This is a genomic window from Angustibacter speluncae (assembly GCF_054777815.1).
On record NZ_BAAHAF010000171.1, the window covers coordinates 1 to 48,816 of the forward strand.

Genomic DNA, 48,816 nt, shown 5'->3' on the forward strand with positions numbered 1-48,816 from the left:
CTGCGGTGTCCCGAGCCGACCGGCGGGCGTGGCCGCGGTGCCGCTCGCGCGCACGGCGTCGTCCTGGGCCACCAGCCCCTGCCGCACCCCGTCGGCGGCGGAGGCGGACGCGCCGTCGTCCCCGCCTGCGCAGCGCACCAGCAGCACGAGCAGCACGAGCACCGCGACGACCGCGGCGACGACCCGGCGGCGGCCGCGCCGCGGGCGCGCGAGGGCGGGGTGGGTGGCCATGCCGGTTGATCGGCATCCCGGCGACGGGTCTGAAGTCAGCCCTCGAGGCGCTGCTGGAGCCGGTTCATGCCCGCGAGCCACGCCTCGGGCTCGGACGCCTTGTGCTGCACGTAGCCCGCGACCTCCGGGTGCGGCAGCACCAGGAAGCGGTCGTCCGCGAGCGCCTCCACCACCGAGGCGACCACGTCGTCGACGTCGATCGCCGCCGGGGCGAGCAGCGCCTGCCCGACCGCGCCGGCGCCGTCGAGCAGCGGCGTGCGCACGCCCTGCGGGCAGAGCGCCTGCACCACGACGCCGCGGTGCAGGTACGTGGCGCGCAGCCACTCCGCGAACGCGACGGCACCGTGCTTGGTGACGGCGTACGGCGCGCTGCCGAGCATCGTGAGCAGGCCCGCCGCCGACGCGGTGGCGAGGAAGCGACCGCTCCCCCGCTCGACCCACCGCGGCACCAGCGCCTGGGCCGCCCAGACGTGCGACATCACGTTGACGTGCCAGGTCGCGGTCCAGGCGTCGTCGTCGGCGAGGTCGGGACCGTCGATGCCGCCCTGGGTGGGCACGCCGGCGTTCGCGCAGAACAGGTCGACGTCGCCGAGCAGCTCGACCGCGCTGGCGACGAGCCCGTGCGTCCCGTCGCGGTGGCCGACGTCGGCGACGACGCGCGCGGCGCCGTCCGGGGCGACCTCGTGCAGCCGGTCGCCGTCGCGGTCGCTGACGACGACGCGGGCGCCCTCGGCGACGAAGCGTCGGGCCAGGCCCAGGCCGATGCCGGAGGCCGCACCCGTCACCACGACCCGCGCTCCCGCGAGCTCCAGCCCGGTCACCGCCCGACCTCGACGACGACCCGACCGGTCGTGCGTCCGGCGGCGAGCCGGGTCAACGCGTCCGGCACCTCGGCGAGCGGGACGCGCTCGCTCACCAGCGGCCGCACCACGCCCTCGCCGGCGAGCCGGACGAGCTCCGCGTGGCAGTCGCGGACGGACTGCGGGTCGTGCCGGTGGTACTCGCCCCAGTGCAGGCCGAGCACGGCGTAGTTCTTCACCAGGACGTGGTTGGTCGCCGCCTGGGCGATCCGCCCGGACGTGAAACCGACGACCACGATGCGTCCCTCGAAGGCGACGACCTTGGTCGAGTCGTCGTACGCGGGACCACCGACGGGGTCGACGACCACGTCGGCACCACCCCGCCCGAGCACCTCGCGCAGCACGGGCACCAGGTCGTCCTGCACGGTGCGGTCGACCACGTCGTCGCAGCCGAGGTCGCGCGCCACCTCGACCTTGGCGGCACCGCCCACGACGCCGACGACCCGCGCGCCGGCCGCCTTCGCCAGCTGGACGGTGGCGGACCCGACGCCGCCCGCTGCGGCGTGCACGAGCACGGTCTCACCGGGCTGGAGCCGCGCCCGGCGGTGCAGCGCGAACCAGGCCGTCTGGTACCCGATGTAGAGGCTCGCAGCGGCGGCGTCGTCGAGCGAGGGCGGCGCCACGTGCACCGCGCCGGCGTCGGCGAGCGCGTACGTCGCCAGACCTCCGTGCGGCAGCGCGAGCATCCCGAGGACGCGGGCGCCGACCAGCGCCGGGTCCGCGCCGTCGCCGACCGCGACGACCTCCCCGCAGGCCTCGACGCCCGGGGTGAACGGCAGCGGCGGCCGCACCTGGTACTGCCCGGCCGCGAGCAGCACGTCCGGGAAGTTCAGCGCCGTGGCCGCCACACGGAGCAGCACCTGCCCGGCACCCGGGCGGGGCACCTCGACCTCCTGGAGCCGCAGCGCGTCGGCGGGCGAGCCGTGCACGACGACCTGCCACGCCTGCATCTGCGCGGGCGGGCTCACCCGAGGCCGCCGGCCTGGCTGACGCCGCCGTCGACCGTGAGCGTCTGCCCCGTCGTCCACGCGGCGTCGTCGCTCAGCAGGTACGCCACCGCCGAGGCGACGTCGTGCGGCTCGCCGAGACGGCGCATCGGGTACGCCGCGCTGACCAGCTCCTCGCGTCCCTCGTAGAGCGCGGTGGCGAACTTGGTCTTCACGATGGCCGGCGCGACGGCGTTCACCCGCACCCTCGGCGCGAGCTCGACCGCGAGCGAGGCGGTCAGGTGGATGAGCGCGGCCTTGCTGACACCGTAGAACGCGATGCCCGGCGCCGGACGCTGCCCGGCGATGGACGCGACGTTGACGACGGCACCCCCGCGGTCGGACAGGCCTGCGCGCCAGGCCTTCTGGACCCACGACAGCGCGGCGACGACGTTCGTGTCGACCATCTTGCGCGCGGCGTCGAGGTCGAGGTCGACCAGCGGCCCGTACGCGGGGTTGATGCCGGTGTTGTTCACCAGCAGGTCGACCGGCCCGAACGCGTCCGCGGCGGTGGCGAGCGTCGCGTCCTGGTGCTCGGGGTCGGCGGCGTTCCCGGCCACCGCGGCGGCGTGCTCGCTGCCGCCGAGCGCAGCGACCGCCTCGTCCAGCGCCTCCTGCTTGCGGGCGGTGACGACGACGCGGGCGCCCTCGTCGACGAGTCGCTGCGCGATCGCGAGCCCGATGCCCCGGCTGGCGCCGGTGACGACCGCGACCTTGCCTTCCAGACGCCTTGCAGCAGAGTGCGTCACAGGCCGAGGTCCCGACCGATGAGCTCCTTCATGATCTCGTTCGAGCCGGCCCAGATCTTGGTGACGCGGGCGTCGCGCCAGGCGCGCGCGACCCGGTACTCGTTCATGAAGCCGTATCCGCCGTGCAGCTGGACGCACTCGTCGAGGACGTCGTTCTGCACCTGCGCCGACCACCACTTCGCCTTGGCGGCGTCGACCGCGCTCAGCTTGCCGTCGTTGTGCTCGAGCACGCAGTTGTCGACGAACGCCTGGGTCACCTCGACCTGGGTGACGAGCTCGGCCATCTTGAACTTGTTGTGCTGGAACGAGCCGACGGACTGGCCGAACGCCTTGCGCTCCTTGGTGTACTGGATGGTCTCCTCGAGGATCTGCGCGGCGTGGGCGATGTTGCTGATCGCCGCGCCGACGCGCTCCTGCACGAGGCGCTCCATCATGTGGATGAAGCCGCGGTCGACCTCGCCGATCACGTTCGCCGCGGGCACCCGCACGTCCTGGAAGAACAGCTCGGCCGTGTCGCTCTCGGTCTGGCCGACCTTGTCGAGCTTGCGCCCGCGGGTGAAGCCCTCCATGCCGGTCTCGACGCCGAACAGCGTGATGCCCTTGGCGCCCTTCTCCGGGCTGGTGCGGGCCGCGACGACGACGAGGTCGGCGCTGTACCCGTTGGTGATGAACGTCTTCGACCCGTTCAGGACGTAGTCGTCGCCGTCCCTGACCGCCACCGTCTTCAGGTTCGCGAGGTCGGAGCCGCCGCTCGGCTCGGTCATCGCGATGGCCGTGACGATCTCGCCGGAGCAGAACCCCGGGAGCCAGCGCTGCTTCTGCTCCTCGGTGGTGAGCTCGATCAGGTACGGCGCGACGATGTCGGCGTGGATGCCGAGGCACGACGACACCGCGGCCGACACCTTCGACTGCTCCTCGGCCACGACCGCGATGAAGCGGTAGTCGCCCGCCTCGCCGCCGCCGTACTGCTCCGGGACGTGCAGGCCGAGCAGCCCCTGCTTGCCGGCCTCGATCCACACGTCGCGGGGCAGGCCCTTGGCCTCGATGAACTCGTCCATGCGGGGCCGCACGTGCCGGTCGAGGAACTCCTTGGCGGTGGCGCGCAGCGCCTCGTGCTCGGGCTCGAAGATCGATCGGCGCACTGTTCCTCCAGGCTCGGCCGGGGTGTACGGTCCCGGCATGACTAAGCGCTTGCTCAGTCCCAGCCTCGCCGGGGAGCCGCTCGGTGTCAAGGAGTCGGCGTCCCCGGACGACCCGACCGCCGACCGGCTGCTGACCGCGGGCGCGCAGGCCTTCGCCGAGCGCGGCTTCCACGCCACCACCACCCGCGACATCGCCACCCGAGCCGGGCTGTCCCCCGCCGGGCTGTACGTCCACTACCCGTCCAAGCAGGCGCTGCTCGCGCGGCTGTCCCTGACCGGCCACCGGGCCGCGCTCGACCTGGTGTCCACCGCCCTGTCCGGGCCCGGGACGCCGGTCGGGCGGGTGCACCGCATGGTCGAGGCGTTCGTGACGTGGCACGCCGAGCACCATGTCGTCGCCCGCGTCGTGCAGTACGAGCTGCGCTCGCTCGACGAGGCCACCCGCACCGAGGTCAACGCCGTGCGCCGCCGCCTCGAGGACGTCGTCGAGCAGGCCGTCACCGAGGGCGTCGCCGACGGCACGATGGTGGTCGACGTGCCCCGCACGGCGACCCGGGCCGTGCTGTCGCTGGCGGTCGACGTCGCGCGCTGGTTCGACCCCCGGGGACGTGAGAGCGCCGCCGAGGTGGGCAGGATCTACGCGGACCTCGCGGTGCGCATGCTCGGCGCCGCTCCCCCGACCGACAGGAGCACGACGTGAGCACGCAGGAGCCGCCGGCCACCCGCACGCCGGCCGGGCCGATGGACGTGACCGGGCTGCCGCCCCAGCTCGAGCGGCGCGAGCCGGCCGAGATCCTCGCCGGGCTGCTCGCCGTGATGGACCTGCGCGCGCTCGCGCCCGACGCCGACGGGCAGGACGTGTTCGAGGGCGACAGCCAGTGGCAGCCGCACGGTCGCGTGTACGGCGGCCAGGTGCTCGGGCAGACGCTGATGGCCGCCTCGCGCACCGTGGCCGACGACCGTCCGGTGCACTCGATGCACGGGTACTTCCTGCGTCCGGGCGACGCCACCCAACCGATCCAGTTCGCCGTCGAGCGGCTGCGCGACGGCCGCTCGTTCACCGCCCGGCGGGTGCACGCGCTGCAGGACGGGCGCCCGATCCTGTCGATGATCGCCTCGTTCCAGGACGCCGACGAGGGGTACGAGCACCAGGACGTCATGCCCGACGTCCCCGGCCCGGACGAGCTGCCCACCACCGCGGAGCTGCTCGGCCACATCGACCACCCGGCCGCGCAGTACTGGTCGTACGCGCGGCCGATCGACGTGCGGCACGTGCAGTCGCCCATCTACATCCAGCCCGACTCCGAGCGCCGCGCGTCGCAGGCCGTCTGGATGCGGACGGTCGCGCCGCTGCCCGACGACCCGGTGCTGCACCGCGCCGTGCTGGGGTACGCCAGCGACTACACCCTGCTCGAGTCGGTGCTGCGCCGGCACGGCCGCTCGTGGGCCACCGTCGGCCCGACGGCGAGCCTCGACCACGCCATGTGGTGGCACCGCCCCGCCCGCGCCGACGAGTGGCTGCTGTACACCCAGGCCAGCCCGTCCGCGCAGGGCGGCCGCGGCCTCGGCGCCGGCCGCATCTTCAGCCAGGACGGCCGCCTGGTCGCCACAGTCGCCCAGGAGGGCATGGTCCGCCCACCGAGGGCGCGCTGATCCGGTGTCGGACGCCCGACCCGGGGACAGGCTCGTCCCAGCCGGACGTGAAGCGTTCTCAGGTGACTGGGGTCTGAGACTCGAGCGACTTGATCTGTCCGGCCAGGACCTGACGTCGGTCTCGATCGGGTTGTACGGGTGGATCGATCGATGCTCCTTGCGGGGCGCGGACCTGCGTCAGGCTGGTCTGGACCGGGTCGCCTGGCGATTCTGCGACCTTCGAGGTGTCGACCTCCGCGGTGCGAGTCTTCGCTACGCGTCGTTCGCCGCCTGCGACCTGCGCGGCGCGGATCTGCGCGGAGCCGATCTGCGAGGGGCCCAGTTCGGCTCGGTTCTGACCGGCGACGACACCGGTGACACCGACCTCACCGACGCCCGCATCGATCCCGGCGCTCTGGACGGAGCGGACGTGAGCCCGGACGTAGCGCTCCCGGTGGGTGCGGAACGACGAGGTTCGGTCCTAGCGTGGGCATTTCCCGAAGTCGCTCGCGAACCTGCACGACGGGTCACGTCATGGCTCGACGACCGGGACGGGCACCAGGACCCGAGTGGTTGCATCCAGCGGCTCCACCGCGACCTGGTCGTGTGCGGCGAGCCCGTCCAGATCCCCTCGCGCATCTACTCCGACGAACGGGAGCGACGTACGGAAGCGCTCGCAGGTCCGGACCGAGTCGTCGCCGCGTGCCTGCTGACCCGACACCATGACGGGCACGTCCGGCAGCGCCGGCTCCGCGACGTCCTCACCTCGGACGAACCGTGGACAGCGCCGTTCGTCGTCGCGCTGCTCGGCGAGTACGTCTGGCAGATCACCGCCGACATCGCACTGTTCGCCCGCTCCGACCTGCCCGGCAGACCCGTCCTGGCCGGCCATCTGCGCACGTTCCTGCAGGACAACCCGGACTTCGACGAGCTCGTCCGGCAGCGCATCGCCAGCTACCAGGACGCCTACCACCGACAGCGCTTCGCGCCCGAGGACAACCCGGCGCGGATCGCGCTCGACCTGCTGCGCGGGTGAAGGACCGGGCGGTGGACCCCCGGGAGGGGGTCCTGCGACCGATCCTTCGCCCCACACTCAGCGCTCGCGGGTCCCCCGGGCGAGCACCCAGACCAGCACGCCGGTCGACACCGTCAGCGCGACCGTCCGCGGCACGTTCGCGAGCACGAGGCTGTCGATGGTCTCTGCCGACTTCCCGATCCGGTCGAGGCGGTCGTGCATCGGGATCGCCCACAGCGCGGTGGTCAGCGCGGACGTCAGACCACCCACCGCCACCACCCCGGACGCCCAGCGCGGGACGCCGGCGGGACGCGTCCACCAGAACGCGACGCCGCCGAGGAACGCCGCGAATCCGGGTGCGATCACGACCAGCGGGATCGAGTCGTCGTACTGCTGGTGGTACGCCGCGAACTCCTCGGCGCCGACGGCCCGGTACAGCGGGTACGACACCAGCTGCGCCTGCCAGCCCACGCCCGCCGAGTACGCGGTGAGGGCGGCCAGGCCCGCGGTGGTCCAGGTGCGCCAGCCGGGGCGACCGGACGTCGCGGCGTCGAGGGCGGGGGTCGGGACGGTGGTGGTCATGGGGAACCCTTCGCTGACACAATCCGATGGAGCGAGAGTAAACTCAATTGAGTGAGGATCAAGTGAATTCTCCGACGGGTGCGGGACGTCGGCCCTATCGGGCAGGTCTGCGCGCCGAGCAGGCGGCCGCCACCCGCGCGCGCATCGCGCTGGCCGCTGCCGACCTGTTCGTGCGGGACGGCTACGCCCCGACCGCCGTCGCCGACGTCGCGCGCGCCGCGCAGGTGTCGGCGCAGACGGTCTACAACGCGTTCGGGTCCAAGGCCGCGCTGCTCAAGGCCGCGTACGACCTCACCCTCGCCGGTGACGACCAGGACCTGCCGCTCGCCGAGCGACCCGAGGTGCGTGCGCTCCACGCGCAGACCGACGCCACGGCGTTCCTGCACGGCTACGCCGACCTCGGTCGGAGCCTGCTCGAGCGGCTCGCCCCGCTGGTTCTGCAGGTGCACGCGGGCGCAGCCGCCGGCGACCCCGATCTGGTCGACCTGGTCGCGACCACGAACGCCGAGCGGCTCGTCGGGACGGGCATGGTCGCGCGCCGGATCGCCGAGCTGGGCGCCCTGCGACCGGACCTGACGACCGACCAGGCGCGCGACCGGATCTGGACGCTCAACAGCGTCGAGGTCTGGCACCTGCTGGTCGACCTGCGCGGCTGGACGCCCCGCGCCTACGCCGACTGGGTCGGCGACCAGCTGTGCGCGGCCGTGCTCGCCTGACCGGCGCCGGACCTCACCAGAACCTCCACCACGGCCGGTGCGGACCGACCGGCGGCGCCGGCTCCTCGCTCGACACCCCCGACGGCTCGGCGACCGGGACGGGGCCCGCCGCCGGCGGCCCGAGCCACGTCGTGGCCATCGCCTCGGCGACGCGGTCGAAGGTCGCGCGGGACAGCCCCATCTCGGCAGCGGCCTCGGCGAGGGGCATGGCGGCCTGCGGGTCGTACCCCTGCAGGCCGGTCTCCCGCTCGACCACGGCGGCCAGGCGGAACACCCTCGCCATCACGGCGTCCGCCTCCTCGCCGTCGTACCAGTAGGGCACGGTGATCGCCGCCTCGTCGCCGTACAGGCTGAGCTGGATGCCGCTGTCGTGGCTGACCTCGCCGTGGTCGGCACCCTCGAACACCTCGACCTCGCCGAGCTCCTCGCGCGCGGCCGCCACCAGTCGTGCCCAGACCTCGTGGTCGTACCCGGCCGACGGCGCACCGCTCTTCATCGACGCCACCACCCGCTGCTCGGAGGCGTCGAGCGCCTCCTCCCAGGTCTGGTCGTCGGTCTTGGGCAGGAACGTCAGGTCGTAGCTCACGCCCCGACGCTAGCGGCCGGTGCCGCGACGGCCGGACGCACGACGGCCATATGCACGACGGCCCGGTCCGCGCGAGGCGGACCGGGCCGGTGCCGGACGGGCGGACGTCAGTCGCGGGTGAGCTTGCGGTGCGTCACCCGGTGCGGGCGGGCGGCCTCGACGCCGAGGCGCGACACCTTGTTCTCCTCGTACGACTCGAAGTTGCCCTCGAACCAGTACCAGCTCGCCGGGTTCTCGTCGGTGCCCTCGTAGGCCAGGATGTGGGTCGCGACGCGGTCGAGGAACCACCGGTCGTGGGAGATGACGACGGCGCAGCCGGGGAACTCCAGCAGCGCGTTCTCGAGCGAGGACAGGGTCTCGACGTCGAGGTCGTTGGTCGGCTCGTCGAGCAGCAGCAGGTTGCCGCCCTCCTTGAGCGTCAGCGCCAGGTTGAGGCGGTTGCGCTCGCCGCCGGACAGGATGCCGGCCGCCTTCTGCTGGTCGGGCCCCTTGAAGCCGAACGCCGACACGTAGGCGCGCGAGGGCATCTCGACGTTGCCGACCTTGATGTGGTCGAGGCCGTCGGAGACGACCTCCCACAGCGACTTCTTCGGGTCGATGCCGCCCCGGCCCTGGTCGACGTACGACACCTTCACCGTGTCGCCGACCTTGACGGTGCCGCCGTCGGGCTGCTCGAGCCCGACGATCGTCTTGAACAGCGTGGTCTTGCCGACGCCGTTGGGGCCGATGACGCCGACGATGCCGTTGCGCGGCAGCGTGAACGACAGGTCGTCGATGAGGACGCGGTCGCCGAAGCCCTTCTTCAGCTTCGAGACCTCGATGACCTGGCTGCCCAGACGCGGGCCCGGCGGGATCTGGATCTCCTCGAAGTCGAGCTTGCGGGTGCGGTCGGCCTCGGCCGCCATCTCCTCGTACCGCGCGAGCCGCGACTTCGACTTGGTCTGGCGCGCCTTGGCGTTGGAGCGGACCCACTCCAGCTCCTCGGCCAGCCGCTTGGCCATCTTGGCGTCCTTCTTGCCCTGCACCTGCAGCCGCTCGCGCTTCTTCTCCAGGTAGGTGGAGTAGTTGCCCTCGTACGGGTACAGCCGGCCGCGGTCGATCTCGGCGATCCACTGCGCCACGTGGTCGAGGAAGTACCGGTCGTGCGTGACGGCCAGCACGGCGCCGGGGTAGGCGGCCAGGTGCTGCTCGAGCCACAGCACCGACTCGGCGTCGAGGTGGTTGGTGGGCTCGTCGAGCAGCAGCAGGTCGGGCTTGCTCAGCAGCAGCTTGCACAGCGCGACGCGTCGGCGCTCACCACCGGACAGGACCGACACGTCGGCGTCCGGGGGCGGGCAGCGCAGCGCGTCCATCGCCTGGTCGAGCTGGGAGTCGAGGTCCCACGCGTCGGCGTGGTCGAGCGCCTCCTGCAGCTCGCCCATCTCGGCGAGCAGCGCGTCGAAGTCGGCGTCGGGCTCGCCCATGAGCACGCCGATCTCGTCGAAGCGCTGCTTCTTCACCATGATGTCGCCCATGCCCTCCTGGACGTTCTCCAGGACGGTCTTGCTCTCGTCGAGCTCGGGCTCCTGCATGAGGATGCCCACCGTGTAGCCGGGCGAGAGGCGGGCCTCGCCGTTGGAGGGCTGGTCGAGCCCCGCCATGATCTTCAGGATCGTCGACTTGCCCGCACCGTTGGGCCCGACGACGCCGATCTTCGCGCCGGGGTAGAAGCTCATCGTGACGTCGTCGAGGATGAGCTTGTCGCCATGGGCCTTGCGGGCCTTGTACATGGTGTAGATGAACTCCGCCATGCTCCTCAGCCTAGGGGCGGCGCGGACGCCCTCCGAATCGGGAGGGCGCCCGCGACCACCTCACACCGGCGACGGCGTCACCCGCGACCGTCCCTCGGGGTCGAGCTCGAGGCCGTCGACGACCAGGTAGGGGTCGGACTCGACGGGCCCGAGCGGGTCGCGCAGCTCCTCGAGCACCTCCTCGTCGGCCTCGTCGACCGGACCGGCGGGCGCCTCCTCGTCCGGCGCCCCGGGTGCGGCCTCGGGGTCGGCGCTGCCGCGGCGCACGCGGGTGAACCGGCTCACCCCGAAGGTGAGATCGGGGCCGACCGCGTCGGCCGCCACGTCGGCGCTCAGCCGGGGCTGGCCGTCGGCACCGGTGTACTCGCGCAGGTCGAGCCGCCCGGTCACCACCACCCGCTCGCCCTTGCGCAGCGACTCGCTGACGTTGCGGGCCAGGTAGCCCCAGCAGCTGACGGAGAAGAACGACGTGCGGACGTCGACGGAGCGGCCCTGCTCGGCGTCGTAGCGGCGCACGGTGCTGGCCAGCCGGAGGCCGGCGACCTCCCGCTGGCCGGGCGTGACGCGCAGGACGGGGTCGGCGACCAGGTTGCCGACGACGGTGACGTGGGTCTCGTTCACGGGGAGCACCTCCAGGCTCGGCACCCGCACCGTGCGGGTCCGGTGCCGAACCTGCCGCCGCGCGCCGACGTCCGGGACGCGCCGACGGCCCCGCTGTGGACAACCCGCGGGATCGCGCCCCTGTGGACGACGCGGTGTCAGCGCCGCGCGAGCAGCTCGCGCACCGCCCGGTGGTCGGCGAGCACCCGCGACACCGGCTGCAGCACCTGAGCGGCCGCGACCCGCGAGATCGACTCGCGCAGAGCGCGTTGCACCCGCGCCCGCCGTCGCTTCGCCCCCACCCGCGCGACCGGCACGAGCACCACGGCGAGCAGCAGACCGAGCACCACTCCCCCGAGCAGCAGCAGGGTCGGCAGCGGTATCGGACCCACCATCGGCGTCGCGATCTCCGGCAGCTGCAGCCACCCGACCACGCCCAGCACCACCAGCCAGAGCAGCCCGGCGACGGCGGCGAGCGCGAGCAGCACCTGCGCGGCCCCGGCGACCCGCCACCAGAACGGGTGCCGGTAGCCGAGGTCGACCGAGGTGACGGCCTGGTCGAGCGAGTCGGCGAGGTCGGGCCCCGGCGGTGCGGCGGCGTCGGCGACGGCGTCGGCCCAGCGACGGGGCAGGCCCTCCCCGCAGCGGGTGCCGACCTGGCGCGTCGCGAGGTCGACCTGCGCCCGCTGCGCCTGGGTCGGGGCGGGCACCGACGAGCGGCGCAGCTCCTTGAGGTCGAGGTCGCCCGCGGTGCCCGTGTCCTGCCCCACCCGCAGCCGCTTCAGCGGGTCCGGCTTGAACCGCTGCACCCAGCGCGAGAACGGCCAGCCGCTGCTGCGGTGCGCCCGGCGCCGGTAGTCGGCCTCGACGGCGTCGAGCACGGCGGGTACGCCGGCCGCGCGCACCAGCGCCTCCACGAGCGCGTCGCGACCGGGCAGGTCCTCGGGCCCGCGCTCCGAGGCGCCGACGCCCTCCGCCAGCTGCTCGACCACGGTGTCGAGGTCGCCGACGACGCGCTGCGCGACGGCCTCGTGGTGGCGCACGGCCTCGACCATCGCCTGGCGGAGGTCCTGCACGCCCTCGCCGGTGCGGGCCGACATCGCCAGCACCGGCACCTGCGGCAGCCCGTCGGCCCGCAGCAGCCGCTGCAGGTCGGTGACGCACTCGTGCACCTGCGCCGGCGGCAGCCGGTCGACCTGGTTGAGCACGAGCAGCGTGACGTCCTGGTGCTCGGTCAGCCGCTGCAGGTACTGGGTGTGCAGCGCGTCGTCGGCGTACTTCTGCGGGTCGACCACCCAGACCAGGAGGTCGACCATCCGCACCAGCCGGTCGACCTCGATGCGGTGCGAGACCTGCGTGGAGTCGTGGTCGGGCAGGTCGAGCAGCACCAGCCCGTGCAGGTCGGACTCGTCGCGGCCGTCCAGCTCGGACTCGCGGGCCGTGCGGTGCCGGCGGGGGACGTCGAGCCAGTCGAGCAGCGCGTCGCCGTCGTCGCCCCACACCACCGCGGACGGCTTGGACGTGGTGGGCCGGCGCGCGCCGACCTGGGCCACCTCGATGCCGGCGAGCGCGTTGAACAGCGAGGACTTGCCGCTGCCGGTGGCGCCGGCGAGCGCGACGACGGTGCTGTCGAGGCCGAGCGCGAGCCGCTGGTCGGTGCGCTGCAGCACCGTGCGGGCCTGTTGGACGGCGGCCGGGTCGAGCCGGTCGCCGCCGCGCTCGAGGGCCTCGCGCAGCGCGGTCGTGCGTGCGGGCAGGTCGACCTTGCGGCGCCGCACGCGGGACAGGGGGTTGCTCACCGGGCGGCCCTCACCTGCGCGGCCACCTCGCGCACGGGGGCGCCGCCGGCCGGGTCGACCTCGGCGGCGTCGAGCAGCGCCAGCACCCGGCGCCGCTCGCTCGCGAGCAGTCCGTCCACGCGGGTCAGCAGGTCCTCGCGCGCGCGGGCCGCGAGGGTGCGCACGGCCTGGTCGCCGAAGACGGCCTCGAGCAGCTTCTGGCCGACGACGGCCGTGCCGGCGCCGACGCCGACCTCCGCACCCGTCGGGATGAACGCGGTGCTGGCGAACACGATGACCATGAGGACGACGCCGAGCGCGTTCACGCCGAACGAGATGATGCGCGCCTGGCTCTTCTTCGAGGCGCCCTGCTCGCGCACCAGCTCGAGGACGAAGCCCTGCCAGTCGCGCACGAGCCGCTCGAGCCGCGGGTCGAAGTCCGCTGCGAGCTGGCCCAGGTCGTCGTCCGAGCGCTCCAGCAGCGACCGTCCGGCCGGGGTCGCGCGCCACGAGCGCACCGCGCGCGAGGCGGCGTCCTCGGCCTGGGCGCGCACCAGCGCGGCGACGCCGGAGTGCAGCGCCTCCCCCAGCGGCTCGGCGGGCGCCGGTCGTCCGGTCACCACCGAGACGATCCGGTCGCGCAGGCGGCCGACGGCCGACTCGAGGCCGCGGAAGAACTCGCCGGTGCCGACGAACTCCTGCCAGCGCGCGAGCACCTCTCCGCGCAGCAGCGACCCGTCGGTGAGTCCCTGCTCGAGCCGGCGGTCGGCGTCGGCGTAGGCGGTGTCGACGGCCTCGACCAGCTCGGACGCCGTCCGCGCCTGCTCGTCGGCCCCGTCGGCCACGACGGGCAGCCGCCGGTCGAGCGACTCCAGCGCGCCGGCCAGGGTGCGGCGCACGACCACCTGGCGCGCGCGGCTGCTGGTGGCCAGGCCGTGCAGCCACGACCGCAGCGGCCCTACCTGGTCGTCGGGCAGCAGCCCCTCGTCGGTGAGGCCCGCGCTCTCGGCGACGGTGAACAGCGGGGCACCCGCGAGCCCGTTGTCGCTCAGCATCTGCGCCAGGTGCGTGCGCACCTCGCCCATCGCCTCGGGCGGGACCCGGTCGAGGACGACGGCCACCGACGTGCCGCGGTCGACGGCCGTGCGCACCAGGTCCCACGGCACGGCGTCGGCGTACCGGGCCGCGGTGGTCACGAACACCCACAGGTCGCCCGCCGCCAGCAGCTGGGTGGCCAGCTCGCGGTTGGTGTCGACGACCGAGTCGATGTCGGGGGCGTCGAGCAGCGCCAGCCCGGGCGGCAGCGCCTCGCTGGCCTCGAGCCGGACGCTGGTGATCTTGCGGTCGGTGTCCTCGCGCGAGGGCTCCGGGTCGTCGCCGGTGAGCCGCGCCAGGTGCGGCAGCACGCGGTCGGAGTCGAACGCCCCGGCGTCGTCCGGGTGGTGCACCAGCACCGGCGAGCGCGTGGTCGGCCGCAGCACTCCGGAGCGGCTCACCCGCGCGCCGAGCAGCGAGTTGACCAGGGTCGACTTGCCGGCGCCGGTCGACCCGCCGACGACGGCGAGCAGTGGGGCGTCGAGCCGCCGGAGGCGCGGCAGCAGGTAGTCGTCGAGCTGGTCGAGGACGCTCGCGCGCTCGGCGCGGGCCGGTGCGGACGTCGCCGTCTCGAGCGGCAGCCGCACCGCCGCGAGGCGCTCGCGCAGGGACGCGAGGGCAGCGAGCAGCGGGGCCGTCGAGCCCTCGACCTGCTCCGTCCGCGCGTCCACGGCACTCATCCTGTCGCGCCCTGCATCGCCTCGCCCACTCGGCTCGCCGTCAGGCGCCCGCGGGGGGACGCCCGTCCAGCAGCGGTCGCGACGGGTCGAACGTCCCCTCCCGACCGTGCGCGCGCTGCCACGCGAGGCCGCTCAGCGCCTCCAGGACGACGCGGTTCGCGAGCGCCGCGGTGATGTCGGCGTGGTCGTAGGGCGGTGACACCTCGACGACGTCGACCCCCGCGACGGGCATCCGCATGCAGAGCCGGCGCACGGCGTCGAGCAGCTGGCGCGCGCTGAGCCCGCCCGGCTCGGGCGTGCCCGTCCCGGGGGCGTGGCCGGGGTCGCAGACGTCGATGTCGACGGACACGAAGACGGCGTCGCAGTCGTCGAGCGCGATCTCGCAGGCCTCGTCGAGGACGGCGTCGAGCCCGCGCTGCACGATCTCGGTCATCTCGAACGAGCGCATGCCCTGCGCCGCCATCCAGTCCAGCGTCTCCGGCCCGGGCCAGTAGCCGCGCAGCCCCACCTGGAGGAACCGGTCGCCGCGCAGCGCGCCCGACTCGATCAGCCGGCGCATCGGCTGGCCGTGCCCCCACAGCGAGCCGAACTCGGTGTCGCCGGTGTCGGCGTGGGCGTCGAAGTGGATCATCGAGACCCGGCCCTGGCCGTGGTGGTTCGCGACCCCCCGCGCGTCGGCGTACGCGATCGAGTGGTCGCCGCCGAGCACCAGCGGGACGGCGCCGGCGCGGGCGACCTCGGTCACGGCGTCCTCGAGCGCCTGCAGGCTGCGCTCGATGTGCCCGGGCGGCATCTCCACGTCGCCGGCGTCGCGGACGTCGAGGTCGCGCAGCGCGTCGACCCGCAGGGCCAGGCTCGGGCGCGAGCCGTCGTGGCCGAGGTAGTCGGTCGAGCGGATCGCCTGCGGCCCGAACCGGGTGCCCGGACGGTGCGACGTCCCGCCGTCGAACGGCGCGCCCACGACGACGACGTCGGCGCCCTCGTAGGTCGACGGGGCGCCGAGCGTGCACCGCGGCACGCCGAGGAACGTGACGTCGGGCCCGAACATGGCGCCGTACCTGGTGGGCGTCGGGGGCGGCTGGTCCATGGCCGCAGTATGCCGACCGAGGGGGTGCGACAGGATGGGTGCGACCGGTCGGACCGACGGACGCAGGGGGCAGTCGCGTGGTGCACGAGCTGAGCAGGGGCGGGAACATCGGGCTGGCGCAGGCCGGTCTCGGGCAGGGGCCGGTGGTGGTCACGCTCACCTGGGCACCCGCCGCGGGGCTCGACGCCGACCTGTCGGCGTTCCTCGTCGGCGAGAACGGTCGGGTCCGCTCGGACGCCGACTTCGTCTTCTACAACCAGCCCGCGGGCGCCGGCGGCGCCGTGCGGCACCTCGGCAAGGGCCAGGACGCCGGACGCACCGTCGACCGTGTCCAGGTCGACGTCGCGGCGCTGCCCGCCGACGTCGACAAGGTCGTGATCGGTGCCTCCCTCGACGGCGCCGGCACGTTCTCGGCGCTGGCCGGTCTGGCGGTCGAGGTGGGCGCCCCGGGTGCGCCCGCGGCCGTGCGGTGCCCGATGAGCGCGACCGTCGAGACGGCGCTGGTCTTCGCCGAGGTGTACCGCCGCGGCGGCGAGTGGAAGCTGCGCGCCGTGGGCCAGGGCTACGACACCGGCCTGGCCGGCATGGCGCGCGACGTGGGCGTCGACGTCGACGAGCCGGCTGCCGCAGCCGCTCCCCCGGCGCCCGCGGCCCCGGCCGCTCCCCCGGCGGCGCCGATGAGCCTGGAGAAGCAGCGACTCGTCCGGCTCGAGAAGGACCTCGAGCGCGACCCGGCGCTGCTGAGCCTGGTGAAGACCGCGGGCGTGAGCCTGACCAAGCGCGGGCTCGGCGAGCACACGGCCCGGGTGGCGCTCGTGCTCGACATCTCGGCGTCGATGCGTCGGCTCTACGACAAGGGCGCGGTGCAGCGGCTCGCCGAGCGCGTCCTGTCGCTCGGCCTGCGCTTCGACGACGACGGCGAGGTCGACGTCTTCCTGTTCGGTGCCCAGGCGCACCACCTGCCGCAGGGGCTCGGGCTGAAGGGCTACCAGCAGTTCGTCGACCGGGTGCTGCGCGAGTACCCGCTCGAGTACGGCACGCAGTACGGCGCGGCGATCTCGAGCCTGCGGCGGCACTACTTCGGCTCGGCCGGCCACCGGTCGGCCCCCCACCGCGAGCAGGTGCCGGTGTACGCGATGTTCGTCACCGACGGCGCCCCCGGCGACCGCCGCGGCGCCGAGGAGCAGGTGACCGCCGCGTCGTTCGAGCCGCTGTTCTTCCAGTTCATGGGCATCGGCAAGGCGTCGTCGTTCGCGTTCCTGCAGAACCTCGACGACCTGCAGGGCCGCTTCACCGACAACGCCGACTTCTTCTCGGTGACGCCGGACGAGCTGCTCGGCACGAACCCGATCCCGGACGACGCGCTGTTCGAGCGGATGATGACGGAGTACCCGGACTGGTTGCAGCGCGCGCGTTCCGCGGGCCTGCTGGGCTGACGCGGTGGCGACCCTCGTCCTGCTGAACGGCGCTCCCGGCGTCGGCAAGTCGACGGTCGCGACGCTGCTCGAGCGCGACCTCGGCCTCGTCGTCGTCGACCCGGACGGCCTGCGCGACCGGTGGCCGGACGCCGGAGCCGCTCGCGCGCAGGCGTTCTCGGTGATCGCCGCCACGCTGGCGGGCGGGCACGACGTGGTCGTGCCGCAGCTGGTGGCCAGGCCTGCCCAGCTGGCCGGCGGGTTCGAGCTCGTGGCCCGGGCCGCGGGGGCGGGTTTCCGGCACGTGCTGCTGGTGCACGACGGCGACGACCCGGTGGGCCGGTCGGTGCGCGGCGCCGCGGCCGCGACCGGCCCCGCCCGCGCCGACCTCGACGACGACCGGGTGCGCTCCTACCTGGCCGGGCTCGACGAGGTGCGCGCCGGCCGTCCGGACGCGCTCGTCGTCGCCAGCACCGAGGGCGACCCGGACGCGACGGCCGCCGCCGTCACCCGGGCGCTGGCGGACGGGGTCGCGGGCGGGGCCTAGACGGCGAGCTCGCCGAGCAGGACGAACGACACCAGCCAGTGGGTGGCCATGAAGTCGTCGCCGGTGACGGCCGGCAGCGCCCACGCCACCTGCGCGTCCGCCGCCGCGAGCACCCGCTCCTCGCGGTCGCCGAGGTGGGGGGCGAGCCCGCGCAGCTGCCACGCGCGGGAGAGGGCGAGGCCGACCAGGTGCCCCATCCGCCCGTCCGTCGGGTCGAGGACGACCGGGGGCTCGAGCAGGTGGTCGCCCTCGGCGCCCAGGTCCGGCGCGAACGCGGCCAGCCACGGACCCACCCGGTCGCGGGGCAGCACGCGGCGCAGCAGGTCGGCCTCGGTGAGCGTGGGTGACAGGAAGTCCTCGCCGCTGGGCTCGAACGTCGCGGCGTGGCCGACGTCGGCGGCGAACCAGTGCAGGGCGCGCTCGCGCACGGCCGCGACGACGTCGTCCCGGCCGAGCACGGTGCAGCCCCGGTCGAGCAGCGTCAGCGCGAACGCGGTGCTGGAGTGGACGCCGTGACGCACGGGTCGGCTCAGCCGCGGGAGCCAGTCGAGCACCAGGTCGGCGACCGCGTCCGCGAGCGGCTCGGTGGCCGCGGCCCAGCGCCCGGCGGCCGGGTGCGCCGACGACGCGCACGCCGCCGCGAGCAGCACCACCCACGCCCACCCGTAGGGCCGCTCGAACGACGGGTGGGCGCGCAGGTACGCGGTCTCGACGGCGCACGGTCCCGGCGCGAGCCGCCCGTCCAGCTCGGCGACCAGCTCCTCGGCCACCTCGCCCGCGACGCCTGCCTCCAGCAGCCGCACGGCCGACCACTGCACGTGCACCGAGGAGTGCCAGTCGAAGCTGCCGTGGAAGGCCGGGTGAAGGACGTGCGGCGGGGCGCCGACGTCGGCCGGTCCGGTCGAGACGTGCTGCGCCGCGTAGGGGTACGGCGTCCGCAGGACCCGCAGCACGGTCTCGGCGAACGCGGGGCCGTGGTCGCTCAGCACGTGCGCAGTATGGCGTCCTCCCTGGGCCGGCCGGGGTCGTCGACCGGCGCCGGGTCCGGGACGGGGGCCGGCGGCCTCGGCGTGCCGAGCAGCACGCCGCCGACGATGACGACGCCGGCGACCAGCTCGACCGCGCTGGGGCGCTCGCCCAGCACCAGCGCCGCCAGCCCCATCCCGACGACCGGCACGAGCAGCGACCACGGCGCCACCACCCCGGCCGGGTGGCGGCGCATCAGCGCGGTCCAGATGCCGCTGCCCAGCACGGTGCCCAGCAGCACGATGTAGGCCAGCGCCAGCAGGCCCGGCACGCCCTGCGGCGTCACCGCGGCGCGCAGGGCGTCCCAACCCGCGTCCGGGCCCTCGACGACCCAGGAGGCGACCAGCAGCGGCACCGGCGGCACGACCGACATCCACAGCGTCAGGTGCAGCGGGTTCGGCGGCGCCGCGAGCCGGCTGCTGAGGTTGCCCAGCGCCCAGCCGAGCGCGCCGGCGAGGGTGAGCAGCACCGGGACCAGCGCCGCCGTCTGCGCCCGCGCCACCGCGATCGCGGCCAGGCCCAGCACCGCCAGCGCGATGCCGATCGCCTGCCGGCGCCCGATCCGCTCGCGCAGCAGCACCGCGCCGAGGACGACGGTGAACGGCGCCGACGCCTGCAGCACCAGGGACGCGAGCCCGGTCGGCATGCCGACGTCCATCGCGACGAACAGGAACAGGAACTGCAGGGTGCCGAACCCGAGGCCGTAGCCGAGCAGCCAGCGCAGGCGCACCTGGGGCGGCGGCACGAGCAGCACGGTCGGCAGCGCGATCACTGCGAACCGCAGGGCGGCGAGGAACAGCGGCGGGAAGTGCTCGAGGCCGACGTGGATCGCCAGGAAGTTGGCGCCCCACAGCACGGCGACGAGGGCGGCGAGGGCGCGGTCGCGGGCGGGCACCCGTCCAGCGTGGGGCGCCCGAACCCGGAAGACCAGCAACTGCTTCTTCACCGACTCTGTAGCCTGGCTGCATGGACGTCGGGCGCCTGCGCGTGCTGCGCGAGCTGGCCGACCGCGGCACCGTCACCGCCGTCGCCGCCGCGCTGTCGTACACGCCCTCGGCCGTCTCGCAGCAGCTGCGCGCGCTCGCCGCCGAGGTCGGGGTGCCTCTGACCGAGCCGGCCGGGCGCGGGCTGCGGCTGACGGCGGCCGGGCAGGCGCTGGTCGAAGAGGCCGAGGCCGTCCACGTCGCGCTCGCGCGGGCCCAGGCCGCGGTCGACGGGCTGCGGAGCCTGCCGAGCGGCGAGGTGCGGCTCGCGCTGTTCCCCTCCGGCGCGCGCATGCTGCTCGCCGGGCTGCTGCGGCGGATGACGGCCGTGCCGGACGTCGTGCTGCGCTGCCGAGACGTCGACATGACCCCCGGCGAGGTGCCCGCGCTGGCCGCCGACCACGACGTCGTCGTGACGCACCGCGACGAGCGCACGGCGCCGGCACCGGCGTCGCGGTTCACGGTCGTGCCGCTGCTGCGCGAGCCGCTCGACGTGGTGCTGCCGCCCCGTCACCGCCTCGCCGGACGACGGCGGCTGCGGCTCGACGAGCTCGCCGACGAGCCGTGGATCGGCGTCGACGTCGGCTTCCCGGTCGACGACGTGCTGCGCACCATCGCCGTGCAGACCGGCACCAGCCCGCGCATCGTCCAGCGCATCAACGACTTCTCGGTCACCGAGGAGCTCGTGGCCGCCGGGGTCGGCATCGCGCTGCTGCCCCGGTACTCGACCGACGACCGGGGCGGACGGCGGCTCGCCCGGCGTCCGGTCGTCGGCGTCCGTGCTGCGCGGGTGGTCGAGGCGGTGCTGCGGACGAGCACGGCGCAGCGTCCGGCGGTGCGGACGGTGGTGGAGGCGCTGCAGGCGGAGGCCGACGCCGTCGTGCGCGACGGACGCGCCTGACGACCGCCCCTCGCCCACGCGACGGTGCGGCGGGCAGGATGTGGGCCACGGCCCGACGGCGGGCCGCCCGAGCAGGGAGGCGCGCGTGCAGGATCTGTCCCCCCGTCCCGGCGACCTCGAGCCGATCGAGACCGCCTCCCGCGACGAGATCTCGGCACTGCAGCTCGAGCGGCTGCAGTGGTCGGTGCGGCACGCCTACGAGCACGTCCCGCACTACCGCCGGTCCTTCGACGCCGCAGGCGTGCACCCGGACGACGTCCGCGAGCTGGCGGACCTCGCGCGGTTCCCGTTCACCACCAAGCAGGACCTGCGCGACAGCTACCCGTTCGGCATGTTCGCCGTCCCGCGCGAGCAGGTCTCGCGGATCCACGCCTCGTCCGGGACGACCGGCAAGGCGACCGTCGTCGGGTACACCGCCGACGACGTGCGCACCTGGGCCTCGGTGGTGGCCAGGTCGCTGCGCGCGGCAGGCGTCCGGCCGGGCGACGTCGTGCACGTGGCCTACGGGTACGGCCTGTTCACCGGCGGCCTCGGCGCCCACTACGGCGCGGAGGCGCTGGGATGCACCGTCGTCCCCGTGTCGGGCGGCATGACCGAGCGGCAGGTGACGTTGCTCCAGGACTTCGGCGCCGACGCGATCATGGTGACGCCGTCGTACATGCTCGCGATCGCCGACGAGATGGACCGGCAGGGAGTCGATCCCGCGTCCACCCGCCTCAAGGTCGGCGTCTTCGGCGCCGAGCCGTGGACCGACGCGATGCGGCGCGAGATCGAGCAGCGCCTCGACATGCACGCCGTCGACATCTACGGCCTGTCCGAGGTGATGGGGCCGGGCGTGGCGAGCGAGTGCGTCGAGACCAAGGACGGCCTGCACGTCTGGGAGGACCACTTCTACCCGGAGGTGGTCGACCCGATCACCGACGAGGTGCTGCCCGACGGCGAGGAGGGCGAGCTGGTCTTCACCTCGCTGACCAAGCAGGCGATGCCCGTGATCCGTTACCGCACACGGGATCTCACGCGGCTGCTCCCCGGCACGGCGCGCAGCATGCGGCGGATCGAGAAGATCACCGGGCGCAGCGACGACATGATGATCGTGCGCGGCGTGAACGTCTTCCCGACCCAGATCGAGGAGGTGCTGCTGCGCCTGCCCGCGCTGTCGCCGCACTTCCAGTGCGTGCTCACCCGCGAGGGCCGGATGGACGACCTCACCGTCGCGGTCGAGCGGCGCGCCGACGCCTCGGCGGACGACGGCGTCGTCGCCGGGCGCGAGCTCGCCACCCTGGTCAAGGAGCTGGTCGGAGTCAGCGTCCGGGTCGACGTGAGGGACCAGGGCACGATCGAGAGGTCGGTGGGCAAGATGCGCCGCATCGTCGACGAGAGGCCGCGGTCGTGAGCGACGCGACGGTCGCGGTCGCACCGCGCGGCGTCCCGCCCTGGTCACCCGGACGCGTGCTGGTCGCGGTGCTCGGCCTGGCCCTGCTGCTGCCGGTCGGGCTGTTCTACCTGGCGAGCGGGCTCGTGGTGCCGCTGCCGTGGCTCGTCGTGCTCTGGGCGGTCTACCTGGTGGCGGTGGCGGCGACGGTGGTGCTGGTGCGCCGGCACAGCTGGTGGGCGCCGCTGCCCGCCGTGCTGGCGGCGGGGATCTGGTGGCTGACCGTCACCCTCGGCGAGCGCCTCGGCGGCTGGACGGCCTGAGCAGCTGCACCGACCCCAGCGGCACGAAGCCGGCGCGCAGGGCGGCCCGCAGGCTCGCGGTGTTGCCCGGTGCGACGGACGCGAGCACGTCCTCGCCGGCGAGGGCCGCCGCCCGGGCGGCCACGAACAGCGAGGTGCCCCGGCCCGATCCGCGCTCGCCGGGGTCGAGCTCGACGCTGACCTCGGTCAGGCCACCCAGGCCGCGCGCGAGCGTGACCAGGCTGCTGCCGCCTTCCGGTCGACCGAGCACCCGCACGTCGTCGCGCACCTCGCGGGCGTGCCGGGCGCGCGGGTGGTCGACCAGGTCCGGGCGCGGGACGAGGTCGGCGCCACCGCCCGTCCCGCGCGCGTGCAGGACGACGTCGAGGCTGTCGACCCAGCCGTCCTCGCCGGCGAGCGCGAGCAGGACGCGGGGGTGGTGGGCGCCGCCGAACCCGTCCGGCGCGAGGCCGTCCAGCACCGCGTCGTCGACGTCGTCGGCGACGGCCAGGACGGCGTGGCCGGTGAACGCCAGCACGGCCTCGACACCGTCGCGCCAGGGCGGCACCCGCGTCCAGCCGCCGTCGGCGGGCAGGTGGTGTCCGGCGGCGGCGTCGCGCAGCACCTGCGCGAGGGGGTGGGCGCTCACGCGAGCTCCACCGCGACGGCCGCCAGGCCGAGGAGCGCGATGCTGGCCGCGGTCGAGGGGGCGGGTCCGAGCAGCCCACCGGGTCGGGCGGGGACGGCGCGGACCCGGACCAGCACCGTGGCCGACACCAGCACCGCGAGCACCGCCGCGACGACGCCGCCGACGGCACCGCGGACGACCGCCAGCCGGAGCACCGCGACCGCGGCGACCACCACCGCCAGACCCGTGCGCTGCCAGGCGAGGGCGGTGCGCTCGACGGCCGCGCCGTCGTCCGCGGTGCTCACCAGGGCAGGCCGAGGACGACGCCGGCCGCCGCCACCAGCACGACGGCGAGCACCAGCGCCGGACCGAGCAGCGGTGAGGGCAGCGGGAGCCGCAGCCGCAGGGCGCGCTCCACGCGGGCCCAGCGGACGTACGCCGTGACGGCGCTGGCCGCCCCGACGACGCTCGAGGAGACGGCCACCGCCGTCAGCAGCCCCGGGCGCAGGTCGGCGACGTCGGCCAGCGTGGCGGCGGCGATGCCGGCCGCGACGAAGGCGAGCGAGGTGCGCAGCCAGGCCAGCAGCGTGCGCTCGTTCGCCATCGAGAACCGGGGATCGGGGTCCTCGCCGCGCCCGTACACCGCGCGCGGGAACCGCGTCGGCTCGTCCACCGGCGCAGCGTATCGACCGGTGCCCGCAGCACCCTCGTTCGCTACCGTGGCCGCGCCGCCCCCGTAGCTCAATGGATAGAGCACCGGCCTTCTAATCCGTAGGTTGCAGGTTCGAGTCCTGCCGGGGGCACGTGAATGCTGAGCGACCACCGGACTTCTCATCCGACGGTTGCAGGTTCGAGTCCTGCCGGGGGCACATGAACTGGGACGGGTGGCAGACCGGGCTGGTCGAGGAGCTGCGCACCCTCGACGACGGCGGGTTCCTCAACACCTGGGGGCCGTCGACCGAGGTCGAGGGTCGGGGCCTGCTCGGCCGGCTGCAGGGTCGGCGCCCGTGGGCGCCGGGCGTGAACGTGCTGCGGCTCGGCGACCACCTCCTGGTCGTCAGCTGCACCCCGAGCAGGCACGAGCCGCAGTGGCTCGACGCCGCTCGCGCCCGTCTGCGCGGGGCGGGCTGGACCCCGCAGCCGGAGCACGTCGAGCCGTCCGACGAGCTCGTGCGGTACGAGCCGATCACGCGCCCCGAGTCGGTGGCCGCGCTGGCGGCCCGCACCTACCCGCTGCTGCGCGTACCGACGCCCGACCTGGTGCAGACCGAGGTCGTCCCCCGCGGCTGAGCTACGGGACGTCGGCGACGGCCGCCCACGCGACCGCAGCCACGGTCACCGGACCGTCCCCGAGCTCGGCCCGGCACGCCTCCCGCACGCGGTCCCGCTCTGCGACTGCCAGACCAGCGCAGTGGGCACCGGCCGGCCCGACACCGAGGGTGAACGGCTCCCACCAGCCGGCGAAGTCTGCCGTCACCACCTCGCTCGTCAGCTCGGCGGTGCGCACGTCGGTCAGGCCCGTGCCGGTCAGCAGGTCGGTCAGGTGCTCCACGCGCCCGCCGGTGAAGGCGCTCTCGTCGGGGACGTCACCGAGCACCCTGGCGCCGCGCCAGTACGGGCTGATCGGCGCCCGACCACCGGCGTAGTCCCAGCTGCACAGCACCACCCGCCCGCCCGGACGCGTCACGCGGGCCATCTCGGCCACGCCCCGGGCGGGGTCGGCCATGAACGCGACGACCAGCTGCGCCAGGGCGACGTCGAACGCGTCGTCCCGGAACGGCAGGTCCTCGGCACCGGACCGGTGCACGTCCACACCGGGGTACCGCCCCGCGAGGGCCGCGGTGAACGGCTCGGAGGGGTCGACGGCGGCGACGCGGTCGGCACCGAGCCGGCGCACGAGCTCACCCGTCAGCGCCCCGGGTCCGGCACCGACGTCGAGCGCGCGGTCGCCGCCGCGGACGGCGGCGACGTCGCACAGCGGTGAGGACAGCTGCACCGAGAACCGACCCATGAAGCGGTCGTAGGCCTGCGCGGCGACGTCGAACACCTCGCGACGCTACGACTCGGCGGGTTCCTGCCGGTAGGGACGCCGGGGCAGCATCAGCGCGCGACGGCCGGCAGGAACCCCGAGCGCAGCTGCCACATGGTCTGCAGCATGTCCATCTCGGACTGCTGCGCGTCCGGCGGTGCGGCGCCGTGCTCCATCCGCTCGCGCAGGAACGCGAGCTCGCTGGCGACGGCCTGGAAGTCGCGCATCGCGCCCCGTCCGGACGTCCCGGCGGTGCGTCGGGCCCAGTCGCGCGCCTGCCGGCGGGCGCCCGACGTCGACAGCATCGTGTGCTCGGCCGGGGTGAGCCACCCGGTGGCCACGTAGGTGCGCAGGTGCTGGGCGATCAGGCGCGCCTCGCGCCGGCGGGCGAGCACCGCGAAGGTCACGAACACCGCGAAGATCGGCACCTGCACCAGGACGTAGCCGACGAAGAAGTTGGTGAGCGACAGGTAGTTCCACAGCGCGTGCAGGCCGATGCCGACGACCAGGCCGAGCAGCGGCCAGCCGACCCGCGCGAGCGGGTTGCGGGCCCGCACCGCGAGACCCACGCCGACGCCGAACGCCGCCGTGAACATCGGGTGGGCGAACGGGCCCATCACGCCGCGGCCGATGAAGGTGGCGATGGCACCGGGCACGCCGCCGTCGAGGAAGGCTCCGCCCAGGTAGAGGATGTTCTCGACGAACGCGAAGCCCAGCCCGGCCATGCCGGCGTAGACGATGCCGTCGATGACGCCGTCGAACTCGCGGCGACGGATCAGCAGCACCCCCACCACCGCCAGCCCCTTCGCGATCTCCTCGACCACCGGCGCGACCACGACCGCGCTCTCGGCGTCGGTGGCGCCCGTGACGGCGGCGGCCCCCAGGCTGAAGAACAGCGAGATCACGACCGCGGCCGTCCCGCCCCAGACCGCGCTGAACAGCAGCAGCGACCACGGCTCGGCCTCGAGCCGGTCGAGCCACAGCAGCGAGGCGGCCACCGGGTACACCGGCAGCAGCGCGAGCAGCAGCCCGACCGCGGCGCCCACCGGACCGGTGCTCAGCCCGATCACCACGAGGGTGATGAGGGCGCACAGACCCAGCACGAAGGCCACGGTCACCCACAGCGCGGCCCCCTCGGCCCCCGGACGACGCGGCTGCACCGCGTGCGACGGCGCCGGCGGCTGGTGGCCGGGGTAGTGCGCGGGGTGGGCGGCGCCGGGGAACGACATGGGCGGCAGCGTAGTGCGGTGCGCCTGCGTGTCCGTCGCGCCGTCCACGCCCGGCCCGCCTAGGCTCCGACCACGCGCGGCACGGGGTCCGGCTCGGCGGTTCCCACGGGATGCGTTGGGCGACAAGGGGTCGACGTGGGACGACACGCGGGGACGGGTCCGCCGTCCGGCCCGACGACGTCGTCCGTCGAGCTCCTCGGGTGGGCGGTGTTCTGCGCGCTGCTGGTCGTGGGCGTGCTGCTGTGGGCAGGTGTGGAGTGGGGCGTGGTCGTCGGCGTCGGCGTCGTCGTGCTGCTCGCGCTGGGGTCGGTCGCGGCCGCGGCGCGGTTCGGACCCGGCTCGCGCAGCCGGCGCCCGCCGCCCGGCCCCCCGGACCCGCCGCGCGTACCCTGACGCCCGTGCCCGACGCCACCACACCGCCCGAGGACGCCTCGACCGCGATCGGGACGGCGCCCACCGCCGCCCCGTCCGCGCGCACCGGCGACCCGTCCGCCGACCGCATCGTCTGGATCGACTGCGAGATGACCGGGCTCGACCTGGTGCACGACGCGCTCGTCGAGGTGGCCGCGCTCGTGACCGACTCCCAGCTCGAGATCCTCGGCGAGGGTGTCGACCTCGTCATCCGGCCGCCGGACGCCGCCCTGGCCCAGATGAACGAGGTGGTGCGCACGATGCACACCACGTCCGGCCTGCTGGACGAGCTCGCCGAGGGCACCACGCTGGCCGACGCCGAGGAGCAGGTGCTCGCCTACGTGCGCGAGTGGGCGCCGACCCCGAACAAGGCGCCGCTGGCGGGCAACAGCGTCGGTACCGACCGCGGCTTCCTCGCGCGCGACCTGCCCGGGCTCGACGCGCACCTGCACTACCGGATCATCGACGTCTCGAGCATCAAGGAGCTCGCGCGGCGCTGGTTCCCCCGCGCCTACTTCCACTCGCCCAAGAAGGCCGGCGGCCACCGCGCCCTCGCCGACATCCGGGAGAGCATCGCCGAGCTGCGGTACTACCGCGAGGCCGTCTTCGTCCCCGAGCCCGGGCCCGACACCCCGACGGTCAAGCAGATCAGCGCGCGCCACACGCTGTCCTGACCGCCGGCCCGGATCGCGTTCCCGACCACTGCACCGGGGCGGCTACACTTTCCCGGTGCCGTGGCGCTCGCGCCCGGCCGTGGTGGGTGTAGCTCAGCTGGTAGAGCGCCGCGTTGTGGTCGCGGATGTCGCGGGTTCAAGTCCCGTCACTCACCCCACGCCGAGGCCCCCGGCCGCGCACGCGGACGGGGGCCTCGTCCGCCCCCGGCCGCGACGGGCGGTGGTCACTCCTCGCCGCCGAACAGGCCTCCGTCCAGGAGCCAGTGGTAGCGCAGGCGCAGGGCGCGCTCGGTCGACGCGAGCACCGAAACCACCACGAGCACGGTGTTGACCGGGGCCGACAGGTCGACCGGCGAGGTGAAGGTGCCGACGCGCTCGGCGACCGGCGGGATCTCGCTCACCTGCTCGACCAGCTGCGGCACGCCCAGGAGCCCGGCGACCACGAGCACGAGCAGCGACACCAGACCCACCGTCCGGCTCGCGGCGGGGTGGTCGAGGTCGAAGCGCGCGCGCCGGCCCTCCGCCGACCGCGGGTCGGGCACCAGCTGCTGCTGGGTCCCGTCCGGGCGGACCAGGTGGCAGCGCCTGAGGCCAAAAATGCTCGCCTCGACCTCGATCGTGCCACCGGGCACCGGGAACGCGGCCGGCACCCGGGAGGCGGCCTCGTTCACCCCGTCGCGGTACAGCCGCGCCACGACCTCGCCGTCCGAGTCGCCCCAGAGCCGGACGTCGACCGACCAGGTGCGCAGCGGCCCGCCCTCGTCGGGCAGGCGCACGTGCAGCAGGGCGCGCGAGAGCGGCTGCCACCACCGGTAGGGCTGCAGCGGGTGGCCGTCGCCGGGCCGGAGCCGTCGGGCAGCACGTCGTCGGTCTCGGTCGGAGCGCACCCGCCGACCCCATCACGAGCGTCCGGACGGGCGCGAGGCGGTTCGTGCGCTTGCGCCCCGGTCGCACCCCGCCGGTGCATACTGTGCGGACGACGCCCGAGGGGGACAGGACTCGGGGGCCAGGAGGAGACATGGACGAGAACGCGCAGTCCGGCGAGCCGGACGCGACCGACGACGGCGACAAGCGGGTCATGGGCCTGCTGTCCGAGCACGTGCCGCTCAGCCTCCTGGTCGACCTGGCCGACCCGAAGGGTCCGGACTCCGACGAGATCCTCAAGCAGGAGGGCCTGCCGGACGACGCGTGGTGGGTCCAGGAGGGCGTCGACCTCACCGCCGCCGACGAGAGGCCGGCCGACGACCAGCCCGCCGACGACCAGCCTGCCGAGGACGACACCGACCGGGCCTGACCCGATCCGATTTCTCGGGGCCCGGTGGCCGCTGCTACCGTTCTTCCTCGATGCCCCGGCTCGCCGGGAGCACGCGCCATTAGCTCAATTGGCAGAGCAGCTGACTCTTAATCAGCGGGTTCGGGGTTCGAGTCCCTGATGGCGCACCACTTACGACAGACCCCCGTCCGACCCCCGTCGGCGGGGGTCTCGTCGTATCTGCCGCCACCCTCCGCGTCTCATCATCCGGACGGCATCGTCACACGATCTCAATGTTCCCGTTGACCGTGCCGAAGGGGTAAGAGGAAGCCGAACCTGGAGGCGAGACCATGACCAGCAAGGACGTCGCGAGCGACTGCGCGGCGGCGATGCACGGCGTGTGCGCAGGGACGGTGCCCTCGTGGGACGCCCCCGTCGCCACCCACGCGTGCCAGTGCCCGTGCCACGCGCTGGCGCAGGTCGAGCGGGCGCTGCCGGTGCCGCGCCAGCTCGGCGAGAGCGCCCGCTGGGCCGTCCGCACCGCCTGACCGCACCGCTGCACCACCCCGCGCACCGCGCGGTGACCTCGCACACGCCACGGCGTGTGCGACGTGACCACCAGGTGCGCGACGTGGGCCGCGCGCGCTACCGCCGGCGCAGCCGCAGCGGCATCCCGCCCCGCGGCCGCACCGTGACCAGCGCGTCCGGCTCGGGCATCGGCTCGCCGGGTCGCACCGGCGCCACGTCGACGTCGCGCAGCCAGCGGGCGAGCAGCAGCACCGACTCGACCAGGGCCAGGTCGCGCCCGATGCACATCCGCGCCCCCGTCCCGAACGGCAGGTAGGCCGGGTCGCGCGCCGGGCCGTCGAAGCGGCCGGGGTCGAACCGGTCCGGGTCGGCGAACGCCTCCGGCCGACGGTGCACGAGCCACGGGCTCACGATCACGATCGCCCCGGACGGGACCGCGACGCCGTCGACGACCGCGTCCCGGGCCGCCCGGCGGCTGAGCGCCCACGCGGGCGGGTAGAGCCGCAGCGCCTCGTCGACCACGGCGCGGGTGCGCACCAGCGACCGCAGGTCGTCCCACCCGGGGTCGCGCTCCCCCAGCACCGCGTCGAGCTCGGCGTGCACCTCGGCCAGCGCCGCCGGGTGGCGGGCCAGCAGCCCGAGCGTCCAGGTGAGCGACGCGGCGACCGTCTCGTGACCCGCGATCACCGTGGTGACGAGCTCGTCGCGCACGCCCTCGGGGTCGATCGCACCGGCGTCCGCGGCCGCGAGCAGCAGGCCCAGCAGGTCGTCCGCCGACTCCCCGGGACGCGCCCGCCGCTCGGCGACCAGCGACGCCGACGAGGCGTCGAGCGCCGCGACCGCACGCCGCAGCCGCGTCCGGCCGGGCGTCGGCAGCCAGGTCGGCAGCGGCGTGCGCACCCGGGCGACGACCTCCTCGAGCGCGCCGAGCACCGCGTGGACGAGGCGCTCGCCGTCGTCGGTGACGTCGGCCCCGAACAGGGTGCGCCCGACCACCTCGAGGGTCGCCTGCAGCAGCGCGGCGTCGACGTCGACGACCCGGTCCCCCGTCGCGGGAGCCAGGGACGCCAGCCGTGCACCCGCGGCGACGGACTCGTCGGCGACGACCGGCAGCCGTCCGTGCGCGAACGCAGGCTGCACGAGCCGGCGGCGGGTGCGCCAGGCGTCCCCGCTGCTGGTGAGCAGACCCGACCCGGTCACCGCGCTGAGCGCGCCGTACTGCGGGGTGTGCTTGGACCAGGCGGCGGCGTCGGCGACGAGCACGTCGCGCGCCCCCTGCGGGGTCGTCGTGAGCAGCACCGGTGTGCGCGGCGTCGGGAACGCCAGCGTCGGGCCCCACCGCGCCACCATCGAGGTGAGGACGGCCAGCGGGTCGCGACGCAGCCCGGGCACGGCCCGCACCATGTCGAGCGGCAGCGGTCCGTCGACCTGCAGGGGCGTGTAGCGAGCGTTGGCCCTGGCCGGTGCGCTCAGAGGTACAGGCCGGTCTGCTCGTCCTCGACCCGGGCGGCGGCGACGGCATGCAGGTCGCGCTCGCGCAGCAGGACGTAGGCCTGGCCGCCGAGCTCGACCTCGCCGCGGTCCTCGGGGTCGAACAGGACGCGGTCGCCGAGCTGCACCTGGCGCACGTGCTGGCCGGCCGCGACGACCGCCCCCCACGCGAGCCGCTTGCCGACGGCCGCGGTCGCGGGGATGACGATGCCGGCGCTGGAGCGCCGCTCGCCCGCCTCGTCCGCGGTCGACACCAGGATGCGGTCGTGCAGCATCCGGATGGGCAGGCGCTCGGTGCGGGACGTCACCCGGCGACGGTACCGCCGTCAGGGACGGCGCCGCCTGCGGCCCCGCAGCAGCACCAGACCGACCACGACGAGCACGGCCGAGCCGGCGGCGGCGAGCCGCTCCACCCGCGGGCTGCCGTCGTCGGCGACCACGGCCGCGCGGGCCTTCTCGCGGGCGGTCTCACTGGTCGTGCGCACCAGCGTCTTCGGGTGCACGCGGGTGGCGAGCTCGTCGACGTCGGCGGCGAGCTTGGCCTGCTTGCGCTCGATCTGCTCGGCGATGACGTCGGCCTCGCTCGAGGGCACGACGTGCGGGGTGTCGTCGCCGGACTGCTGGCTCGCGCTCATGGTCGATGACGCTATCGCGGGCGCGACGGCGGCACGACCGGAGCGACCTCGGGCCCGGGCACCGACAGCGGGTCGAACCCGTACGGCAGCTCGAGCCGGTGCGCCGCCATCAGGTCGGTGTCGGCGAGCAGCTCCCGGGTCGGCCCGTCGGCGACCACGCGACCGGCGTCGAGCAGCACGGCGCGAGGACAGGTCTGCAGCGCGTACGGGAGGTCGTGGGTGACCACGACCTGCGTCGTCGCCAGCGCGAGCAGCACGTCGGCGAGCTCGCGGCGGCTCGCCGGGTCGAGGTTGCTGGTGGGCTCGTCGAGCACCAGCACGTCGGGGTGCGTGGCGAGCACCGTCGCGACGGCGACGCGGCGGCGCTGCCCGAACGACAGGTGGTGCGGCGGCCGGTCGGCCACGTCCGGCAGGCCGACCGTCGCCAGCGCCGCCGCGACCCGCGCCGCGACCTCCTCCGGGGCGAGACCGAGGTTCGCCGGGCCGAACCCGACGTCGTCGCGGACGGTCGGCATGAACAGCTGGTCGTCGGGGTCCTGGAACACCATCCCGACCCGGCGGCGCACCTGCGCGAGGGCGTCGTCGCGCCGGCCGCCGCGGGGGCGCACGGGCACGCCGCCCACGTGCACGGTGCCCGTGCCGTACCCGCCGACCCCGTCGCCGAGCAGGCCGTTGAGGTGGAGCACGAGCGTCGTCTTCCCGGCACCGTTCGGACCGAGCAGCGCGACCCGCTCACCCGCCGCGACGCGCAGGTCGACGCCGAACAGGACCTGCCGGCCGTCCGGGTAGGCGAAGGTGAGCCGCTCGACCTCGATACCCGCGCCGGCGCTCACGACAGCACCACCGCCACCGCCCCGACCGCCCCGGCGGCCAGCGGCACGCCGAGCGCCAGCGCCCAGTCGGCACCGGATGCCCCGCCGCCCGCGAGCGCGGGCAGCCGGCCGGTGTAGCCGCGCGACAGCATCGCGCGGTGCACGCGCTCGCCGCGCTCGTAGCTGCGGACGAACAGGGTGCCGACGCCCGCCGCCTCGATCCGCAGGTGGCCGAGCCGGCCGCCGGTGTAGCCGCGGGCGAGGCGAGCCACCCGCATCCGGTGCAGGTCGTCGGTGACCACGCCGGCGTAGCGCACCATGAAGGAGGCGATCGCGAGCAGGGTGGCGGGCAGGCGCAGCCGCTCCAGGCCGCTGAGCAGGTCGCGGGCCCGGGTGGTCGAGGCCAGCACGATGCCGACGAGCACCCCCGTCGTGGCCTTGAGCAGCAGCACGCCGCCGCCCACCAGCCCCGCGACGGCCAGCGGGACGCCCAGCACGTCGACGCGGGGGCCGGTGGCGACCAGCGGCAGCAGCAGGGCGAAGACCACGAACGGGACCTCGACCACCATCCGGCGCAGGACGGTGCGGCCGGGCAGCCCGGCGCTGCGGGCCAGGGCGAGGACCAGCAGCGGGTAGGCGACCAGCGCGGGCCAGGCGCGAGCGGGTGTGGCGACGACGACGCAGACGAGCAGCACGGCGGCGACGACCTTGGTCTGGGCGGGCAGCCGGTGCAGGACCGAGTCGCCGGGCACGTGCAACCCGTCGACGGCGTGGCCCCCGGCGTGGCCGCCGCTCACCGGGTCGACCGCAGCTGCATCAGGCCCGCGACCCGACGACCTCGCGGTCGGAGGGCACGTCCGGACGACGTCGCGCCAGCAGCGTGAGCAGGCCGATCGCGACGACGGCCGTCACCAGGACGCCGACGACGCCCGCGACCGTGGTGCCCCACGCGGCGTCGACGCCCGCGACCCCGTAGTCGGCCAGCGGGGAGCCGGCGGTGCCGGAGTCGTGGGCCGACCCGAGGAACCCCAGGCTCTCGCCGACGAACTCCAGCCCGTCCGGGTGGGCGGACGCCAGCAGGCTGAGTCCGCCGGCCACGACCAGGGAGGCAGCGGCCAGACCGGCGACGACCTTGCCCGCAGGCCGGCGCACCGGCACCGGTGCGTCGGTGGGGGCGGGGACGGCGACGCCGTCGGCGTCGACCAGCACCAGGTCGGGGCGCAGGTGCCGCGCGAGGTGGACGAGGTCCGGCCGGGTCGCGAGCACCGCGCCGACGACGGCGGTGGTGATGAGCGCCTCGCCGACGCCGATCAGGGTGTGCCAGCCGAGCATCGTGGCGGCCAGGGTGCCGAGCGGGATCGGCACCGCGCCGCCGACGGCGTACAGGCCGACGAACACCAGCGCGGCGGCGGGCACGGAGACCAGCGCGCCCACGAACACGGCGGGCAGCACGCTGCCCGGCCGGCGCGGCAGCACCGCGAGCAGGGCGCGGGCGACGAGGAACCCGACGAGCACCGTCACCACGCCGATCAGGGTGATGTTGGTGCCGGCTGCGGTCAGCCCGCCGTCGGCGAAGAACAGCGCCTGGACGACGAGCACGACGCTCAGGCACAGCACCGCCGTCCACGGCCCGACCAGCGCGGCGGCCAGCATGCCGCCCATCAGGTGCCCGGACGTGCCGGCGCCGACGGGGAAGTTCACCATCTGCACGGCGAAGACGAACACGGCGGTGAGGCCGGCGAGCGGCGCACCGGCCTCGGCGACCTCGTCGCGGCTGCGACGAAGGGCCAGGCCGACCGCACCGGCGGCCACCACGCCCGTGCCGATCGAGGTGGGCAGGTCGAGGAAGCCGTCGGGTACGTGCACGGCCTCATCCTGCACCACAGGTGCAACCCTGTCGCAACAAGGACCGGGACTAGCCTCTGCGGCATGAGCGACTCGACCAGCACCCCCGCCCGGCTGTCCGTCGGCGACGCCGCCCCCGACTTCACCCTGCCGACGTCCGGCGGCGGCAGCTTCACCCTGTCCGAGCACCGCGGCGAGCACGTGATCGTGTACTTCTACCCGGCGGCGATGACCCCGGGCTGCACGACGCAGGCGTGCGACTTCCGCGACAACCTGGCGTCGCTGCAGGCCGCCGGCTACACGGTCGTGGGCGTCTCCCCCGACAGCACGGACAAGCTCGACCGCTTCGTCGAGAAGGAGGCACTCACCTTCCCGCTGGCGGGTGACACCGACAAGGCCGTCATGACCGCCTGGGGCGCGTACGGCGAGAAGAAGAACTACGGCAAGGTCGTCCAGGGCACCATCCGCTCGACCGTCGTGGTCGGCCCGGACGGCACCGTCGAGCACGCGGCGTACAACGTCAAGGCGACGGGCCACGTCGCCAAGCTGCGCCGCGACCTCGGCCTGGACTGAACGCGCTTCGTCGCGCCGCGGTGGTCGCCTACCCTCGGAGGCGCACCTGCGGGAGTGGCGGAACTGGTAGACGCCCTGGACTGAGGATCCAGGGTCGTCAGCTCGTTTCGGACTCTCGCGAGGCGCACGAGCGGGAGTGGCGGAACTGGTAGACGCCCTGGACTTAGGATCCAGTGTCCTCGGACGTGCGGGTTCGAGTCCCGCCTCCCGCACCACCTGACCTGAGACGCACCACGAGGCGCCGACCGGTGAACCGGTCGGCGCCTCGTGGCGTCGGGGCGGTGGACCCGTGGGGATCCCCCTCGTCCGCCCCTGGGCCCGGCCTGCGCGGGGAGCGTGCCGCGTCAGGCCGGAGCAGATCAGCTGGTCGGGGTCAGCACGCCGTCGATGAGGTAGACGGTCGCGTTGGCGGTCTGGACGCCACCGCAGATCACGTTGGCGCCGTTCACGGTCAGCATGTCGGGCTCGCCGGCGACCTCGACGGTGCCGCCCTGGACGGTGGTCTGGGTGCCGATGACCTCCTCGGGCGACAGCTGGCCCGGGACCACGTGGTAGGTCAGGATCGACGTCAGCAGCGGGGCGTCGGTCTTCAGGGTCTCCAGGGTGGCCGGGTCGACCTTGGCGAAGGCCTCGTCGACCGGCGCGAACACGGTGAACTCGTCACCGTTCAGGGTGTCGACCAGGTTGACCCCCGGGTTGTAGGCACCCGAGACGGTGGCCACGAGCGTCTTCAGCAGCGGGTTGTTGCTCGCCGCGGTGGCGACCGGGTCCTGCGCCATGCCGTCGATCGAGCCGCCACCGTCCGGCACGGCGGCCGCGTAGTCGGCGCAACCGGGGCCGACCGGGCCCTCGGCCATGGCGTCCTCGGTCTCGGTCATCGAGCTGTCCGACGACGTCATCGAGTCGCTCGAGGTCATGTCCTCGGAGGGGGTGGTGCCGGCGGTGTCCTCACCGCCGCCGCCACAGGCGGCCAGACCCAGGGAGAGTGCACCAAGGGTGGCGACGAGTGCGATGCGGTTCTTCACGGTGGTTCCTTCCGTCGAGTGTTGCTGTCACGAGGTCTTCGCTCTCGACCACCTCCTTGGATGGGGTTCTGCCGCAATCTGTTTCGATCGTGACCTCGTCGTGACACAAGATGCGCAGCGCTTCCGGTCGTGGTACGTACCCGTGCGGGCATGCAGAACGGCTCCCGCCAGGAGGCGGGAGCCGTTGCGTGCGAACTGTTCTCATCAACCAGGTCAGGTGACGGTCACGTTGACCGAGTGCCAGCCCTCGGAGCCGTTGGGGAACGGGCGGACTCGCTCCTCACTCTGCGCCTCGCCTGCCGTGTCGGCAGCGCGCACGGTGAGGGTGTGGCCGCCGGGCGTGGCGTCCCACTCGAACGACCACTGCCGCCAGGTGTCGAGGTTCGCCTCGTCGGCGAGGGTGGCCTCCTGCCACTCCCCTCCGTCGACGCGCACCTCGACCTTGGCCACACCACGCGTCTGGGCCCACGCCGTGCCGCCCGCGACGGCGCGGCCGGCCGGGATCTTGGCGAACGAGCGCGGCACGTCGATGCGCGACGCGGTCTTGATCGGACCCATCGGGTCCCACTCGCGGTCGGTCCAGTAGGCGGTCTTCTCGGAGAAGCGGGTGACCTCGAGGTCGACGACCCACTTGGTGGCCGAGACGTACCCGTACAGGCCGGGGACGACCATCCGGACGGGGAAGCCGTGCTCCAGCGGGAGGGGCTCGTCGTTCATCCCCACCGCGAGCAGGCTGTCGCGGTCCTCCTCCATGAGCACCTCCAGCGGGGTGCCGGCGGTGAACCCGTCCTGGCTGGTCGACAGCACCATGTCGGCGCCGTCCTGCGGCTTCGCCTCGGCGAGCAGCTCGCGGATCGGCAGGCCGAGCCACTTGGCGTTGCCCACGAGCTCGCCGCCCACCTCGTTGGAGACGCAGGTCAGGGTGAGCCAGGTCTCGACGAGCTCGCGCTCGAGCAGCTCGGCGTAGGTGATCTCGACCTCCTGCTCGACCTCGCCGTGGATGCGCAGCACCCAGGTGTCGGGGTCGATGCGCGGCACGGAGAGCGCGGTGTCGATCCGGTAGAAGTCCTGGTTCGGCGTCACGAACGGGGTCATGCCCTCGAGGTCGACCTGGACGCCGGCGGGCGGCGCCGGGGCGTCCGCAACCGGGTCGGGCAGGTCGAGGTCCTGCCGGGCCGCCTCCACGTTCCGGGCGCTGGCGCCGAGCAGGCGGGCGCCGAGCCCGGCGACCACGGCCAGCCCGGCGGCGACGCCGGTGGCGACGAGGAAGCCCCGGCGTCCGGTGCCCTCACCCTCCGGGGCGGCCGAGGAGCGCAGCCGCGCCAGCAGCTGGTCGAGCGCCACCACCCCGGCCACGGTGCCGACCAGGCTGGGCAGCGGGGCGAGGACTCCGGCGTCGGCCCGCGTCACGGCGGCCGCGACGGCCACCAGGCCGAGCAGCACCACCAGCACGCGCCCGACCCAGGGGCGCCGCAGGGCCAGCACCCCCGCCACCGCGGCGAGCGCGGCGATCACGACGACCATGCCGATCAGCAGCACGAGCTTGTCGTTCGTGCCGAAGTTCTCGATCGCGAAGTCCTTGAGCGGACGCGGCGTGAGGTCGATGAAGGCCGACCCGACGGCCAGCACGGGCGCCGACGTCGGCGACACGACGGCCGCCACCACCTCGGCGACACCGAGCGTGACGCCGCCCGCCACGAGCCCGGCCAGCGCGGCGAGCAGGCTGTGCCGGCGGGTCAGGTGGCGGGGCGTGCCGTCGGAGCTCATGCCGGTGGTTCGTGGCGGGGGGCCTGGCGGATGGGTGCCCGGCCGGTCACGGACGCAGGACGGCGAGCAGGTGCGGGAGCGCCGTCCGCACCGCCCGGCCCCGGTGGCTGATGGCGTTCTTCTCGGCCGGTCCGTACTCGGCGAGCGTGCGGTCGCCGTCCGCGACGCGCAGCACGGGGTCGTAGCCGAACCCGCCCGACCCCCGCGGTGCGCGGGTCAGCGACCCCCGCACCTCGCCGTGCTCGACGACCTCGCTGCCGTCGGGGCGGACGAGGGCGATGGCGCACACGAAGCCGGCGCCGCGGTGCTCGTCCGGCACGTCGGACACCTGCGCGAGGAGCAGGTCGACGTTCGCGCGGTCGATCTCGGCGCGGGTGCCGGCCGTGCCGGACCAGCGGGCGGAGAACACCCCGGGCGAGCCCCCGAGCACGTCGACGGCGAGACCGGAGTCGTCGGCGACGGCGGGCAGGCCGCTGTGGGCGGCCGCCGACCTCGCCTTGAGCAGCGCGTTCGCGGCGAACGTCACGCCGGACTCGACCACGTCGGGGGCCTCGTCCGGGAGGCCGACCACGGCCGTCCCCAGGTCGACGTCCTCGCCGGCGAGCGCGTCGGCGAGGATCTCGCGCAGCTCGACGACCTTGTGCTCGTTGCGGGTCGCGAGCACCAGGCGCGCGCCGGCCGGGTACCCGCTCATCCGCGTCGGCCCGGCTCGCCCGCGAGCGCCTCGCGCTGCAGCCGGGTCAGCTCGGCGCACCCGGCCAGGCCGAGGTCGAGCAGGGCGTCGAGCTCGGCACGGTCGAAGGGCGCTCCCTCGGCCGTGCCCTGCACCTCGACGAAGGCCCCGCTGCCGGTGGCGACGATGTTCATGTCGGTCTCGGCCTTGACGTCCTCGAGGTAGCACAGGTCGAGCACCGGTGTGCCGGAGGCGATCCCGACGCTCACGGCGGCGACGCTGTCGGTCAGCGGGTCGCCTTTGACCAGGCCCTTGCCGCGCGCCCACGAGATCGCGTCCGCCATCGCGACGTAGGCACCGGTGATCGCGGCGGTGCGGGTGCCGCCGTCGGCCTGCAGCACGTCGCAGTCGAGGACGAGCGTGTTCTCGCCGAGCTTGGTGGTGTCGATGACCGCGCGCAGCGAGCGGCCCACGAGGCGGGAGATCTCGTGCGTGCGCCCGCCCACGCGGCCCTTCACCGACTCGCGGTCGGACCGGGTGTTGGTCGAGCGCGGCAGCATCGCGTACTCGGCCGTGACCCAGCCACGCCCCTTCCCCTTGAGCCAGCGCGGCACGCCCTCGGTGAGCGACGCGGCGCACAGCACGCGGGTGGCGCCGAACTCCACCAGGACGCTGCCCTCGGCGTGGTCGAGCCAGCCACGGGTGAGGCGGACGTCGCGGAGCTGGTCGGGGGTGCGGCCGTCGGGGCGGTTCGTCATGGCCGCCACGCTACCGAGCGCGGCGCTGCGGGACCGCCGCGCCCGGGACGCCGGAGGTGCCTGCCTCGGTCTCGGGCGCGCACGGCGCCCGGACGCCCCGACGAGCGTCCGGGCGGGATGCGGAGGGTCCGGTCAGAGCGTGAGGAGCATCCCGGGCGCGGCGAGGTCGATCGGGCCGTCGTACGCGCGGCGGGCGTCGGCGACCGCGACGTCGGGGTCGTTCCAGGGCGGCAGGTGGGTGAGCACGAGCCGCGCGGCGCCGGCGTCACGGGCCGACTCCCCCGCCCGCAGCCCGGTCAGGTGGATGCCGCGGGTGGCGTCGCGGGCCTCCTCGAAGGCCGACTCGGCGAGCAGCAGGTCGGCGCCGTCCGCCGCGGTCTGCAGGCCGGGGCAGGCGTCGGTGTCGCCGGAGTAGGCCAGCACGACGCGGCGGGACGGGTCGTCCTCGGCGGGTCCCTCGACGCGCAGCGCGTACGCCTCGACGGGGTGCTCGACGGGGTGCGGCGTCAGCGTCAGCGGGCCGACGCGCACCGGGACGCCGGCGGTCCACTCGCGCACGTCGAGCTCGGCGCTCATGCCGGGGTCGGGCGCGAGGTCGTAGGCCCGGGCCAGCCGTGCGGCCGTGCCGGTGGGCCCGTGCACCGGCAGCCGCACCGCAGGAGGGCCGGACGGGTGGTAGCGCAGCGAGACGTACAGCCCGCACAGGTCGAGGCAGTGGTCGGCGTGCAGGTGCGACAGGGCCACGGCGTCGACCGTGCGCGGGTCGGTGTACCCCTGCAGCGGACCGAGGGCCCCGCTGCCGAGGTCGAGCACGACCCGCCAGGTGCGCCCCTGCGGGTCGTCGGCCTCGACCAGGTAGCACGAGGCCGGCGACGACGGCCCGGGCAGCGAGCCCGAGCAGCCCACCACGCGCAGCCTCACGGCGTGCCCACCGCCGCCCGCCACGGCTCGGCGGCCACCACCTCGGGACCGAGGAAGCGCCGGGCCAGCGCGGTGAACGCCTCGGGCTCGCCCGTGGTGATGAAGTGGTGGCGCGGCGGCGGGGTGTCGTCCGGACGGATGGCCTGCGCGCCGGCGAGCGCGCGGTAGACCTCCTGCGCGGTCTCCTCGGCGCTGCTCACCAGGGTGACCGCGGGCCCCATGACGTAGGCGATGGCGCCCGACAGCAGCGGGTAGTGCGTGCAGCCCAGCACGAGGGTGTCGACGCCGGCGTCGGCCACCGGGTCGAGGTACTCGTGCGCGACCTCCAGCAGCTCGGGGCCGGACGTCACGCCGGCCTCGACCAGCTCGACGAACCGCGGGCACGCCTGGCTCACCACGCGCACCTGCGGGGCCGCCGCGAAGGCGTCCGGGTACGCGCGGGAGGTGGCGGTGGCCTGGGTCGAGATCACGCCGACCACGCCGTTGCGGGTGACCGCCGCCGCGCGCCGGACCGCCGGGCGGATCACTTCGACGACCGGCACGGCGTACCGCTCCCGCGCGTCGTGCAGCACCGCGGCGCTGGCCGAGTTGCAGGCGATGACGAGCATCTTCACGCCCCGCTCGACGAGCGCGTCGAGGCTCTCCAGCGCGAACTCGCGCACCTGCGCGATAGGGCGCGGCCCGTACGGCGTGCGCGCGGTGTCGCCGAGGTAGAGCACCTGCTCGTGCGGCAGCTGGTCGATCACGGCGCGCGCGACCGTCAGGCCACCGAAGCCCGAGTCGAAGATGCCGATGGGCGCGTCCGTCACGCGCACGAGCCTAGGACGCACCACCCACGCCACGGGCACGGCCGCGGAGCGGCCTCGGTCACACCGGGCCGTCGGCGTCCGGGGCGGCGCGACGACCGTCGCCCTCGCGCGGCAGGGCGTCGAGCAGCACGCCGGACAGCGACTCCTGCACCCAGGTGGTGAACTCGTAGACCATCGCCAGCCAGGCGGACGGGTCGTCCGGGTCCTCGTCGTCCGGGTCGCGCTCGTGCAGCGCCTCGGCGTCGGCCTCGGTGCGCACCCCGAGGCGGTCGGCCAGCACCAGCCGGACGTCGGTCAGCGAGGTCACGAGGGCGCGGGCCTGCACGTCGTCCATCGTCTGCGGGCCCTCGCCGTCCTCCACCCACCCGACGAGCAGGGACACCGACGCGTGCAGCGCCGTGCGCTTGCGCTCGCGCAGCGCCCGCTCGGTGAGGCGGCGGAACTCGGCGGACGCGGTGGGGTCGTCGCGGTGGGCGTCGGGCAGGAGGCGCGCCAGCGCGGTGTCGTCGGGCGCCTCGACGGCCCGGTCGTCGCCGACGCCGTGCAGGCCGAGGCCGGCCGCCCACTCGGGCGTGCTCGACGCGTCGTCCTCGGGCTCGAGCAGCAGGCCGACGTCGCCGAACAGCCGCGCCAGCAGGGCGATCTCGTGGTCGTCGAGGTGCGCGACCACCCGGCCGTCCCTGCGCCGCTTGAAGCGCTTCGCCATCAGAGCCGCACCTTCCGGGGGGTGGTCACGTGTCGTGCGAGCAGGTCGCCCACAGCCCGTACCCGTGCATCGCCTCGGTGTCGCGCTCCATCTCCTCGAGGGTGCCGGTCGACACGACCGCGCGGCCCTCGGTGTGCACGTCCATCATCAGCTTCTCGGCGGTGCCGCGCGGGTAGCCGAAGTAGTCCTGCAGCACGTAGGTGACGTACGACATCAGGTTCACCGGGTCGTTCCACACGATCGTGACCCAGGGCTTCTCGGTCTCGACGTCGGCGTCGGCCTGGGCCTCCTCGGCCTCGGCCGGGGCCACGCTCGCGAGCAGCACGGGGCCACCGTACCGGCCCGCCGGGAGCCCTCCGGTTGCCGCTTTCACGTCAATGTGACTACTGTGCGGTCATGACGACGTCGCTCCTCACCGACCGGTACGAGCTGACCATGCTCCAGGCCGCGCTGCGCAGCGGCGCAGCCGACCGGCGCAGCGTGTTCGAGGTCTTCGCGCGCCGCCTCCCCGAGGGCCGCCGCTACGGCGTCGTCGCCGGCACGGGCCGCCTGCTCGAGCTGCTGCAGGACTTCCGCTTCGACGACGCCGACCTCGCCTGGCTGGAGCGCGCCGACGTCGTCGACGGCGCGACGCTCGCCTGGCTCGCCGACTACGAGTTCACCGGATCGGCCTGGGGCTACGCCGAGGGCGAGTGCTTCTTCCCCGGCTCCCCCGTGCTCGTGGTCGAGGGCACCTTCGCCGAGGCGGTCGTGCTCGAGACGCTGGCCCTGTCGGTGCTCAACCACGACTGCGCCGTCGCCGCGGCGGCCTCCCGGATGACGGCCGCCGCGGGCGAGCGACCGTGCCTGGAGATGGGGTCGCGGCGCACGCAGGAGGACGCCGCCGTCGCCGCCGCCCGTGCCGCCGTCGTGGCCGGGTTCGCCGGCACCTCGAACCTCGAGGCCGGGCGCCGCTGGGGGCTGGCGACGATCGGCACCGCCGCGCACTCGTTCACGCTGCTGCACGACGACGAGCGGGCGGCGTTCGAGGCGCAGGTGGCCTCGCTGGGCCCGGGCACGACGCTGCTCGTCGACACCTACGACGTCCGCACCGGCGTGGCGACCGCCCTCGAGGTGGCCGGCACCGACCTCGGCGGGGTGCGACTCGACTCCGGAGACCTCGTCGCGCAGGCGCACGAGGTGCGGGCGCAGCTCGACGCCGCCGGCGCCACGTCGACCCGGATCACGGTCACGTCCGACCTCGACGAGCACGCCATCGCCGCCCTGGCCGCGGCACCCGTCGACTCCTACGGCGTCGGCACCTCGCTCGTGACGGGCAGCGGCGCGCCCACGGCCGGCCTGGTCTACAAGCTCGTCGCGCGCGAGGACGACGACGGCGCCATGGTGTCGGTGGCCAAGGCGTCCAAGGACAAGGTGAGCGTCGGCGGCCGCAAGTGGGCCCTGCGCCGGCGGGACCCCGACGGCACCGCCACCGAGGAGGTCGTCGGCATCGGCCGCCCGCCGGCCGACGACGGCGATGACCGGGCGCTGCTCGTCCCGCTCGTCCGCGACGGCGAGGTGGTCGCCGACCACCTCGGCCCGGCAGGCGTGGCCGCCGCGGCCGAACGGCACCGCACCAGCCGCGACGAGCTCCCCCGCAAGGCGCTGCAGCTGCAGCGCGGTGAACCCGCCATCCCCACCCGCTACCTGCAGGAGGACCCCTCGTGACCACCCGAGCGCTCGTCGTCGTCGACGTGCAGAACGACTTCTGCGAGGGCGGCTCGCTCGCTGTCGCGGGCGGTGCCGACGTGGCCGCCGCGATCACCGAGCACGCCCGCACCCGCGCGGACGACTACGCCGTCGTCGTCGGCACCCTCGACCACCACGTCGACCCCGGCGGCCACTTCAGCGAGTCGCCCGACTTCGTCGACTCCTGGCCGCGGCACTGCGAGGTCGGCACCCGCGGCGCCGAGCCGCACCCCGCCCTCGACGCGACGCTGGTGCGCGAGTGGTTCCGCAAGGGCGCCTACGCCGCGGCCTACTCCGGGTTCGAGGGCGAGGACGTCGGCGGCACCCGCCTCGGGCCGTGGCTGCGCGAGCACGGCGTCGACGAGGTCGACGTCGTGGGCATCGCGACCGACCACTGCGTGCGGGCGACCGCGCTCGACGCCGCCGCCGAGGGCCTGCGCACCCGGGTGCTGCTCGACCTCACCGCCGGGGTCGCGGCCCCCACCACGGCGGCAGCGCTCGACGAGCTGCGCTCCGCCGGAGTCGATCTCGTCGGCGAACCCGTCGTGCGCGCCTGAATCGTCACGATCGCGTCACGGCGGTCAAGACCGTCCCGGCCGGTGCCGACCTGTCCGGGATGGAGTACTTCTGGCCCGTGGTGTGGCTCGCAAGTGTCGTGTGGGTGGGCGCTGACGCCGCCCGACTCGGTATCCGGCGTGGCCAGCTCGGCGGCGGCATGCTCGACATGGGAGTCGTCAGCTGGGTGCTGGCGGTGCTGCTGATCTGGATCATCGGGTTCCCGTGCTACCTGGTGGCGCGCTCGCAGCACGTGCAGCTGCGGCAGCAGCAGCGGTGGGCGGCGCAGCCCCAGCCCGGCTACCACCAGCCCGGGTACCCCCACCCCGGGTACCCCCACCCCGGCTCCACGCACCAGCAGCTCCCCGGCACGTTCCCGGCGCAGGCGCCCGACCCGCGGTTCGGCACACCGCCGGTGCAGCCGGGCGCGCAGACCGTGCTGCCCAGCGTCCCCGACGGCGGGCGCTGAGCCTCAGGCGCCGCCGAGCGACCCCATGCCGGCGGGCAGTGTCCCGCTGTGCACGACGTGCAGCTGCTGGGTCGGACGGGTCAGCGCGACGTAGAGGTCGTTCACCCCGCGCGGGCCGTCGGCCACGAGGTCGGCGGGCTCGACCAGCACGACCCCGTCGAACTCCAGGCCCTTGGCCTCGTCGACCGCGAGCACCGCGACCTCGCGGTCGAGCGCGAGCGCACCCGTGCCGACCCGCTCGGGACCGAGGTCGGCGACGACCGCCTCGAGCACCGCGGGGACCGCGGCGCCGGTGCCGATGACGGCGACGCGTCCGCCGGCGAGGTCGGCCAGCTGCGCCCGGACGGCCTTGGCCGCGGCCGAGGGCACCGCCGCGGCCTCGACCTGCGTCGCGCCCGGGGCCCAGCGTCCCTCGCGCACCGCCCGCGGGGCGACCGCGGACGAGCCGGCCGCGGCGAGCACGGCTGCCGCGACGTCCATGATCTGCTGCGGGGTGCGGTAGGAGACCGTGAGCTCCTCGACCCGCCACCGGCCGGAGGCCACCGGGTCGAGCACCTGCGCCCAGGTGTCGGCTCCTGCGGCGGAACGGGTCTGGGCGAGATCGCCGACGACGGTCATCGACCGCATCGGGTTGCGCCGGGCCAGCACCCGCCACGCCATCGGCGACAGCTCCTGCGCCTCGTCGACGACGACGTGCTGGAACGCCCACGTGCGGTCGCCGGCCGCGCGCTCGGCCGTGGTGAGCGAGGCGGCGTCGTCACCGAACCGGGCCGCGAGGTCCTCGGCGCTCACGTAGTCGCCCGCGCCCGTGAGCTGCAGGACCCCGCGGGCGTACTCGACCTCCTCGCGCCGCGCGGCCGCGGCCCGCCTGCTCTCGGCCCGGGCGGCGGAGTCGTCCTCGCCCAGCAGCTCGGCGGCCTCGTCGAGCAGCGGCACGTCCTCGACTGTCCAGGCCGCGTCGCGCTCGCGCAGCAGCGCGTCGACCTCGTGCCGCCGCAGCCACGGCGCCGCGTGCTCGAGCCGGTCGCGGTCGGACAGCAGCCGGGCGACCACGGTCTGCGGCGTCAGCGGCATCCAGGCCAGGTTCACCGCCCGGCGGACGTCGACCGACGCCCGCAGGTCGGCCAGCAGGTCGACGCGGTCCTCCGGGTCGATCACCTGGCCCGAGCGGCGGGCGATCTCGCGCGCCAGCCGGTCGGCCAGCTGCGCCAGCACGTCCTTGACGAAGGTCTGCCGGGCGAGGTTGTGCGGCCGTCCGGTGCGGCGCGCCTTGTCGCGAGCCGAGGCGACCATCCGCCGGGTCAGCGTGACGCGGATGCCCTCGACGTCGAGCACCTCGTCGCCCGCGGGGATGCGCTGACGGGCCCGCACCGCGCGCCCGACCGCCTCGGCCATCCGCAGGTCGCCCTTGAGCCGGGCGACGTCGGGGTCGTCGTGCCGCGTGGCGCGCACACCGGGCAGGAGCTCGCCGGCGGTGACCATCACCACGCCGGTCTCGCCGAGCGAGGGCAGCACCTGCTCGATGTAGCGCAGGAACACCGGGCTCGGCCCCACCACGAGCACGCCGCCACCTGCCAGCCGGTCGCGATGGCTGTAGAGCAGGTAGGCCGCCCGGTGCAGGGCCACGGCCGTCTTGCCGGTGCCGGGTCCGCCCTGCACGACGAGCACCCCGGACAGGTCGGAGCGGATGATGCGGTCCTGCTCGGCCTGGATGGTGGCGACGATGTCGCCCATCCGACCGGTGCGCTGGGCGTTCACCGCCGCCATCAGCGCACCCTCGCCGGCGAGCTCGAGGTCGCCCTGCAGCCCCTCGAGGTCGAGCACCTCGTCCTCGAGCGCCGAGACGGTGCGGCCGCGGGTGACCAGGTGGCGACGGCGCACGACGCCCTTCGGGTCGCCGGCCGTGGCCTGGTAGAACGGCAGCGCCGCCTCGGCGCGCCAGTCGACCAGCAGGCGGGTCTGGTCGTCGTCGGTGAGGCCGAGCCGCCCGACGTACCGCGGCCCCTCGCCGACCAGGTCGAGGCGGCCGAAGGCGAGCCGGTCCTCGACCGCCCACAGCTGGGCCAGCCGGTTCTCGTAGAGCGTCGCGTACGCGTCGCGCTCGGACCGCGCCTGGTGGGTGCCCTCGGACCGCGAGCGTCGCACCGCGGCGAGGTCGGCCGCGGCGCGCGCGCGGAGGGCGTCGAGCCGCCCGTACAGCGCGTCGACCACACCCTGCTCGGCCCGCACCTCGCGCTCGAGCGCGCCGTCCTGCTCGCCGACCACCCCTGCTGCCTCCCCGTGACCCAGGCGACCGTCCACCCTGGCGACCGTCCAACCTACCTGCCGTCGCCGACAGCGGTATCTGCGCCCCGTGCAACCGCTCAGGCGGACGGGACGTCGTACCGATGAACCAGGTGGACCACCCAGGTCCGTCCTGCAGCACCGCCACCCGGCGGACGAGGAGGTGGGCACCGATGCCCAGCACGACGCAGGTCGTCCCGGCCCAGCGCACCGCTCCGGCCGCCGCGACCGACCCCTGCCCCCGGCTCGGCGGGCTCAGCTGCCAGCGCCGCGACGACCACGTGCGCGGCCACGTCTACCACGGCGCGTGGGCGCCGGACCGGCACGACCGCCAGGACTGACCCGGCAGCGGGCCTCAGCGCGGGTAGCCCGCCGGCGTCTGCGGGTTGGGGCCGTCGGCCACCCAGCCGCGCTGCGCGGGGAACGCGCGGGCGAGCTGGACGCCCGGGTGCTCGGCGGGCGCGCGCGGGATGGACGTGTCGACCACCACGGTGCCCACCGCCTTGTCGTGCAGCGTCTGGCGGTGCTTGTCCCACAGCAGCCAGAGCACGTCGACGAAGAACGTGACGCCGAGGAAGCCGTTCACGATCGCGGGCAGCCCGTACCGTCCCCAGACCTGGCCCCAGGTGAGCTGGCCGTCGGTGTGGAAGGTGCGGACCCGCAGGCCCAGCATCTGCTTGCCCGGCGTCGCGCCGACCTGGCGGACGCGGATCACGTAGTACCAGACCGAGAGCAGGAACGAGGCGCCGAACAGCAGCGCGTACGCACCGAGCAGGGCGAGGACGAACCCGGCCGGCGGCTCGTCGCCGCTGGTGGAGGTGCTGTCGAACATCCCGGACGCCGCGCCGCCGCCGAGCACCAGCGCGAAGAACAGCGCGACGAGCAGCATGCTCGCGACGAAGATGATCAGGCCGTCGATCACGTACGCCCCGAGCCGCTTGCCCGGGGAGGCCAGCGCCATGCCGTCGGGCGTGTGGGTCAGCGCGACCGGCGGTTCCGCGGGGACCCCGGGCGCGTACCCGACGGGCCCACCGCCGGCGTAGGGCTGGGGCGCGGTCGACGGCGCGTACCCGACGGGCGCGGCGGTCTTGGTGAGGTCGGCCCCAGCGGAACGGGTCTGGGCGGTCCAGCCGTTGCCGTCCCAGTACCGCTGGGCGCCGGGGGCGGCGCCCTCGGCGGGGTCGTCGTACCAACCGGCAGCGGGTGTGCTCATGCGGACACCCTCTCACTCGCGCGGTGGCTCCCGTGCCGCCCTGTGCACGGTCACCCCACGTCGAGCGCCAGCAGGTCCTCCTCGGTCTCGCGACGCACCAGCACCCGGGCGACGCCATCGCGCACGGCCAGCACCGGCGGCCGGGCGACGTGGTTGTAGTTGCTCGCCATGCTGCGGCAGTACGCCCCGGTGCCGGGCACGGCCAGGAGGTCGCCCGGCCCGACGTCACCGGGCAGGAACTCGTCCTTGACGACGACGTCCCCGCTCTCGCAGTGCTTGCCGACCACGCGGGCGAGCACCGGCGGCTCGTCCGACGAGCGCCCGGCGAGGGTGCAGGAGTAGTCGGCGTCGTAGAGCGCGGTGCGGATGTTGTCGCTCATGCCGCCGTCGACCGCGACGTACCGGCGGACGCCGCCGCCGTCGAGCCCGACGTCCTTGACCGTGCCGACGCGGTACAGCGTGAAGGTGCTCGGCGCGGCGATCGCCCGGCCCGGCTCGACCGAGACCCGCGGCACCGCGACACCGAGGTCGGCGCACTCCTTGCTCACGATCTCGGCGATGCCGTCGGCGAGCTCCTGCGGCGTCAGCGGCGAGTGCTGGGTCGTGTACGCGACGCCGAAACCGCCGCCGAGGTCGAGCTCCGGCAGCTCGACGTCGTGCGTGCGCTGCAGCCCGGCGTGCAGCCGCAGCAGCCGGCGGGTCGCGACCTCGAACCCGCTGGTGTCGAAGATCTGCGAGCCGATGTGCGAGTGCAGTCCCAGCAGCCGCAGCGAGGGCCGGGCGAGCACGCGGGCTGCGGCCTCCTCGGCCACTCCCCCGGCGAGCGAGAGGCCGAACTTCTGGTCCTCGTGGGCCGTGGCGATGTAGGAGTGCGTGTGCGCCTCGACCCCGACCGTGACCCGCAGCAGGACGGGTGCCACGACGCCGCGCGCCTGCGCGAGGTCGGCGAGGCGGTCGACCTCCGACAGCGAGTCGACGACGATACGACCGATGCGGGCGTCGACGGCCCGCTCGAGCTCGGCGTCGGACTTGTTGTTGCCGTGCAGGCCGATCAGCGCCGGGTCGAGGCCGGCGCGCAGCGCGACGGCCAGCTCGGTGCCGGTGCAGGTGTCGAGCCGCAGCCCCTCCTGCGCCACCCACCGCGCCACCTCCGTGCACAGGAACGCCTTGCCGGCGTAGTAGACGTCGGCCCCGCCGCACAGGTCGGCGAACGCCGTCCCGAACGCGGTGGCGAACGCCCGTGCGCGCGAACGGAAGTCGGTCTCGTCGACGACATAGGCGGGCGTGCCGTGCTCGGCCGCGATCTCCCGCACGTCGAGGCCGGCGACGGCGAGGGCGCCGTCCGGACGGCGCTCGACCCCGGACGCCCACAGCGGCCCCACCAGGGCGTTCACGTCGTCGGGACGCGCCAGCCAGGGCGGTGCCCCGTAGCCCTCCGCGTGCAGCGCTCCTGCCTCGTGCGCCCTCATGTCACACCCTCTCCGGGGCCGTGGCCCCCAGCAGCCCGAGCCCCTCGGCCAGCACCGCGCGCACCGAGCGCGCGAGGCCGAGGCGCGTGGCGTCCTCGTCGCCCCCCGTGACGGCGGCGGGGTCGGCGGGGTCGCCGCCGGGCCACGGGTGCAGGTCGAGCCAGCGGTGGACGAGGGCGCCGACGTCGTCGAGGTGCCGCACCAGGCGGTGCGGCTCGCCGGTCGCGGCGGCGACGTCGACGACGCGGACGTGGTCGG

General features: G+C 74.9%; 56 protein-coding genes, 4 tRNA genes and 1 pseudogene. 23 read left to right on the plus strand and 38 right to left on the minus strand.

Annotation, left to right across the window (positions count from 1 at the left end; translation table 11 throughout):
• The 5 genes and pseudogenes from ACYVKY_RS19165 to ACYVKY_RS19185 form a co-directional block, all read right to left on the minus strand.
• A pseudogene (locus tag ACYVKY_RS19165) lies at nt 1-231 on the minus strand (hypothetical protein); the annotation flags it as partial.
• Between the two features lie 35 nt (nt 232-266).
• A complete protein-coding gene (locus ACYVKY_RS19170; protein ID WP_460436585.1) occupies nt 267-1,052 on the minus strand; it encodes an SDR family oxidoreductase in 786 nt (261 codons plus the stop codon).
• Entirely contained in the window at nt 1,049-2,041 is a 993-nt protein-coding gene (locus ACYVKY_RS19175; protein WP_460436636.1) for an NADPH:quinone oxidoreductase family protein, read from the minus strand. The genes ACYVKY_RS19170 and ACYVKY_RS19175 overlap by 4 nt, the downstream gene beginning before the upstream one ends.
• A gap of 14 nt (nt 2,042-2,055) precedes the next feature.
• A complete protein-coding gene (locus ACYVKY_RS19180; RefSeq protein WP_460436586.1) occupies nt 2,056-2,826 on the minus strand; it encodes an SDR family oxidoreductase in 771 nt (256 codons plus the stop codon).
• On the minus strand, nt 2,823-4,007 hold the full coding sequence (locus ACYVKY_RS19185) for an acyl-CoA dehydrogenase family protein (RefSeq protein WP_460436587.1): 1,185 nt from the start codon (nt 4,005-4,007) through the stop codon (nt 2,823-2,825). The genes ACYVKY_RS19180 and ACYVKY_RS19185 overlap by 4 nt, the downstream gene beginning before the upstream one ends.
• On the opposite strand from ACYVKY_RS19185, the gene ACYVKY_RS19190 reads away from it, so the two are divergent.
• The 3 genes from ACYVKY_RS19190 to ACYVKY_RS19200 are packed head-to-tail and all read left to right on the plus strand — an operon-like array spanning nt 4,006 to nt 6,636.
• Nucleotides 4,006-4,668, plus strand: a complete 663-nt coding sequence (locus ACYVKY_RS19190) for a TetR/AcrR family transcriptional regulator (protein ID WP_460436588.1) — start codon at nt 4,006-4,008, stop codon at nt 4,666-4,668. The genes ACYVKY_RS19185 and ACYVKY_RS19190 overlap by 2 nt on opposite strands.
• 41 nt (nt 4,669-4,709) lie before the next feature.
• On the plus strand, nt 4,710-5,621 hold the full coding sequence (locus ACYVKY_RS19195; protein WP_460436637.1) for an acyl-CoA thioesterase: 912 nt from the start codon (nt 4,710-4,712) through the stop codon (nt 5,619-5,621).
• A 4-nt stretch (nt 5,622-5,625) separates the two neighbouring features.
• On the plus strand, nt 5,626-6,636 hold the full coding sequence (locus ACYVKY_RS19200; RefSeq protein WP_460436589.1) for a pentapeptide repeat-containing protein: 1,011 nt from the start codon (nt 5,626-5,628) through the stop codon (nt 6,634-6,636).
• A gap of 57 nt (nt 6,637-6,693) precedes the next feature.
• Here ACYVKY_RS19200 and ACYVKY_RS19205 read toward each other — a convergent pair whose 3' ends face one another.
• Nucleotides 6,694-7,197 carry a hypothetical protein gene (locus ACYVKY_RS19205; protein WP_460436590.1) on the minus strand — a complete coding sequence of 168 codons (504 nt, stop codon included), beginning with the start codon at nt 7,195-7,197 and terminating at the stop codon, nt 6,694-6,696.
• A gap of 62 nt (nt 7,198-7,259) precedes the next feature.
• On the opposite strand from ACYVKY_RS19205, the gene ACYVKY_RS19210 reads away from it, so the two are divergent.
• Nucleotides 7,260-7,913 (plus strand): TetR/AcrR family transcriptional regulator, encoded by a 654-nt coding sequence (locus tag ACYVKY_RS19210; protein WP_460436591.1) that lies wholly within the window; start codon nt 7,260-7,262, stop codon nt 7,911-7,913.
• A gap of 13 nt (nt 7,914-7,926) precedes the next feature.
• Here the strand turns inward: ACYVKY_RS19210 and ACYVKY_RS19215 are convergent, their stop codons facing one another.
• From ACYVKY_RS19215 to speB, 6 genes are all read right to left on the minus strand, one after another.
• Nucleotides 7,927-8,499 (minus strand): hypothetical protein, encoded by a 573-nt coding sequence (locus tag ACYVKY_RS19215; RefSeq protein WP_460436592.1) that lies wholly within the window; start codon nt 8,497-8,499, stop codon nt 7,927-7,929.
• Nucleotides 8,500-8,606: 107 nt separating this feature from the next.
• Nucleotides 8,607-10,289, minus strand: coding sequence for an ABC transporter ATP-binding protein (gene ettA / locus ACYVKY_RS19220; RefSeq protein ID WP_460436593.1), 1,683 nt, complete (start codon nt 10,287-10,289; stop codon nt 8,607-8,609).
• 60 nt (nt 10,290-10,349) lie between these two features.
• Nucleotides 10,350-10,910 carry a single-stranded DNA-binding protein gene (gene ssb / locus ACYVKY_RS19225; RefSeq protein ID WP_460436594.1) on the minus strand — a complete coding sequence of 187 codons (561 nt, stop codon included), beginning with the start codon at nt 10,908-10,910 and terminating at the stop codon, nt 10,350-10,352.
• Between the two features lie 137 nt (nt 10,911-11,047).
• A complete protein-coding gene (locus ACYVKY_RS19230; RefSeq protein WP_460436595.1) occupies nt 11,048-12,688 on the minus strand; it encodes a YfjP family GTPase in 1,641 nt (546 codons plus the stop codon).
• Nucleotides 12,685-14,442 carry a dynamin family protein gene (locus ACYVKY_RS19235; protein WP_460436596.1) on the minus strand — a complete coding sequence of 586 codons (1,758 nt, stop codon included), beginning with the start codon at nt 14,440-14,442 and terminating at the stop codon, nt 12,685-12,687. Before ACYVKY_RS19235 ends, ACYVKY_RS19230 begins: the two co-directional genes overlap by 4 nt.
• A 40-nt stretch (nt 14,443-14,482) precedes the next feature.
• Nucleotides 14,483-15,529 carry an agmatinase gene (gene speB, locus ACYVKY_RS19240; RefSeq protein ID WP_460436597.1) on the minus strand — a complete coding sequence of 349 codons (1,047 nt, stop codon included), beginning with the start codon at nt 15,527-15,529 and terminating at the stop codon, nt 14,483-14,485.
• 77 nt (nt 15,530-15,606) lie between these two features.
• Here speB and ACYVKY_RS19245 point away from each other — a divergent pair, with 77 nt between their 5' ends.
• Together ACYVKY_RS19245 and ACYVKY_RS19250 are read left to right on the plus strand one after the other, a co-directional pair.
• Nucleotides 15,607-16,965, plus strand: a complete 1,359-nt coding sequence (locus tag ACYVKY_RS19245) for a VWA domain-containing protein (RefSeq protein ID WP_460436598.1) — start codon at nt 15,607-15,609, stop codon at nt 16,963-16,965.
• Between the two features lie 4 nt (nt 16,966-16,969).
• Nucleotides 16,970-17,491 carry a P-loop nucleotide/nucleoside kinase family protein gene (locus ACYVKY_RS19250; RefSeq protein ID WP_460436599.1) on the plus strand — a complete coding sequence of 174 codons (522 nt, stop codon included), beginning with the start codon at nt 16,970-16,972 and terminating at the stop codon, nt 17,489-17,491.
• Here ACYVKY_RS19250 and ACYVKY_RS19255 read toward each other — a convergent pair.
• Both ACYVKY_RS19255 and ACYVKY_RS19260 read right to left on the minus strand, forming a co-directional pair.
• Entirely contained in the window at nt 17,488-18,480 is a 993-nt protein-coding gene (locus tag ACYVKY_RS19255; RefSeq protein WP_460436600.1) for a DUF2891 family protein, read from the minus strand. The genes ACYVKY_RS19250 and ACYVKY_RS19255 overlap by 4 nt on opposite strands.
• Nucleotides 18,474-19,412: an EamA family transporter gene (locus ACYVKY_RS19260; RefSeq protein WP_460436601.1), complete on the minus strand. Its 939-nt coding sequence runs from the start codon at nt 19,410-19,412 to the stop codon at nt 18,474-18,476. The genes ACYVKY_RS19255 and ACYVKY_RS19260 overlap by 7 nt, the downstream gene beginning before the upstream one ends.
• A gap of 71 nt (nt 19,413-19,483) precedes the next feature.
• Between ACYVKY_RS19260 and ACYVKY_RS19265 the strand changes: the two genes are divergently transcribed.
• The 3 genes from ACYVKY_RS19265 (at nt 19,484) to ACYVKY_RS19275 (ending at nt 22,096) form a co-directional block, all read left to right on the plus strand.
• Complete coding sequence (locus tag ACYVKY_RS19265; RefSeq protein WP_460436602.1) at nt 19,484-20,401, plus strand: LysR family transcriptional regulator; 918 nt, start codon at nt 19,484-19,486, stop codon at nt 20,399-20,401.
• Between the two features lie 85 nt (nt 20,402-20,486).
• Entirely contained in the window at nt 20,487-21,794 is a 1,308-nt protein-coding gene (gene paaK, locus ACYVKY_RS19270; protein WP_460436603.1) for a phenylacetate--CoA ligase, read from the plus strand.
• A complete protein-coding gene (locus ACYVKY_RS19275) occupies nt 21,791-22,096 on the plus strand; it encodes a hypothetical protein (protein WP_460436604.1) in 306 nt (101 codons plus the stop codon). Before paaK ends, ACYVKY_RS19275 begins: the two co-directional genes overlap by 4 nt.
• Here ACYVKY_RS19275 and ACYVKY_RS19280 read toward each other — a convergent pair.
• The 3 genes from ACYVKY_RS19280 to ACYVKY_RS19290 are packed head-to-tail and all read right to left on the minus strand — an operon-like array spanning nt 22,059 to nt 23,376.
• Nucleotides 22,059-22,724, minus strand: coding sequence for an N-acetyltransferase (locus ACYVKY_RS19280; RefSeq protein ID WP_460436605.1), 666 nt, complete (start codon nt 22,722-22,724; stop codon nt 22,059-22,061). The genes ACYVKY_RS19275 and ACYVKY_RS19280 overlap by 38 nt on opposite strands.
• Nucleotides 22,721-23,008 (minus strand): DUF202 domain-containing protein, encoded by a 288-nt coding sequence (locus ACYVKY_RS19285; RefSeq protein WP_460436606.1) that lies wholly within the window; start codon nt 23,006-23,008, stop codon nt 22,721-22,723. Before ACYVKY_RS19285 ends, ACYVKY_RS19280 begins: the two co-directional genes overlap by 4 nt.
• Nucleotides 23,005-23,376, minus strand: coding sequence for a YidH family protein (locus ACYVKY_RS19290; RefSeq protein ID WP_460436607.1), 372 nt, complete (start codon nt 23,374-23,376; stop codon nt 23,005-23,007). The genes ACYVKY_RS19285 and ACYVKY_RS19290 overlap by 4 nt, the downstream gene beginning before the upstream one ends.
• Nucleotides 23,377-23,433: 57 nt before the next feature.
• Here ACYVKY_RS19290 and ACYVKY_RS19295 point away from each other — a divergent pair.
• Nucleotides 23,434-23,506 (plus strand) — tRNA-Arg (locus tag ACYVKY_RS19295).
• Nucleotides 23,507-23,573: 67 nt separating this feature from the next.
• The gene (locus tag ACYVKY_RS19300) at nt 23,574-23,993 is read left to right on the plus strand and encodes a TY-Chap domain-containing protein (protein WP_460436608.1); all 420 of its coding nucleotides are present in this window, start codon (nt 23,574-23,576) and stop codon (nt 23,991-23,993) included.
• 1 nt (nt 23,994) lies between these two features.
• Here ACYVKY_RS19300 and ACYVKY_RS19305 read toward each other — a convergent pair whose 3' ends face one another.
• Together ACYVKY_RS19305 and ACYVKY_RS19310 are read right to left on the minus strand one after the other, a co-directional pair.
• Nucleotides 23,995-24,750, minus strand: a complete 756-nt coding sequence (locus ACYVKY_RS19305; protein WP_460436609.1) for a class I SAM-dependent methyltransferase — start codon at nt 24,748-24,750, stop codon at nt 23,995-23,997.
• A gap of 53 nt (nt 24,751-24,803) precedes the next feature.
• On the minus strand, nt 24,804-25,961 hold the full coding sequence (locus ACYVKY_RS19310) for a PrsW family intramembrane metalloprotease (protein WP_460436610.1): 1,158 nt from the start codon (nt 25,959-25,961) through the stop codon (nt 24,804-24,806).
• Nucleotides 25,962-26,096: 135 nt separating this feature from the next.
• On the opposite strand from ACYVKY_RS19310, the gene ACYVKY_RS19315 reads away from it, so the two are divergent.
• The 3 genes from ACYVKY_RS19315 to ACYVKY_RS19325 all read left to right on the plus strand — a co-directional run bounded on the left by ACYVKY_RS19315 (nt 26,097) and on the right by ACYVKY_RS19325 (nt 27,204).
• On the plus strand, nt 26,097-26,354 hold the full coding sequence (locus tag ACYVKY_RS19315; protein WP_460436611.1) for a hypothetical protein: 258 nt from the start codon (nt 26,097-26,099) through the stop codon (nt 26,352-26,354).
• 107 nt (nt 26,355-26,461) lie between these two features.
• Nucleotides 26,462-27,046 carry an oligoribonuclease gene (gene orn / locus ACYVKY_RS19320; RefSeq protein WP_460436638.1) on the plus strand — a complete coding sequence of 195 codons (585 nt, stop codon included), beginning with the start codon at nt 26,462-26,464 and terminating at the stop codon, nt 27,044-27,046.
• Between the two features lie 82 nt (nt 27,047-27,128).
• Nucleotides 27,129-27,204, plus strand: a tRNA-His gene (locus ACYVKY_RS19325).
• A gap of 66 nt (nt 27,205-27,270) precedes the next feature.
• Here ACYVKY_RS19325 and ACYVKY_RS19330 read toward each other — a convergent pair.
• A complete protein-coding gene (locus ACYVKY_RS19330) occupies nt 27,271-27,933 on the minus strand; it encodes a hypothetical protein (protein ID WP_460436612.1) in 663 nt (220 codons plus the stop codon).
• 131 nt (nt 27,934-28,064) lie between these two features.
• On the opposite strand from ACYVKY_RS19330, the gene ACYVKY_RS19335 reads away from it, so the two are divergent.
• The 3 genes from ACYVKY_RS19335 (at nt 28,065) to ACYVKY_RS19345 (ending at nt 28,846) form a co-directional block, all read left to right on the plus strand.
• A complete protein-coding gene (locus ACYVKY_RS19335) occupies nt 28,065-28,340 on the plus strand; it encodes a hypothetical protein (RefSeq protein WP_460436613.1) in 276 nt (91 codons plus the stop codon).
• Nucleotides 28,341-28,413: 73 nt separating this feature from the next.
• A tRNA-Lys gene (locus ACYVKY_RS19340) sits at nt 28,414-28,489 on the plus strand.
• A 159-nt stretch (nt 28,490-28,648) separates the two neighbouring features.
• Complete coding sequence (locus ACYVKY_RS19345; RefSeq protein ID WP_460436614.1) at nt 28,649-28,846, plus strand: hypothetical protein; 198 nt, start codon at nt 28,649-28,651, stop codon at nt 28,844-28,846.
• Nucleotides 28,847-28,943: 97 nt separating this feature from the next.
• Here ACYVKY_RS19345 and ACYVKY_RS19350 read toward each other — a convergent pair whose 3' ends face one another.
• Genes ACYVKY_RS19350 through ACYVKY_RS19375 form a run of 6 tightly spaced genes read right to left on the minus strand, consistent with a single transcriptional unit; the run spans nt 28,944 to nt 33,630 of the window.
• Complete coding sequence (locus tag ACYVKY_RS19350) at nt 28,944-30,299, minus strand: cytochrome P450 (protein WP_460436639.1); 1,356 nt, start codon at nt 30,297-30,299, stop codon at nt 28,944-28,946.
• Nucleotides 30,296-30,592 (minus strand): GroES family chaperonin, encoded by a 297-nt coding sequence (locus tag ACYVKY_RS19355; RefSeq protein WP_460436640.1) that lies wholly within the window; start codon nt 30,590-30,592, stop codon nt 30,296-30,298. Before ACYVKY_RS19355 ends, ACYVKY_RS19350 begins: the two co-directional genes overlap by 4 nt.
• A 51-nt stretch (nt 30,593-30,643) precedes the next feature.
• Nucleotides 30,644-30,952 (minus strand): DUF3618 domain-containing protein, encoded by a 309-nt coding sequence (locus ACYVKY_RS19360; RefSeq protein ID WP_460436615.1) that lies wholly within the window; start codon nt 30,950-30,952, stop codon nt 30,644-30,646.
• 11 nt (nt 30,953-30,963) lie between these two features.
• The gene (locus tag ACYVKY_RS19365) at nt 30,964-31,785 is read right to left on the minus strand and encodes an energy-coupling factor ABC transporter ATP-binding protein (protein WP_460436616.1); all 822 of its coding nucleotides are present in this window, start codon (nt 31,783-31,785) and stop codon (nt 30,964-30,966) included.
• Nucleotides 31,782-32,561 (minus strand): energy-coupling factor transporter transmembrane component T family protein, encoded by a 780-nt coding sequence (gene cbiQ, locus ACYVKY_RS19370; protein ID WP_460436617.1) that lies wholly within the window; start codon nt 32,559-32,561, stop codon nt 31,782-31,784. The genes ACYVKY_RS19365 and cbiQ overlap by 4 nt, the downstream gene beginning before the upstream one ends.
• Before the next feature lie 19 nt (nt 32,562-32,580).
• On the minus strand, nt 32,581-33,630 hold the full coding sequence (locus ACYVKY_RS19375) for an energy-coupling factor ABC transporter permease (RefSeq protein WP_460436618.1): 1,050 nt from the start codon (nt 33,628-33,630) through the stop codon (nt 32,581-32,583).
• A 63-nt stretch (nt 33,631-33,693) separates the two neighbouring features.
• Here ACYVKY_RS19375 and bcp point away from each other — a divergent pair, with 63 nt between their 5' ends.
• Complete coding sequence (gene bcp, locus ACYVKY_RS19380) at nt 33,694-34,182, plus strand: thioredoxin-dependent thiol peroxidase (protein WP_460436619.1); 489 nt, start codon at nt 33,694-33,696, stop codon at nt 34,180-34,182.
• 130 nt (nt 34,183-34,312) lie between these two features.
• Nucleotides 34,313-34,397, plus strand: a tRNA-Leu gene (locus ACYVKY_RS19385).
• A gap of 144 nt (nt 34,398-34,541) precedes the next feature.
• Here the strand turns inward: ACYVKY_RS19385 and ACYVKY_RS19390 are convergent.
• The 8 genes from ACYVKY_RS19390 to clpS form a co-directional block, all read right to left on the minus strand.
• The gene (locus ACYVKY_RS19390; protein WP_460436620.1) at nt 34,542-35,207 is read right to left on the minus strand and encodes a fasciclin domain-containing protein; all 666 of its coding nucleotides are present in this window, start codon (nt 35,205-35,207) and stop codon (nt 34,542-34,544) included.
• Nucleotides 35,208-35,420: 213 nt separating this feature from the next.
• Nucleotides 35,421-36,974 carry a molybdopterin-binding protein gene (locus ACYVKY_RS19395; protein ID WP_460436621.1) on the minus strand — a complete coding sequence of 518 codons (1,554 nt, stop codon included), beginning with the start codon at nt 36,972-36,974 and terminating at the stop codon, nt 35,421-35,423.
• A 46-nt stretch (nt 36,975-37,020) separates the two neighbouring features.
• Nucleotides 37,021-37,668, minus strand: a complete 648-nt coding sequence (locus tag ACYVKY_RS19400) for a non-canonical purine NTP pyrophosphatase (protein ID WP_460436622.1) — start codon at nt 37,666-37,668, stop codon at nt 37,021-37,023.
• A complete protein-coding gene (gene rph / locus ACYVKY_RS19405; RefSeq protein WP_460436623.1) occupies nt 37,665-38,405 on the minus strand; it encodes a ribonuclease PH in 741 nt (246 codons plus the stop codon). Before rph ends, ACYVKY_RS19400 begins: the two co-directional genes overlap by 4 nt.
• A gap of 132 nt (nt 38,406-38,537) precedes the next feature.
• The gene (locus ACYVKY_RS19410) at nt 38,538-39,326 is read right to left on the minus strand and encodes an MBL fold metallo-hydrolase (protein ID WP_460436624.1); all 789 of its coding nucleotides are present in this window, start codon (nt 39,324-39,326) and stop codon (nt 38,538-38,540) included.
• The gene (gene murI, locus ACYVKY_RS19415; RefSeq protein WP_460436625.1) at nt 39,323-40,135 is read right to left on the minus strand and encodes a glutamate racemase; all 813 of its coding nucleotides are present in this window, start codon (nt 40,133-40,135) and stop codon (nt 39,323-39,325) included. The genes ACYVKY_RS19410 and murI overlap by 4 nt, the downstream gene beginning before the upstream one ends.
• Before the next feature lie 58 nt (nt 40,136-40,193).
• The gene (locus ACYVKY_RS19420; protein WP_460436626.1) at nt 40,194-40,841 is read right to left on the minus strand and encodes a DUF2017 domain-containing protein; all 648 of its coding nucleotides are present in this window, start codon (nt 40,839-40,841) and stop codon (nt 40,194-40,196) included.
• Between the two features lie 25 nt (nt 40,842-40,866).
• Nucleotides 40,867-41,166, minus strand: a complete 300-nt coding sequence (gene clpS / locus ACYVKY_RS19425) for an ATP-dependent Clp protease adaptor ClpS (protein WP_460436627.1) — start codon at nt 41,164-41,166, stop codon at nt 40,867-40,869.
• Nucleotides 41,167-41,237: 71 nt separating this feature from the next.
• Here clpS and ACYVKY_RS19430 point away from each other — a divergent pair, with 71 nt between their 5' ends.
• The 3 genes from ACYVKY_RS19430 to ACYVKY_RS19440 are packed head-to-tail and all read left to right on the plus strand — an operon-like array spanning nt 41,238 to nt 43,593.
• The gene (locus ACYVKY_RS19430; protein ID WP_460436628.1) at nt 41,238-42,548 is read left to right on the plus strand and encodes a nicotinate phosphoribosyltransferase; all 1,311 of its coding nucleotides are present in this window, start codon (nt 41,238-41,240) and stop codon (nt 42,546-42,548) included.
• On the plus strand, nt 42,545-43,126 hold the full coding sequence (locus ACYVKY_RS19435; RefSeq protein ID WP_460436629.1) for a cysteine hydrolase family protein: 582 nt from the start codon (nt 42,545-42,547) through the stop codon (nt 43,124-43,126). Before ACYVKY_RS19430 ends, ACYVKY_RS19435 begins: the two co-directional genes overlap by 4 nt.
• Nucleotides 43,127-43,185: 59 nt before the next feature.
• On the plus strand, nt 43,186-43,593 hold the full coding sequence (locus ACYVKY_RS19440; protein ID WP_460436630.1) for a hypothetical protein: 408 nt from the start codon (nt 43,186-43,188) through the stop codon (nt 43,591-43,593).
• A gap of 3 nt (nt 43,594-43,596) precedes the next feature.
• Here the strand turns inward: ACYVKY_RS19440 and ACYVKY_RS19445 are convergent, their stop codons facing one another.
• The gene (locus ACYVKY_RS19445) at nt 43,597-45,894 is read right to left on the minus strand and encodes a HelD family protein (protein ID WP_460436631.1); all 2,298 of its coding nucleotides are present in this window, start codon (nt 45,892-45,894) and stop codon (nt 43,597-43,599) included.
• A 155-nt stretch (nt 45,895-46,049) separates the two neighbouring features.
• Between ACYVKY_RS19445 and ACYVKY_RS19450 the strand changes: the two genes are divergently transcribed.
• A complete protein-coding gene (locus tag ACYVKY_RS19450) occupies nt 46,050-46,217 on the plus strand; it encodes a hypothetical protein (protein WP_460436632.1) in 168 nt (55 codons plus the stop codon).
• A 14-nt stretch (nt 46,218-46,231) separates the two neighbouring features.
• Here ACYVKY_RS19450 and ACYVKY_RS19455 read toward each other — a convergent pair whose 3' ends face one another.
• The 3 genes from ACYVKY_RS19455 to ACYVKY_RS19465 all read right to left on the minus strand — a co-directional run.
• Nucleotides 46,232-47,089, minus strand: a complete 858-nt coding sequence (locus ACYVKY_RS19455) for an RDD family protein (RefSeq protein ID WP_460436633.1) — start codon at nt 47,087-47,089, stop codon at nt 46,232-46,234.
• A gap of 50 nt (nt 47,090-47,139) precedes the next feature.
• Nucleotides 47,140-48,558 (minus strand): diaminopimelate decarboxylase family protein, encoded by a 1,419-nt coding sequence (lysA, locus tag ACYVKY_RS19460; RefSeq protein ID WP_460436634.1) that lies wholly within the window; start codon nt 48,556-48,558, stop codon nt 47,140-47,142.
• A gap of 1 nt (nt 48,559) precedes the next feature.
• Nucleotides 48,560-48,816: DALR anticodon-binding domain-containing protein (locus ACYVKY_RS19465; protein WP_460436635.1), on the minus strand; the 257-nt coding region annotated here is incomplete at its 5' end.

Coding starts and splice junctions, on each gene's coding strand:
- ACYVKY_RS19175 (WP_460436636.1), bottom strand. CDS start 2,041: ATGCAGGCGTGGCAGGTCGTCGTGCACGGCTCGCCCGCCGACGCGCTG.
- ACYVKY_RS19190 (WP_460436588.1), top strand. CDS start 4,006: ATGACTAAGCGCTTGCTCAGTCCCAGCCTCGCCGGGGAGCCGCTCGGT.
- ACYVKY_RS19185 (WP_460436587.1), bottom strand. CDS start 4,007: ATGCCGGGACCGTACACCCCGGCCGAGCCTGGAGGAACAGTGCGCCGA.
- ACYVKY_RS19195 (WP_460436637.1), top strand. CDS start 4,710: ATGGACGTGACCGGGCTGCCGCCCCAGCTCGAGCGGCGCGAGCCGGCC.
- ACYVKY_RS19205 (WP_460436590.1), bottom strand. CDS start 7,197: ATGACCACCACCGTCCCGACCCCCGCCCTCGACGCCGCGACGTCCGGT.
- ettA (WP_460436593.1), bottom strand. CDS start 10,289: ATGGCGGAGTTCATCTACACCATGTACAAGGCCCGCAAGGCCCATGGC.
- ACYVKY_RS19235 (WP_460436596.1), bottom strand. CDS start 14,442: ATGAGTGCCGTGGACGCGCGGACGGAGCAGGTCGAGGGCTCGACGGCC.
- speB (WP_460436597.1), bottom strand. CDS start 15,529: ATGGACCAGCCGCCCCCGACGCCCACCAGGTACGGCGCCATGTTCGGG.
- ACYVKY_RS19265 (WP_460436602.1), top strand. CDS start 19,484: ATGGACGTCGGGCGCCTGCGCGTGCTGCGCGAGCTGGCCGACCGCGGC.
- ACYVKY_RS19300 (WP_460436608.1), top strand. CDS start 23,574: ATGAACTGGGACGGGTGGCAGACCGGGCTGGTCGAGGAGCTGCGCACC.
- ACYVKY_RS19310 (WP_460436610.1), bottom strand. CDS start 25,961: ATGTCGTTCCCCGGCGCCGCCCACCCCGCGCACTACCCCGGCCACCAG.
- ACYVKY_RS19335 (WP_460436613.1), top strand. CDS start 28,065: ATGGACGAGAACGCGCAGTCCGGCGAGCCGGACGCGACCGACGACGGC.
- ACYVKY_RS19345 (WP_460436614.1), top strand. CDS start 28,649: ATGACCAGCAAGGACGTCGCGAGCGACTGCGCGGCGGCGATGCACGGC.
- ACYVKY_RS19355 (WP_460436640.1), bottom strand. CDS start 30,592: ATGCTGCACGACCGCATCCTGGTGTCGACCGCGGACGAGGCGGGCGAG.
- ACYVKY_RS19360 (WP_460436615.1), bottom strand. CDS start 30,952: ATGAGCGCGAGCCAGCAGTCCGGCGACGACACCCCGCACGTCGTGCCC.
- bcp (WP_460436619.1), top strand. CDS start 33,694: ATGAGCGACTCGACCAGCACCCCCGCCCGGCTGTCCGTCGGCGACGCC.
- ACYVKY_RS19395 (WP_460436621.1), bottom strand. CDS start 36,974: ATGAGCTCCGACGGCACGCCCCGCCACCTGACCCGCCGGCACAGCCTG.
- ACYVKY_RS19400 (WP_460436622.1), bottom strand. CDS start 37,668: ATGAGCGGGTACCCGGCCGGCGCGCGCCTGGTGCTCGCGACCCGCAAC.
- rph (WP_460436623.1), bottom strand. CDS start 38,405: ATGACGAACCGCCCCGACGGCCGCACCCCCGACCAGCTCCGCGACGTC.
- ACYVKY_RS19420 (WP_460436626.1), bottom strand. CDS start 40,841: ATGGCGAAGCGCTTCAAGCGGCGCAGGGACGGCCGGGTGGTCGCGCAC.
- ACYVKY_RS19430 (WP_460436628.1), top strand. CDS start 41,238: ATGACGACGTCGCTCCTCACCGACCGGTACGAGCTGACCATGCTCCAG.
- ACYVKY_RS19440 (WP_460436630.1), top strand. CDS start 43,186: ATGGAGTACTTCTGGCCCGTGGTGTGGCTCGCAAGTGTCGTGTGGGTG.
- ACYVKY_RS19450 (WP_460436632.1), top strand. CDS start 46,050: ATGCCCAGCACGACGCAGGTCGTCCCGGCCCAGCGCACCGCTCCGGCC.
- ACYVKY_RS19455 (WP_460436633.1), bottom strand. CDS start 47,089: ATGAGCACACCCGCTGCCGGTTGGTACGACGACCCCGCCGAGGGCGCC.
- lysA (WP_460436634.1), bottom strand. CDS start 48,558: ATGAGGGCGCACGAGGCAGGAGCGCTGCACGCGGAGGGCTACGGGGCA.